The 57,098-nt window shown below is 62.1% G+C and carries 56 protein-coding genes and 1 tRNA gene (2 of these 57 running past the window's edge); 47 read left to right on the top strand and 10 right to left on the bottom strand.

The features are described from left to right. The 26 genes from ABZN20_RS18730 to ABZN20_RS18605 all read left to right on the top strand — a co-directional run. Positions 1–1,101 carry the 3' portion of an ATP-binding protein gene (locus ABZN20_RS18730; protein WP_367026238.1) on the top strand. The gene continues 1,320 nt to the left of window position 1, outside the view, so only the last 1,101 of its 2,421 coding nucleotides appear in the window; its start codon lies beyond the left edge, outside the window; the stop codon is at positions 1,099–1,101. 69 nt (positions 1,102–1,170) lie between these two features. Then, positions 1,171–2,022 carry a formate dehydrogenase accessory protein FdhE gene (gene fdhE / locus ABZN20_RS18725; RefSeq protein ID WP_367026237.1) on the top strand — a complete coding sequence of 284 codons (852 nt, stop codon included), beginning with the start codon at positions 1,171–1,173 and terminating at the stop codon, positions 2,020–2,022. An 86-nt stretch (positions 2,023–2,108) separates the two neighbouring features. After that, positions 2,109–3,506, top strand: coding sequence for an L-seryl-tRNA(Sec) selenium transferase (gene selA / locus ABZN20_RS18720; RefSeq protein ID WP_367026236.1), 1,398 nt, complete (start codon positions 2,109–2,111; stop codon positions 3,504–3,506). Then, entirely contained in the window at positions 3,503–5,407 is a 1,905-nt protein-coding gene (gene selB / locus ABZN20_RS18715) for a selenocysteine-specific translation elongation factor (protein WP_367026235.1), read from the top strand. Before selA ends, selB begins: the two co-directional genes overlap by 4 nt. A gap of 66 nt (positions 5,408–5,473) precedes the next feature. Further along, positions 5,474–6,544 (top strand): IS630 family transposase, encoded by a 1,071-nt coding sequence (locus ABZN20_RS18710; RefSeq protein WP_367026234.1) that lies wholly within the window; start codon positions 5,474–5,476, stop codon positions 6,542–6,544. 51 nt (positions 6,545–6,595) lie between these two features. Next, positions 6,596–6,691 (top strand) — tRNA-Sec (locus ABZN20_RS18705). A 215-nt stretch (positions 6,692–6,906) separates the two neighbouring features. After that, entirely contained in the window at positions 6,907–8,154 is a 1,248-nt protein-coding gene (locus tag ABZN20_RS18700) for a tyrosine-type recombinase/integrase (protein WP_367026233.1), read from the top strand. Positions 8,155–8,432: 278 nt separating this feature from the next. Beyond that, positions 8,433–8,696: a helix-turn-helix transcriptional regulator gene (locus ABZN20_RS18695; protein ID WP_367026232.1), complete on the top strand. Its 264-nt coding sequence runs from the start codon at positions 8,433–8,435 to the stop codon at positions 8,694–8,696. Then, positions 8,693–8,908 (top strand): hypothetical protein, encoded by a 216-nt coding sequence (locus ABZN20_RS18690; RefSeq protein WP_367026231.1) that lies wholly within the window; start codon positions 8,693–8,695, stop codon positions 8,906–8,908. Before ABZN20_RS18695 ends, ABZN20_RS18690 begins: the two co-directional genes overlap by 4 nt. After that, a complete protein-coding gene (locus ABZN20_RS18685) occupies positions 8,901–9,446 on the top strand; it encodes a bifunctional DNA primase/polymerase (protein WP_367026230.1) in 546 nt (181 codons plus the stop codon). Before ABZN20_RS18690 ends, ABZN20_RS18685 begins: the two co-directional genes overlap by 8 nt. 50 nt (positions 9,447–9,496) lie before the next feature. Then, positions 9,497–10,888 (top strand): IS1380 family transposase, encoded by a 1,392-nt coding sequence (locus ABZN20_RS18680; RefSeq protein WP_367025178.1) that lies wholly within the window; start codon positions 9,497–9,499, stop codon positions 10,886–10,888. Positions 10,889–11,161: 273 nt separating this feature from the next. After that, positions 11,162–13,144, top strand: a complete 1,983-nt coding sequence (locus ABZN20_RS18675; protein WP_367026229.1) for a DUF3987 domain-containing protein — start codon at positions 11,162–11,164, stop codon at positions 13,142–13,144. A 767-nt stretch (positions 13,145–13,911) separates the two neighbouring features. After that, positions 13,912–14,331 carry a J domain-containing protein gene (locus ABZN20_RS18670; RefSeq protein WP_367026228.1) on the top strand — a complete coding sequence of 140 codons (420 nt, stop codon included), beginning with the start codon at positions 13,912–13,914 and terminating at the stop codon, positions 14,329–14,331. A 4-nt stretch (positions 14,332–14,335) separates the two neighbouring features. After that, positions 14,336–14,545, top strand: coding sequence for a hypothetical protein (locus ABZN20_RS18665; RefSeq protein ID WP_367026227.1), 210 nt, complete (start codon positions 14,336–14,338; stop codon positions 14,543–14,545). 671 nt (positions 14,546–15,216) lie between these two features. Next, positions 15,217–15,480: a hypothetical protein gene (locus ABZN20_RS18660; protein ID WP_367026226.1), complete on the top strand. Its 264-nt coding sequence runs from the start codon at positions 15,217–15,219 to the stop codon at positions 15,478–15,480. Continuing rightward, positions 15,477–15,701, top strand: coding sequence for a hypothetical protein (locus ABZN20_RS18655; protein ID WP_367026225.1), 225 nt, complete (start codon positions 15,477–15,479; stop codon positions 15,699–15,701). The genes ABZN20_RS18660 and ABZN20_RS18655 overlap by 4 nt, the downstream gene beginning before the upstream one ends. A gap of 93 nt (positions 15,702–15,794) precedes the next feature. After that, complete coding sequence (locus ABZN20_RS18650) at positions 15,795–16,049, top strand: hypothetical protein (protein ID WP_367026224.1); 255 nt, start codon at positions 15,795–15,797, stop codon at positions 16,047–16,049. Then, a complete protein-coding gene (locus ABZN20_RS18645; RefSeq protein ID WP_367026223.1) occupies positions 16,036–17,244 on the top strand; it encodes an AAA family ATPase in 1,209 nt (402 codons plus the stop codon). The genes ABZN20_RS18650 and ABZN20_RS18645 overlap by 14 nt, the downstream gene beginning before the upstream one ends. A gap of 351 nt (positions 17,245–17,595) precedes the next feature. Then, positions 17,596–17,874, top strand: coding sequence for a hypothetical protein (locus ABZN20_RS18640; protein WP_367026222.1), 279 nt, complete (start codon positions 17,596–17,598; stop codon positions 17,872–17,874). A gap of 33 nt (positions 17,875–17,907) precedes the next feature. Beyond that, the gene (locus ABZN20_RS18635) at positions 17,908–18,210 is read left to right on the top strand and encodes a hypothetical protein (protein WP_367026221.1); all 303 of its coding nucleotides are present in this window, start codon (positions 17,908–17,910) and stop codon (positions 18,208–18,210) included. Then, positions 18,207–18,551, top strand: a complete 345-nt coding sequence (locus tag ABZN20_RS18630; protein ID WP_367026220.1) for a hypothetical protein — start codon at positions 18,207–18,209, stop codon at positions 18,549–18,551. The genes ABZN20_RS18635 and ABZN20_RS18630 overlap by 4 nt, the downstream gene beginning before the upstream one ends. A 771-nt stretch (positions 18,552–19,322) precedes the next feature. After that, on the top strand, positions 19,323–19,889 hold the full coding sequence (locus tag ABZN20_RS18625) for a recombinase family protein (RefSeq protein ID WP_367026219.1): 567 nt from the start codon (positions 19,323–19,325) through the stop codon (positions 19,887–19,889). A gap of 351 nt (positions 19,890–20,240) precedes the next feature. Further along, entirely contained in the window at positions 20,241–21,956 is a 1,716-nt protein-coding gene (locus ABZN20_RS18620; RefSeq protein ID WP_367026218.1) for a DUF262 domain-containing protein, read from the top strand. Positions 21,957–22,051: 95 nt separating this feature from the next. Continuing rightward, complete coding sequence (locus tag ABZN20_RS18615) at positions 22,052–23,038, top strand: AAA family ATPase (protein ID WP_218805893.1); 987 nt, start codon at positions 22,052–22,054, stop codon at positions 23,036–23,038. Positions 23,039–23,080: 42 nt separating this feature from the next. Further along, the gene (locus tag ABZN20_RS18610; protein WP_367026217.1) at positions 23,081–25,414 is read left to right on the top strand and encodes a S8 family serine peptidase; all 2,334 of its coding nucleotides are present in this window, start codon (positions 23,081–23,083) and stop codon (positions 25,412–25,414) included. Between the two features lie 14 nt (positions 25,415–25,428). Next, complete coding sequence (locus ABZN20_RS18605; RefSeq protein ID WP_367026216.1) at positions 25,429–25,830, top strand: DNA methyltransferase; 402 nt, start codon at positions 25,429–25,431, stop codon at positions 25,828–25,830. A gap of 54 nt (positions 25,831–25,884) precedes the next feature. Here the strand turns inward: ABZN20_RS18605 and ABZN20_RS18600 are convergent, their stop codons facing one another. After that, positions 25,885–26,277: a transposase family protein gene (locus tag ABZN20_RS18600; RefSeq protein ID WP_367025614.1), complete on the bottom strand. Its 393-nt coding sequence runs from the start codon at positions 26,275–26,277 to the stop codon at positions 25,885–25,887. Positions 26,278–26,303: 26 nt separating this feature from the next. Further along, complete coding sequence (locus ABZN20_RS18595) at positions 26,304–26,819, bottom strand: helix-turn-helix domain-containing protein (RefSeq protein WP_367025613.1); 516 nt, start codon at positions 26,817–26,819, stop codon at positions 26,304–26,306. 135 nt (positions 26,820–26,954) lie between these two features. Here ABZN20_RS18595 and ABZN20_RS18590 point away from each other — a divergent pair, with 135 nt between their 5' ends. The 9 genes from ABZN20_RS18590 (at position 26,955) to ABZN20_RS18550 (ending at position 34,230) form a co-directional block, all read left to right on the top strand. Further along, positions 26,955–28,388 carry an IS1380 family transposase gene (locus tag ABZN20_RS18590; RefSeq protein WP_367026215.1) on the top strand — a complete coding sequence of 478 codons (1,434 nt, stop codon included), beginning with the start codon at positions 26,955–26,957 and terminating at the stop codon, positions 28,386–28,388. Between the two features lie 130 nt (positions 28,389–28,518). After that, entirely contained in the window at positions 28,519–29,892 is a 1,374-nt protein-coding gene (locus tag ABZN20_RS18585; RefSeq protein WP_367026214.1) for a site-specific DNA-methyltransferase, read from the top strand. A gap of 230 nt (positions 29,893–30,122) precedes the next feature. Then, the gene (locus tag ABZN20_RS18580; protein WP_367026213.1) at positions 30,123–30,350 is read left to right on the top strand and encodes a DUF2283 domain-containing protein; all 228 of its coding nucleotides are present in this window, start codon (positions 30,123–30,125) and stop codon (positions 30,348–30,350) included. A gap of 28 nt (positions 30,351–30,378) precedes the next feature. Then, positions 30,379–30,603: a hypothetical protein gene (locus tag ABZN20_RS18575; RefSeq protein WP_367026212.1), complete on the top strand. Its 225-nt coding sequence runs from the start codon at positions 30,379–30,381 to the stop codon at positions 30,601–30,603. Then, the gene (locus ABZN20_RS18570) at positions 30,600–30,971 is read left to right on the top strand and encodes a type II toxin-antitoxin system VapC family toxin (RefSeq protein ID WP_367026211.1); all 372 of its coding nucleotides are present in this window, start codon (positions 30,600–30,602) and stop codon (positions 30,969–30,971) included. Before ABZN20_RS18575 ends, ABZN20_RS18570 begins: the two co-directional genes overlap by 4 nt. After that, entirely contained in the window at positions 30,968–32,365 is a 1,398-nt protein-coding gene (locus ABZN20_RS18565) for a DEAD/DEAH box helicase (protein ID WP_367026210.1), read from the top strand. The genes ABZN20_RS18570 and ABZN20_RS18565 overlap by 4 nt, the downstream gene beginning before the upstream one ends. 32 nt (positions 32,366–32,397) lie before the next feature. After that, positions 32,398–32,913 (top strand): helix-turn-helix domain-containing protein, encoded by a 516-nt coding sequence (locus ABZN20_RS18560; RefSeq protein WP_367025613.1) that lies wholly within the window; start codon positions 32,398–32,400, stop codon positions 32,911–32,913. A gap of 26 nt (positions 32,914–32,939) precedes the next feature. Beyond that, a complete protein-coding gene (locus ABZN20_RS18555) occupies positions 32,940–33,332 on the top strand; it encodes a transposase family protein (protein WP_367025614.1) in 393 nt (130 codons plus the stop codon). Positions 33,333–33,393: 61 nt separating this feature from the next. Continuing rightward, positions 33,394–34,230, top strand: coding sequence for a hypothetical protein (locus tag ABZN20_RS18550; RefSeq protein WP_367026209.1), 837 nt, complete (start codon positions 33,394–33,396; stop codon positions 34,228–34,230). On the opposite strand, the gene ABZN20_RS18545 is transcribed toward ABZN20_RS18550, so the two are convergent. Continuing rightward, positions 34,133–34,591 carry a DUF1643 domain-containing protein gene (locus tag ABZN20_RS18545; RefSeq protein WP_367026208.1) on the bottom strand — a complete coding sequence of 153 codons (459 nt, stop codon included), beginning with the start codon at positions 34,589–34,591 and terminating at the stop codon, positions 34,133–34,135. The genes ABZN20_RS18550 and ABZN20_RS18545 overlap by 98 nt on opposite strands. Between ABZN20_RS18545 and ABZN20_RS18540 the strand changes: the two genes are divergently transcribed. From ABZN20_RS18540 to ftsH, 3 genes are all read left to right on the top strand, one after another. Further along, positions 34,590–34,769, top strand: coding sequence for a hypothetical protein (locus ABZN20_RS18540; protein WP_367026207.1), 180 nt, complete (start codon positions 34,590–34,592; stop codon positions 34,767–34,769). The genes ABZN20_RS18545 and ABZN20_RS18540 overlap by 2 nt on opposite strands. Before the next feature lie 10 nt (positions 34,770–34,779). Continuing rightward, positions 34,780–36,531 (top strand): selenide, water dikinase SelD, encoded by a 1,752-nt coding sequence (gene selD / locus ABZN20_RS18535; protein WP_367026206.1) that lies wholly within the window; start codon positions 34,780–34,782, stop codon positions 36,529–36,531. Between the two features lie 123 nt (positions 36,532–36,654). After that, complete coding sequence (gene ftsH / locus ABZN20_RS18530) at positions 36,655–38,565, top strand: ATP-dependent zinc metalloprotease FtsH (RefSeq protein ID WP_367026205.1); 1,911 nt, start codon at positions 36,655–36,657, stop codon at positions 38,563–38,565. Positions 38,566–38,681: 116 nt separating this feature from the next. Here the strand turns inward: ftsH and ABZN20_RS18525 are convergent, their stop codons facing one another. The 3 genes from ABZN20_RS18525 to ABZN20_RS18515 are packed head-to-tail and all read right to left on the bottom strand — an operon-like array spanning position 38,682 to position 43,245. Next, entirely contained in the window at positions 38,682–39,947 is a 1,266-nt protein-coding gene (locus ABZN20_RS18525) for a glycosyltransferase (protein WP_367026204.1), read from the bottom strand. After that, positions 39,944–40,765, bottom strand: coding sequence for an HAD-IIB family hydrolase (locus ABZN20_RS18520; RefSeq protein WP_367026203.1), 822 nt, complete (start codon positions 40,763–40,765; stop codon positions 39,944–39,946). The genes ABZN20_RS18525 and ABZN20_RS18520 overlap by 4 nt, the downstream gene beginning before the upstream one ends. A gap of 17 nt (positions 40,766–40,782) precedes the next feature. Beyond that, positions 40,783–43,245 (bottom strand): sugar phosphate nucleotidyltransferase, encoded by a 2,463-nt coding sequence (locus tag ABZN20_RS18515; RefSeq protein WP_367026202.1) that lies wholly within the window; start codon positions 43,243–43,245, stop codon positions 40,783–40,785. A gap of 352 nt (positions 43,246–43,597) precedes the next feature. Here ABZN20_RS18515 and ABZN20_RS18510 point away from each other — a divergent pair, with 352 nt between their 5' ends. The 3 genes from ABZN20_RS18510 (at position 43,598) to htpG (ending at position 48,562) form a co-directional block, all read left to right on the top strand. Then, complete coding sequence (locus ABZN20_RS18510) at positions 43,598–46,024, top strand: sucrose synthase (RefSeq protein ID WP_367026201.1); 2,427 nt, start codon at positions 43,598–43,600, stop codon at positions 46,022–46,024. Positions 46,025–46,033: 9 nt separating this feature from the next. Then, complete coding sequence (locus ABZN20_RS18505) at positions 46,034–46,546, top strand: MarR family winged helix-turn-helix transcriptional regulator (protein WP_218805878.1); 513 nt, start codon at positions 46,034–46,036, stop codon at positions 46,544–46,546. A 111-nt stretch (positions 46,547–46,657) separates the two neighbouring features. Next, entirely contained in the window at positions 46,658–48,562 is a 1,905-nt protein-coding gene (htpG, locus tag ABZN20_RS18500; protein ID WP_367026200.1) for a molecular chaperone HtpG, read from the top strand. A 40-nt stretch (positions 48,563–48,602) separates the two neighbouring features. Here the strand turns inward: htpG and ABZN20_RS18495 are convergent, their stop codons facing one another. Then, on the bottom strand, positions 48,603–49,892 hold the full coding sequence (locus ABZN20_RS18495; protein WP_218805876.1) for a citrate synthase: 1,290 nt from the start codon (positions 49,890–49,892) through the stop codon (positions 48,603–48,605). A 278-nt stretch (positions 49,893–50,170) separates the two neighbouring features. Here ABZN20_RS18495 and ABZN20_RS18490 point away from each other — a divergent pair, with 278 nt between their 5' ends. The 4 genes from ABZN20_RS18490 (at position 50,171) to ABZN20_RS18475 (ending at position 53,446) form a co-directional block, all read left to right on the top strand. Further along, positions 50,171–51,346: a cation:proton antiporter gene (locus tag ABZN20_RS18490; protein WP_367026199.1), complete on the top strand. Its 1,176-nt coding sequence runs from the start codon at positions 50,171–50,173 to the stop codon at positions 51,344–51,346. Between the two features lie 36 nt (positions 51,347–51,382). Next, positions 51,383–51,808 carry a hypothetical protein gene (locus ABZN20_RS18485; protein WP_367026198.1) on the top strand — a complete coding sequence of 142 codons (426 nt, stop codon included), beginning with the start codon at positions 51,383–51,385 and terminating at the stop codon, positions 51,806–51,808. A gap of 74 nt (positions 51,809–51,882) precedes the next feature. Beyond that, positions 51,883–52,815: a protein-methionine-sulfoxide reductase catalytic subunit MsrP gene (msrP, locus tag ABZN20_RS18480; protein ID WP_367026197.1), complete on the top strand. Its 933-nt coding sequence runs from the start codon at positions 51,883–51,885 to the stop codon at positions 52,813–52,815. Positions 52,816–52,828: 13 nt separating this feature from the next. Then, positions 52,829–53,446 (top strand): sulfite oxidase heme-binding subunit YedZ, encoded by a 618-nt coding sequence (locus ABZN20_RS18475; RefSeq protein WP_367026196.1) that lies wholly within the window; start codon positions 52,829–52,831, stop codon positions 53,444–53,446. Positions 53,447–53,455: 9 nt separating this feature from the next. On the opposite strand, the gene ABZN20_RS18470 is transcribed toward ABZN20_RS18475, so the two are convergent. Continuing rightward, complete coding sequence (locus ABZN20_RS18470; RefSeq protein WP_367026195.1) at positions 53,456–53,704, bottom strand: hypothetical protein; 249 nt, start codon at positions 53,702–53,704, stop codon at positions 53,456–53,458. 27 nt (positions 53,705–53,731) lie between these two features. Continuing rightward, positions 53,732–54,355 (bottom strand): ParA family partition ATPase, encoded by a 624-nt coding sequence (parA, locus tag ABZN20_RS18465; protein WP_218805870.1) that lies wholly within the window; start codon positions 54,353–54,355, stop codon positions 53,732–53,734. 135 nt (positions 54,356–54,490) lie between these two features. Here parA and ABZN20_RS18460 point away from each other — a divergent pair, with 135 nt between their 5' ends. Continuing rightward, on the top strand, positions 54,491–55,846 hold the full coding sequence (locus tag ABZN20_RS18460; protein WP_255556295.1) for a GGDEF domain-containing protein: 1,356 nt from the start codon (positions 54,491–54,493) through the stop codon (positions 55,844–55,846). A 36-nt stretch (positions 55,847–55,882) separates the two neighbouring features. Then, positions 55,883–56,377: a glutathione peroxidase gene (locus tag ABZN20_RS18455; protein ID WP_367026194.1), complete on the top strand. Its 495-nt coding sequence runs from the start codon at positions 55,883–55,885 to the stop codon at positions 56,375–56,377. On the opposite strand, the gene ABZN20_RS18450 is transcribed toward ABZN20_RS18455, so the two are convergent. Then, on the bottom strand, positions 56,374–57,098 hold the 3' portion of the coding sequence (locus ABZN20_RS18450) for a substrate-binding periplasmic protein (RefSeq protein ID WP_367026193.1). The gene runs 19 nt beyond the window's last position; 725 of the gene's 744 nt are visible here — the last part of the coding sequence; the start codon falls outside the window, past its right edge — the gene reads right to left on this strand; its stop codon occupies positions 56,374–56,376. The genes ABZN20_RS18455 and ABZN20_RS18450 overlap by 4 nt on opposite strands.

Raw genomic sequence — 57,098 nt, 5'->3', positions numbered from 1 at the left:
GAGTTCTTCAAGATCGCCGCGGATTTCGAGGATACCCTGCCGCGCGATGCGGACTCGATGGAGCTGTACGCGCGGATGGTCGCCACGCTCGCCCGCCGCGAGAAACTGCGGCCGCTGCACCGCGAGGCGGTGGCCCGCATCGTCGAGCATGCCTCCCGGCGGACCGGCGACAGCGAGAAACTGAGCGCGCATCTGCGCAGCCTGGCCGACCTGATGAGGGAGGCCGATTTCTATGCGGGCAGCGACGGACGCGGTCTCATCTCCGCGGGCGACATCGAACACGCCATCGACCGCCAGATCTACCGCTCCGACCGCATCCGCGGCCGGGTGCAGGAGGCGATACGGCGGGGGCTGATATTCGTCGACACCGAGGGCGCGGTGGCGGGCCAGATCAACGGTCTCTCCGTGTTTCAACTCAACGACTTCGCCTTCGGCCAGCCCTCGCGGATCACGGCCACCACCCGCCCCGGCAGCGGCCGCATCCTCGACATCGAGAAGGAAACCGAGCTCGGCGGCGCCCTGCACAGCAAGGGCGTGCTGATCCTCGGCAACTTCCTGGCCTCGCGCTATTCCGGCGCCCAGGGCTTCTCGGTCGCCGCCAGCCTGGTTTTCGAACAGTCCTACGGCGGCGTGGACGGCGACAGCGCCTCCCTCGCCGAGCTGTGCGCGGTGCTGTCCTCGATCGCCGAAGTGCCGATCCGGCAGAATCTGGCCATCACCGGCTCGGTCGACCAGCATGGCCGGGTGCAGCCCATCGGCGGCGTGAACGAGAAGATCGAAGGTTTCTTCGACATCTGCGCGGCGCGCGGCCTGACCGGCGACCACGGCGTGATCATCCCGGCGGCCAACGTCGTGCACCTGATGCTGCGGCAGGACGTGGTGCAGGCCGCCGCCGAAGGCAAATTCCACGTCTATGCCGTATCCGGGGTCGACGAGGCGCTGGAACTCCTCACCGGCGTCCCCGTGGGCCGGCGCGACGAAGCCGGCGTGTTTCCGGACGGATCGCTGAACCGGAAGGTGGAAGAACGGCTCAAGGCCTTCGCCGCGGTGCAGCGCAGCCTGCAGAAGAGCGGCGAAGAGGCGGGCGGGGAGAAACATTGACCGGGCCGGCCGGACGATTTCCGGGAATCATCTGACGGCGTTTCGAATCGCCCGCATACCTCGCATTCCATGGAAAGCAACCCTTTCGCCGGCAGCGGCAGCGAAATCCCCGCCGTCCGCCTCCCTCCCACCGACGGCCCGTTCCGCCATCGCGCGGCCCGCTTCCGCCAACTGGCCAGGTCCCGGTCCTCGCTGGCCGGCTACCTGAACCTCATGGCCGACCTCGCCGAAATCCAGGCCGGCCTTTGGGACGATGCAGCCGCCGCGCTTCCGCCGGATATATCCAGGCTGCCGGAAAATCCTGGATGGCGGGCAACGTTGCGGTCGATCGCCGACCGGCTGAAGCCGGGGGAGCCCGGGCTCGCCTCATTGCTGGACCGCATCCGGCAAGCGGCGGACGAGGAGCTGGCCACCTGGGGCGGCCGCCTGCTGGCCGGCGATTTCGACCGCACCGATGCCGGGATCGCCCCCCTCGTGGCCGCGGCCCTGCAGGTACACATGACTTCGTTTGCCTCGCGCCTGGCAAGAGAACGGATCGGCCCCGCGCGGACCGGCTCCGCCTGCCCGGTCTGCGACGCCCTGCCGGTCGCCTCCCTCCTGCAAACGGGCGGGGCGGTCCACGGCCTGCGCTACCTGGTCTGCAGCCTGTGCGGGTGCGAATGGCGCCGGCCGCGCATCCAGTGCATCGACTGCGGCTCCAGCAAGGACGTGGCCTACTTCGCCATCGAGGGGCTGGGCGAAGCCGTGAAGGCGGAAGGCTGCGGCGCCTGCAGGACCTACGTGAAAATCATGGATCGCGACAAGGACGCCGCCATCGATCCCTTCGCCGACGACATCGCCAGCCTGGCCCTGGACCTGCTCATGGCCGAGGAGGGTTATCGGCGGCTGGGGATCAATCCGCTGCTGGTGCCGGGCGGCTGATGCTGGGGGGGTAGACTTTGACGGCGGAACCGCCCCCCCAGGCCATATCATCGCTTCAAGATCCCAGAGCCCACCCCCACTGAACCATGCCTTCAACCGTACATGCCCGCCTGCCATCGGTCGACCGGCTCCTGAACCAGGCGGAAATCGCCGAACTTAAACGGCGTTACGGCCACACCGCCGTGGTCTCCGCGCTCCGCGCCGAACTGGAATCGCTGCGCGAGGCATTGAAGACTCAGCCGGAAACTCCGGTCGACCCAGGCCGGATCGCCGTGGCCTGCCAGACCCGCCTGCAAACCCAGTTCAGCCCTAGCCTGCGGCCGCTGTTCAACCTCACCGGCACGGTGCTCCATACCAACCTCGGACGGGCGCTGCTGGCGGAAGAAGCGGTAGAGGCCGTACTGGCGGTGCTGGCCCGGCCGAGCAACCTGGAATACGACCTCGACGGCGCCCGTCGGGGCGACCGCGACGACCACATCGACGGCCTGATCCGCGAACTGACCGGGGCCGAGGCCGCGACGGTGGTCAACAACAATGCCGCCGCCGTGTTCCTGCTGCTGAACACCCTGGGCCTGCGCAAGGAAGTCATCGTCTCGCGCGGCGAGCTGATCGAGATCGGCGGCGCCTTCCGCATCCCCGACATCATGGCCCGCGCCGGCGCCCGGCTGCGCGAAGTCGGCACCACCAACCGCACCCACCGCAAGGACTACGCCGAAGCCCTGAATCCACTCACCGCCCTGATCATGAAGGTGCACCGCAGCAACTACGCCATCGAAGGCTTCACCGCCTCGGTGCCGGAAGCCGAACTCGCCGAGCTGGCCCACGCCCACGGCCTGCCCTTCGTCGAAGACCTGGGCAGCGGCACCCTGGTCAACCTCGGCGCCTACGGCTTGCCGAAGGAGCCGACCCCGCAGGACGCGCTGAAGAACGGCGCCGACCTGGTCAGCTTCAGCGGCGACAAGCTGCTGGGCGGCCCGCAGGCCGGCATCCTGGTCGGGCGCAAGGCGCTGATCGCCAGGATCAAGCGCAATCCGCTCAAGCGCGCCCTGCGGGTGGACAAGATGACACTCGCCGCCCTCGATACGACCCTGCGGCTTTACCGCAGCCCCGAATTGCTGGCGGAAAGGCTGCCGGCTCTGCGGCTGCTGACGCGGACGGAAACCGAGATCCGTGAGCTGGCGCAACGCCTCCTGCCCGCCGTGCAAGCCTCGCTGGGAGAGCGCGCCGTGGTTTCGGTCGAAGCCTGCCGCAGCCAGATCGGCAGCGGTTCACTCCCGGTCGACCGCCTCCCCAGCGCCTGTCTCGACATTCGTCCGCAGCGGGGGGGCGGGCGCGCCCTCGACCGGCTGGCGCGAGCCTTCCGCGACCTGCCCCTCCCCGTCGTCGGCCGGCTGGAAGACGGCGCCCTGCGCTTCGACCTGCGCTGCCTGGAGGACGAGGCCGCCTTCCTCGGCCAATTGCCTTTGCTGGAATTCCCGGGATGATCGTCGGCACCGCGGGCCATATCGACCACGGCAAGACCGCCCTGGTGAAGCAGCTCACCGGCGTGGACGCGGACCGCCTGGCGGAAGAAAAATCCCGCGGCATCACCATCGACCTGGGCTATGCCTACACCCCTCTGACCAGCGGAGAAATCCTCGGCTTCGTCGACGTGCCCGGCCACGAGAAATTCATCCACAACATGCTGGCGGGCGCGACCGGCATCGACTTCGCCCTGCTGGTGGTGGCGGCCGACGACGGCCCCATGCCCCAGACCGTGGAACACCTGCAGATCATCGACCTGCTCGGCATCGAGCACTGCGCCGTGGCCCTGACCAAGACCGATCTCGCCGATGCCGGCCGGATCGCCGCAGCCCGTGGCGCAATCGAAGCCTCGCTGACCGGCACCCGCCTCGCCGGCTGCCCGGTGTTCGAGGTATCGGCCCACACGGGCGCCGGCGTGGCCGAACTCCGCGCCCATCTGGAACTGGCGGCAGCCCGGCTCGACGCCCGCGTCCCCGGCGGCGGCTTCCGCCTGGCGGTGGACCGCAGCTTCACGGTGGCCGGCATCGGCACGGTGGTGACCGGCACCGTGTTTTCCGGCACGGTCCGCTCCGGCGATCATCTGCTCCTCGCCCCGTCCGGCCTGAAAGTCCGCATCCGCGGCATCCACGCCCAGAATCGCCCCGCGGAATCCGGCCAGACCGGCCAGCGCTGCGCCCTCAATTTGGCCGGCGTGGAAAAACAGGAGGTGCAGCGCGGCGACTGGGTGCTGGCGCCGGCCCTGCACCGGCCGACGCGGCGGCTGGACGTCCGGCTCCGGTTGCTGGGCAGCGAAGCCAAGCCGCTGCGCCACTGGACGCCGCTGCACGTCCACCTCGGCGCGTTCCGGTCCGCCGGGCATGTCGCCCTGCTCGAAGCGGACACGCTGGAGCCGGGCGCGGGCGCCTGGGCACAACTGGTGCTGGACCAGCCCACCTGCGCGGCCTGGGGCGACCGCTGCATCCTGCGCGATGCCTCCGCCCAGCGGACCCTGGCCGGCGGCACGGTGCTCGACACCCAGCCCCCGGCCCGGGGCCGCCGCTCGCCGCAGCGCCGCGCCATCCTGGCCGCCTGGGAACAGGACCTTCCCGAAACCCGGCTCAGGGCCCTCCTGGACAGCGCGCCGAACGGCGTCGATCTCGGCGAATTCGCCGCCAACGCCAACCTGACCGAAGCCGAGACCGACAGGCTCTGCGCCAGCCTGGAGCTGAAGAAAATCGACGGCGCCAGCCCCCTCGCCTTTGCCCCGGCGCATTGGGCTGCACTCAGCACCGGCGTCATCGCCGCCCTGCAGCAGGAACATCAAAACGTGCCCGATTCGCTGGGCCTCAACACCGAGCAGTTGCGCCTGCGCACCGCGCCCCGGATGGAACGCCACGCGTTCGGCGCACTCCTGGCCGAACTGCTGGCCGATGGACAGTGCCGCCGCGACGGCTCCTGGTGGCACCTGCCCGGCCATGAACTCAGCCTCGCCCCGGAGGACGAAGCCCTGTGGAACCGTCTCGCGCCGCTCCTGACCGCCGAGCCGTTCCAGCCGCCCCGGGTGCGCGACATCGCCCGCGCCGAGAACCTCGACGAAACCGCGGTGCGCCGGCTGCTGATGCGCGCCGCCCGGCTCGGGCAGGTGTACCGCATCGCCCACGACCACTACTTCGACCGGACCGCCGTCGCCCGGCTCGCCGCCATCGTCCGGCAGACCGCCGGCGACAGCCCGGACGGCGCCGTGCTGGCCGCCGAATTCCGCAACCGTATCGGCACCGGCCGCAAGCTCGCCATCCACATCCTGGAATTCTTCGACCGCATCGGCCTGACCCGCCGCATCAAGGACAGCCACCGCCTGCGCGACGAAACCTTGGAGTTCTAGTGTCTAATTGCATTATTAAGCGACTGTAATATCATGTCTCCGTTACCCACAGGAACGGAGGGAAGGATGGCGCGAGTTGCCATATCGGTGAGTTGTACGGACCAAGATCGGCGTGAGTTGGAGCGTTTGAGCAATAGCCGCACCGAGGAGGCTCGTCTGGTCGAGCGCGCCAAGATTGTCATGGGCTGTCTGGCGGGCAAGCGCAATGACGAAATTGCTGCTGAACTCGGTATCCGGCCCGGCACGGTGGGTGTCTGGCGCAGGCGCTTTGCGGCTGAAGGGTTGAAAGGACTGCGTGATCGAAAAAGACCGGGCAAGCCTCCGCGGTACCCGCCGTCCGAGTTGCGCAATCGATTGCTTGCGCAGATTGAACAGCCGCCGCCGGCCGGACAGGCGACGTGGGATGGCGGGTCGTTGTCGAAAGCCTTGGGGGTTTCCGATGATGCCGTCTGGCGTCTGTTGCGCAAAGAAGGCATCCAACTCCAGCGGCATCGCTCGTGGTGCGTCAGCACGGACCCTCAGTTTGCCATCAAGTCGGCCGACATTATCGGGCTGTACCTGAATCCGCCGCAAAATGCGTTGGTCATTTCCGTTGATGAAAAGCCTTCCATTCAGGCGCTGGAAAGGGCCAGCGGTTTCGTCTTTACCAGCAGCGGCAAGCTGGTTCGTGGATTGAAAAGCACCTATAAGCGCCATGGCACGATCAATCTTTTTGCGGCCTTGAATGTGGCGACCGGTACCATTCAGTCCAAAACCACCACGACCAAGAAGCGTCCTGACTTTCAGGCCTTTCTCGATGAGGTGGTCGCCGATGTTCCGGCTGATCGGGAAATTCATGTGATTCTCGACAACTATTGCACTCACAAGAAGAACGATGACTGGTTGGCCGCCCATCCCAACGTGCACTTTCACTTCACGCCCGCTTCAGCCAGTTGGTTGAACCAAGTGGAAATCTGGTTTGGCATCATGACCCGCAAGGCCTTACGTGGGGCCAGTTTCAACAGCATCGACCAACTGGCGCAGGCGATCAACGATTTCATCGCCGCCTACAACGACAAGGCCGCCCCATTCGTCTGGCGCAAGCGGGAAGTCAAAGGCTCCCAGCTGCGCAATACTATCGCTAATTTACGCAATTAAACACTAGAACATCGCAGCCCGCGGGTTTTTCGATAGAATCCGCCCGACCTCGGAAGAGCAGCGTCCCCGGTGGGGCGGCCGGTCTTCAAAACCGGATGAGGCCGTGAGACGGCCTCAGGTGGGTTCGACTCCCATTCTCTTCCGCCAACATACGTCTAACCACATCTAACAACGTCAACACTTACACTTATAAATCAACGTGTTGAACGATTTTATTGTCTAAAAATGGCCAACAATTTACAGTGACAGCCAATGTATTGCGGGGGAATTTCTGGGGGAACCGATGGGGCTTCTCGCGTTTGGTTCCCCCACGAATGGCTGGAGCCCAAGCATGACGCGGCTTTGAGCGATTTGATTCGAGCATGTTAACCGAAGTGAAGTGCAAGAATGCCAAGCCCATGGCGAAGTCCTACAAACTTGCGGACTCGGGCGGGTTGTATTTGGAAGTGATGCCCTCGGGGCGGAAATACTTCCGCTGGAAGTTCCGATTCGCTGGCAAAGAGAAACGTCTGGCGTTGGGTGTTTGGCCTGAACTTGGTTTGAAGGATGCCCGCCTCAAAAGGGACGAAGCTCGCCTGCTGCTCGCCTCTGGCAAAGACCCTGTGGCGCTCAGGCACCAGGAAAAGCGGGCTCGGCGTTTGGCCGCGGCCAATTCTTTCGAAGCGGTTGCGCTGGAGTGGTTGGATACGATCAAGCCGAGCTGGACGCCGGATCATCACGCTTACACCCTGCGGCGGTTCCAGCGTTACGTGTTTCCGGAATTCGGGCACATTCCAATTACCGAAGTGGACGCGCCCCTGCTGTTGGACATGGCGCGAAAGATTGAACGGGGCGGCACCATCGAAACCGCCCATAAGGTAGTGCGAGCCTGCGGGCAGGTGTTCCGGTTTGGCATTGCGGCGGGGCGGTGCCGGTCCAATCCGGCAGCCGATCTGAAGGGAGCGCTCAAGGCGCGGCCACCAGTCAAGCATCAGGCTGCTGTCACTTTTTCGGACCTTCCTGAGCTGTTACGCAAGGTCAGTCGCTACTTCGAGGACGGGCACGGGGACCTTTTGACCCAGCTTGCCCTGGAATTGATGTTGTTGACCTTTGTTCGCACAACCGAACTGCGTGGGGCACGGTGGAGCGAGTTCGACCTTGAAGGACGGGTTTGGCTGGTCCCGGCCGAGCGCATGAAGGCGGGGCGTCCGCATTGGGTGCCGCTCGCGAATCAGACCCTGGCTGTCTTGACACGGCTCAGGGATATTTCAGGCGGGTACGAGCTGGTTTTTCCGGGGCGGAATCCGTTGCGGGCAATGTCCAAGAACACGGTTTTGTTTGCGCTTTACCGGCTCGGTTACCAAGGGCGTATGACCGGCCATGGTGTCCGTGCGCTGGCATCGACCTGGCTCAATGAGGCTGGCTTCGATCCTGACGTGATCGAGAAAGCCTTGGCGCATGAGGAGAAAAATCGAGTTCGGGCGGCTTATCATCGCGCCGAATATCGCAACGAGCGACGGCGACTCGCGCAAGCCTGGGCCGATGCTCTGGATGGCTTTCGCGCCAGTGCGGGGCAGACCGGAGCGGAAATCGTGCCGATCCACCAACGTTCCCGAAGATTTAGGTGTTGAAGTAAGTCTGAAGACTGATAACATTGTCCGAAAATGTCGGGCGCCACCGGCGATACCGCCCCGTGCGGTGTTTTGGGCTTCTCGTGGATTAAAAGCCTATCCATGCCGACACGGGAGCGGTACATCACATCCCCCGGAAGCAACTGCCTCACAGCCTTCGATGGCTGACATGAGTAAGGTCGCAAAAGGCTCTACCCCGCATGGCGGGGTGGGGCTGATGCGCCTTTAATCTCTCACGCACTCCTCCACCCCGGCCATGCTCCTCCTGGAGCATTTCAGTGGCCGAAAAATCCATTTCGCAAATCCGCCCGCGTATCGTGCGTCCAGCCGATGCCGCGCGGCTGTCTGGCATTCCGAGATCTTCGCTTTATTGGCGAATCAATCGGGGAACTTTCCCGCCTGCCGTCAAGCTCGGCCCAAGGTCGTCCGGTTTTTTGCTCGACGAAGTTGAAGCCGTGATCGACGCCCACGTCGCCGGCCGGTCGATTGACGAAATTAAGGCTTTGGTCCGTCAAATCGTCGCCGAGCGGGGTGTCGCATGAATACAAACGCGAACACCTACCCGCCGCTGTTGGAATTGTGGCGATCCGGCTTTGTGGTAGAGGTCTCTACCGGCGCGTTAGTCCGCCACCGCATCTTCGACAAAATTAGTCCGCGGAAGGATGGTAACGCCGATGCTTTTACTGCCGGCCAATCCCGTCGTTTGATTCGCTGGCCCTTCAAAGTGAAGATCGAAGGGGTGGGCGATGAGTGAATGCTCCGCGGCGAGGCAATGGCAAAAACCCCGTTGGCGGCATCGGAGATACCGCGGATTTGAGGGGTATGTCAGGTACGGCGGTTGGAAGCTGTGCGCGATCCGGGCCGGAACGAAGGCGCCGACAGGGGGGGGCTGGAACCGGCGGGAGAATGCGATCGCCGACCCGAATCAGGCGGCTAAGCTGGAAGCGGCCGGGTTGCTCCACGCCTGGAGCGGCACGGCGGCGTTGGACATTGATGATTTTCCAGCCGCCCTTGAATGGCTTGAGGCGCGCGGAATCAACCTCATGGCCCTGCTGGGCGCTCCGGACGCGGTGCAGATCAACTCCGGCAAGCCGAACAAGGGGAAGCTGCTGTACCGCCTTGCAGCGCCACGGCCGAGCGTAAAGGTCGTCGGCAACGATGGCCAAGTGATTTTTGAGCTTCGTTCCGGCTCGGCGGCCGGTCTGACCGTGCAAGACACGTTGCCGCCAAGTCAGTATTTAGCCCGGATATTTCAAGAAAGTGGGCGAATCTCGCTTAACCAATTGATATAATTGGAGTTGCGCCAATAACGCTTCGTACGAAGCCTAAACGAGACCGCCCAATGAGTGATTCTATCCCGACCCAGCTCCGTTTTCCCACCGTCGCCGGCTTCACCGTCCGTGCCGACTTCGAAGGCGGCGCGGTGTCCAGCGACTTCGGCGCCCTCCTCCTGCAGGGCGTGGATCGGCAGACCGGATTGATCGCCCGTCTGGCCTCGGCCATTCAGGATCGCCGGCACCCTTCCTACATCGCCCACAGCTTGGCCGACCTCCTGCGTCAGCGCATCTTCCAGACCGCCTGCGGCTATGCCGACGGCAACGACGCCAACAGCCTGCGCCACGATCCCGTGTTCAAGCTGGCGGCCGAGCGGGCGCCGTTGGATGCCGACAACGCCCTGGCTTCCGGCCCCACCTTCTCGCGCTTGGAGAACGGAGTCTCCCGCAAGGACATCTACCGCCTGGCCCGCGCCTTCGTCGATGCCTTCATCGCCAGCTACACCACCCCGCCCGCGGTCATCGTCTTGGACATGGACCACTCCGAAGACCGCACCCACGGGCAGCAGGAACTGGCCTTCTACAATCACCACTACGGCAGCCACTGCTATCTGCCGCTGTTCTTGTTCGAGGGCCTCTCCGGCAAGTTCATCACCGCCGTGCTGCGGCCCGGCAAACGCCCCACCGGGCGCGAGAACGCCGCCATCCTCCAGCGGGTCGTGCGCCGCCTGCGCCAGGCCTGGCCGGATACCCACCTCGTCCTGCGCGGGGATGGCCATTTCGCCAACCCGGAGTTGATGGCCCTGTGCGAAGCCGATGCACGGATGGATTTCCTCTTCGGCCTGGCCGGCAACCAGGTGCTGACGCCCAAGGCCGAGCCGCTGCTTGCCAAGACGCGCGCCTTGCATGCGCAACGCTGTGATTTCGCTCGCCGCGCCGAACAGCCCGAGCCGGCGGCGACCCGTTTGTATGACGAGGTGGCCTACCAGGCCGGTTCCTGGCCCAAGGCCTATCGGGTGGTGCTCAAGGCCGAGGTCATGGGCCTGGGGGACAACCCGCGCTTCGTCGTGACCTCGCTCGCCGACCCGACGCCGGAGGCGCTGTACCGGGATCTGTACTGCGCACGCGGCCAGGACGAGAACTTCATCAAGGCGGTGAAGAACGATCTGGCCAGTGATCGCACCGCCGACCATGCCTTCCTCGCCAACCACCTGCGCCTGTTCTATGCCTGTGCCGCCTACAGCCTGATCCACAGCCTGCGGGAGCACACCCTGTGCCACACCGAACTGGCCAAGGCGCAGCCCATGACCCTCATCCTGAAGCTGTTCAAGCTGGCGGTGCGGGTGGTGCAGTACAAGGACCGGATCAAGTTGCACTTGCCGAGCGCCTGTCCGGTGAAGGCGCTGTTGCACCGGGTCACCGAGATACTCTATCTCGTCCGACCACCGGCCATGGCCTGAAGCGCGCCGTCACCCTCAACCGAGGAGGATCCGGCAGGACTCGGAGGGTTGATTGCGTCCAGTGTCTGGATTCCGGCCACCACCCCCGCGAAAAGAGGCAGGTCGAGGGGCTGCCCATGCCTCATGGGGGGCGTAGGTCAGTTCGGTGGACTGAAAAAATAGGCAGCTGGCCAAGCTATCGGGCGCAGGGGGCATTTTTATGAAACATCCGGGTTAGATACCGGCAAACCCTACCAGTGGGGTGGCTCCGGCAAGTGGTGGAAGTTACCGGAAATGCCGGCGGACTTGCTCAAGGTGTGGGACGAGTTGGGGTCTTCAGCGCCGCGGCGGGCGGAGCGGCCGACGCAGCACGCCGCCCCGGCGCAGACGCTCGCTGCGGCGCAGCTCCAAGACCTGAGGGAGGCGCTCTATTCCACCCCGTCCGATGGGTACGACTGGTGGGTAAAGGCCGGCTTGGCGCTCTCTGGGCTCGGCGACGCGGGGCGCGGACTGTGGCTGGCCTGGTCGTCCACGTCGGGCAAGTTCGATCCGGCCGCGGCGGCGAAGAAGTGGGAGAGCTTCGACGGCGCCAGCGCCGACTACCGCACGATCTTCGCCGAGGCCCAGCGCCATGGATGGACCAATCCGGCCCGCGAACGGGCGGCGCGGAGCCGGGCGCCACACCCGGCGGAAGCGGGCGAGCCACCGGAAATGGCCGCGCGACAGCGGGGGGCTTCCGGACGGGGCGAGCGCGAAGGCAGGGCCACCGAGCGCTCCAACGCCCGCGTGGAAGCCGGGCCGGCGACATGGCCGGAGCCGATGATTCCCATCGGCTCCGATGCTCCGGCTATCCGCGACATAATTTTGCCGAGCTGGGCCGGCGCCATGTCCGAGGCCGTGAGCGCAAGCTGCCAAACGCCCAGCGCGGCGGGAGTCATGGTGGCGCTGGCGGCGCTGGCGACCTGCTGCCAGCGGCGCTATGAGGTGTCACCGCACGGCTCCGGCTACGTTGAACCATTAAGCCTGTGGACCGTCACCGCGATGCCACCAGGCAGCCGGAAATCCGCGGTGATGGGCGCGCTCACCCAACCACTGGTCCGCTGGGAAAAACTGCAACGTGACCGGCTCCGGCCGGAAATCGCGCGGCGGCAGGCGGCGCGGGCCATCGCGGAGAAGCGGATCGAAGCCCTCAAGAAGAAGGCGATGCGAGCCGGCTCCGCCGAAGCGCGGCAGGCGTTGACGGGAGAAATCCAGGCCGAGATCGAGTCCACGCCGGCCGAGCTGCTGGCGCCCCGGCTATTCACCGGCGACTGCACCGCGGAGCGGCTCCAGCAATTGCTTGTCGAGCACGGTGAGGCTATGGCGGTCCTCAGCGATGAGGGCGGCATTTTCCAAGTGATGGCGGGCGCCTATTCCGGCGGTATGGGGAGCCTCGACACGTACTTGCAGGGGCACTCGGCCAGTCCTATGCGGGTGGATCGGGGAGGCCGATTGGCCCACGTCGACCGGCCGGCCGTGACCATGGGCTTGATGCTGCAACCCGGAATTCTGGCCGAGGTCGGGAAGAATCGGCGGTTTCGGGATTCCGGCCTGCTGGCGCGCGGCCTCTTTGTGATTCCTCAATCCAATGTAGGACAGCGCGACGTACGGCAGCACGTTTCCATTCCGGACGATATTCGACGGGACTGGGAAGCGGGGCTGTTTCGGCTCCTCGAGGGCCGGACAGAACCCGTTTCCGCGCCCCGAACCCTGACCTTCGATGCCGACGCCAAGGAATGCTGGCTGTCCTTTGCCGAGGAGATCGAGCGCCAGCACGGCGCGGGGAATCCGCTGGAGCACATCACCGAGTGGACGAGCAAGCTTCCGGGTGCGGTGGCACGCGTCGCGGGTTTGCTGCACCTAGCAATGCAGGGGCCGACCGTGGACGTGATCGGGCTCGATCCCGTGGAGCGGGCCACCGAGCTGGGCCGGCTGCTGATTCCGCATGCCCTCGCGGCGTTCGGGCTGATGGGTATGGCGAAGCAGGAGGAGGACGCCCATGCGCTGCTGCGCTGGCTGCGGGCCGGGCAGCGGCGGACCTTTCGGGCACGGGATGCGCACCAGGCGTTACGGGCACGGTTCGCCCGCAAGGAGCAGCTCGACCGGGCGTTGGTGACGCTCGAGGAATGGTTGGTCTTGCTCGGCAACCGGCAGGTGCCGGCCAGTGAACGCGGCGGACGTCCGACACGGGAGTACCTCGTCAACGAGCGGGCGCTGGGGCCGGCGGATGCGGCGTGATGATCCACATACACAGAACTACACAAAACTACACAAAACCTCCGGGCAAAGGGTTTTGTGTAGGCGTTCCGGTTCTGTGTTTCACAAAACCCCGCGCTTTTTTGGCGTCTGCACAACAGAAACGGCGGGTTTTGTGTATTTGTGAATTACGCCTTAAAGGTTTTTTTAACTTAAATATCATCATATTAATACACAAAATCAACTCTACCCCGGAAATCTCTACACAAAACCTCAAAACCCCCTCAGAAGGCAAAACAGGTTTTGAGGGTTTTGTGTAATGAGTTGGGGGTGTACGCGTGATTTTGACGGGTTTGGGGGGCGGCGGTTGGCGCTGGACCCAGGTGCTCGGCTGTTCGAGCTGAGCGGTTTACGCGCCGTGAGGCGCAACTTTCTCTTGGAGAGAAGCGATGCACAAATACGGTCAAAGTGCGACCAAGGTGGTAGGCACAGTGCCGGCCCCCGCCGGCCTGTACGCGGAACTGGTGGAGAATGGTAGGCCGATATGGCGGCAGTGCTGCTGCCTGCTGACCGTGGAAGAAATATACGAGACGGGCATGGTAGACCGCCGGCTTGACGCTTTTGTCGCGACTGTGGGCGAATTGGGCGCCGGTCAGGCCAGCACGGTGTCCGAGTGGGAGGGCTTCCGAGGGTTCGTGTTCAACCCTGAACCGCCGCGGCCATCGAGGCAGTTACTATGATGTTATAACGTTGCAATATCCTAGAAATGGCGAGGGGGGGTATCCCCCAAAACAATGGAGTTATGACAGATGTTGAGCAAGATCATAAACATAGCTTTCGAGTCGCTGGCTTGTGGCGGCTTTTGGATTGCGGATTCCGGCTGGACCTACGCGCTTTGGCCGCACCGCTTCGGCTCGGCGCGGGATTGCATGGCGAGCTTCAACCTCGCCGAAATCTCGCTGGCCCTGAAAGCGAAGCGGCCGGGATTGAGGCGGGTTCGGGCGGAGATCGCCGGGCGTGAAGTGCTGATCGTCGCGGCAAGCCTGGTGCAGTTGGGCGAGCGGATCGAGCACGTCATCGGGCAGCCGGTGGGCAAGCTGCTACCGGCCGAGCCGCCAGAGGTCAAGACGGCCTGGCGGCGGCTGGCGATGCGGCTGCACCCGGACCGGGGCGGCGATCATCAGTCCTTCACGCGGGCGAAGGCGGCTTATGAACGGTTGATGGGGTGAGACGATGCAGACCGATGCGACCCAAGCCATTGCACTGCTTCAGCAGGCCAAACAGCTCGACCAGGCGGCCCAGGAGGCGCGCTATGCGGCGTGCTGGCTGCTGGCAGCCTCTGATGGCTGGACGATCCAGAAAGCGGCGGAGCGGGCCGGCTGGAGTAAGGACGGGCTGGCCCGGTTGGTAAGGGGCATCGCCGGCGGGATGGAGGATGATTGACCCTTCCGCAGAGACGGCGGTATGCTCAACCGAACGCCTCGCGTGGCAGCGCTCCTCTTTGGGCAAGTAGAGCCCACTGTATTGAGAACCACGCGGGGCTTTTTTGCGTCTGTGGCTTCGTCAGAAGCCCGTGACGACGCGGTTGGCGGATACTCTAATTCCTTCCTCCTCCGCCGCGCTCTCCCTTCTCCTGCCCTTTTGCTCGTCGTCGCCCGGCTCGGCGCGCCGGCTGCGTCAGTCGTCCGAATCAAGCCCCATGTCCCGCTTCATCCGGTTGAGCCCGCCGGGGTCGTGGGGCTGACCGGTGTCAAGGCAGGCGATAGGCCAGAGTTCGTGGAGCGTGGATGCGCAGCGCTCCGGGGAAGCCCTTGATTCGATCCCAGCGCCCTTGCCAGCGTCTTCCGCTATTCCCTCGCTCCCTACCCTGCTGCTACACTCTGAGCCGTTCCCTGGACGCATCCAGGGCCGGGTGTAGGAACCCGGAGTACGTAGGCGCACCAGCGCCATGACAGGCGCTTTTTTGTGCCTGTCGGTTTCCCATGGCGGGCGGTGCGGGGCACGGTTCGTCCGTGGCCGGTCCTACGTCCGGTTTCCTACCCCCGTATCGTCCGTCACCAATCGCCGTAGGAAGCGACGGTGACGGTTCCCAGCACCAACGTAGGAGCCACACCATGACACCCGATACCGAGGGCGACCACCGCCCGGATTCCGACGAACTCAGCCGTGTATTGCGCCGGCTGGCCGATACCACCCAAACCGCCTATTTACTGCTGGACACCGCGGCGCTTTGCCCGCAATTCCCCAGCGCCCGTGCTCCCGCCCGGCTGCGCGCCGTCGCTTTCCTGCTGACGGACTTGGGCGACGAGCTGGGCGCGATCGCGGCGCGCCTCGAGGACACCCCGCCGGCCTCGGTGACCGATGGAGGTGCGGCATGAACGCCCTCGACCGCTCTACCGCCACCCAAACCAATCCGGTGATTTCCCCGCTGGGCAGCGCCGATACGCTGGTCCAGGCGGCGGTGGTCATCCGTCATGTGGCCTATGGCGTCCTGCCCGGACGTGAGCCGCTGTCTTTGCAGCAAACACAATTGCTTTTGGAGGCGGCGGCCAGGGCCTTGGAGTTCGAGGCCGCACAGGGAGGGCAGCGCCATGCTTGAGCGCATCGAGCTGTTCCTGACGGCCTTGGGGGCTGTCGACGTGGTTTGCACGGTGGCGGATGCGGTGGCGACCTGGCTGGCGGGAGGTGGGGTATGAACGGCCGGAACGAACCCCTCGACCTGAACACGGCGATGAACAACGGCATTCTGATATCGCAGGCCATCGCGGCGGGGCTGGAACTGTTGCGGGTAAACCGTAGCGATGACCCCGGCCTGTCGGACGATCACTACACGGCGTTCTGCTGGTGGCTGGAGCAATCGGCGTTGGGGCTGGAACCGCTGTTCCTGCAAGCGATCGAGGACCAGAACCGCCGGCAGCAGCAGGAGGCGGCACGTGACGAGGCGTGAGGGTAAACCGGTGTCGGCGGCGAGCTTGGCGCAGCGAGTGGTCAATCTGGCGGAGCTGGCCAAGGCTTGTCCTGAGCGTGGCCGAAGGGAAGGCCCGCGACCGGAGCAGCCGGCAGGCGTGCCCCCATCTGCATCCCCGGCCGAGCGCCAGTGTGGCCGGCTTCAAGTCGGGCTGGCCCTGGTGCAGGGCTCCAGCATCCAGCCGAAACCCATCCGCTGGCTTTGGCCGGGCTGGCTGGCGAAGGGCAAGCTGCATGTGATCGCGGGCCAGCCGGGGACGGGCAAGACCAGCATCGCCCTGGCCCTGGCGGCGACGGTGACGGCGGGCGGGCGCTGGCCGGACGGAACCGGCACCGATCCCGGCAACGTGCTGGTGTGGTCGGGCGAGGACGACTTTCACGACACCTTGGCGCCGCGCCTTCTGGCTTCCGGCGCCGACCTGGGCCGCTGCTTCTTCGTGGGCGATATGCAGGCCCACGACGGCCGGCGGCCGTTCGATCCGGCGCAGGATATGCCGGCCTTGGCGCGAGCGGCACGGGAGGTGGGGGATATCCGCTTGATCGTGGTCGATCCCATCGTGTCGGCCATTGCCGGCGACAGCCACAAGAACGCCGAGACCCGGCGGGGATTGGCCCCCCTGGTGGAACTGGCGGCGCGGCTGGATTGCGCCTTGCTGGGGATTTCGCACTTCAGCAAGGGCACCGCCGGGCGCGATCCGCTGGAGCGGGTGACCGGCTCCTTGGCCTTCGGCGCCCTGGCCCGCGTGGTGTTCGCGGCCTTCAAGCAGTCCGAGGACGACGGCGGCGGCCGCTGCTTCTGCCGGGTGAAGTCGAACATCGGACCGGACGATGGCGGGTTTGCCTACGACCTAACCATCGAGGACTTGGCAGACCATCCGGGAGTGATGGCTTCGCATGTGGCCTGGGGTAATGCCGTGGAAGGCTCGGCACGGGCGCTGCTGGCTCGGGCGGAGGCCTCGGGGAATCCGGATGAGGCTTCGGCCCTGGAGGAGGCTTGTGGGTTTCTGGCGGAGCTGCTGGCGGATGGGCCGGTCAAGGTTGCCAACATCAGAGAGGCCGCTGATGCGGGCCAGTACGCATGGCGAACGGTGCGACGCGCTCAAAAGCGACTGGGGATCACACCGCACCGGGTAGGGTTCGGAAAGGACTCATGCTCGCTTTGGTGTCTGCCTTAGCGCCATAGTTGTCCAAGAAACCCATACTTGTCCATTCAATTTCGTGGACAAGTATGGCGATCTTGGCCATGTATGGAAGGCGGCTGGGTCTGGAAACTGTGAAGATGCTCATGCTTTGAGCACCTTCGAAGATGCTCAAAACCCCCGAAGGCGCTCATCAAAACGGATGAGCATCTTCGGGGCAGGATGAGCACCTTCGGCGTATGAGAAAGGGCTGTTATTCGTGTACAGCGATGGCGGACTTGGCCGCAAACGATCGCTTGGCGGAGTTTTAAGGGCTTATTAAAGCGTTGATTTTTAATGATTATTCTGCAAATAATGGTCCCGCTAACCAAACAATAGGACCAGAGTATGAGAAATTGCCTGTACGTATCCCTTGTGAAAGAAGCGTTGTCCAATGCGGCGATGACCACACGCGCCATTGCGGCCGGCTTGGACCTGCTCCGTATGAACCGCAGCGACGACCCCGGCCTGTCAGATGATCACCACGAGGCGTTTTGTTGGTTGCTTGAGCAATCAGCCATAGAGGTGGGGGGCGCCATCGACATGGCGATGTATATCTTGCGCACGGAGCCGCAGGAGGAAGCCAGCCACGGCAGCGTGGCCGCGAATGTCCTTCAAGCGGGCTGACAAATGAGCAGGTTGGAACGATATCGGGAAACCGTGGCGCTGGCGCTGAAGGACAGGAATCCGGAAATGTGGACGGCGTTGCGGACAGCCGGAGAGCTGGACGCGTATCTGACGGAGTTCGCTCAGATGTTGGTGGAGGCGTTCAGGATGAGCTACGACCGAGCGTCGCACACGGCGGACGTCCAGAATCTGCCGCCGATGGAAAAGGTGGGCAGGTTGAACGCGCTGGAGAAGGAGATCGAGGAAGTGGTATTCGCGGAGCTGCTGGAATTTCCGGAGGACGATCCGGAGAACGAGGAAAGCGGGGAGCCCGGATTAGAGGGGGTCTCACCATGAAACCGACGATCAAACTCATCCTGCTTCTGCTGTCTCTGACTGCGCAGGCTGACGACGGAGACTACGACACCGGGTCGCTGACGGAAGAAGCCGACCGCGCCGTGGATGACTACTACGCAAAGTCGGCCGCCCGAAAGGCCGAGCTGGAGGAGATGGCGCGCGGCGGCGACCTGTCGCCGACCTACATCCAGCCGACCTACCGCGGCACCAGCATCCCGGACTATGGCCGGTCTGGGTATGTGATCCAGCCCAATCTGGGCGGCGGCTCGACGGCTTATCCGACCTATCCCGGAACCTCCGTCCCGAACTACATGGGCCAGGGCTACCAAATCCGCCGGTGAATGGCCGAACAACCCAGATCGCGGCGTAACGGCCCGGCTGATGCAAGCTCTGCTCGTCGGAACCCGGTCACCCGCCGGGTTTCGGTCGGGCATCCCCTTCGATTACACGCGCTGGGCAAGTTCCACAGCATCGATTCTTACAACACCCATGAGCCGTTCCTTCCGCCATACGCCGATCGCCGGCATCACCACCGCCCGATCCGATAAGCCATACAAACGCGCTGAGCATGGTCGCGAACGCTGCGCCTTGCGCGAGGCGCTATGTCACGGCGATGGTCACGTCCACCCCAAGGCTTTCGGTAATCCCTGGAGTTCCTGTAAGGACGGCAAGCAGTACCTACGCGCGGCGCAGCGGGGTCGCTGGCTGCGAAAGTGAGAGCATAAGGCCCCAGCGTCGGCGGCGCACCCGGCTTGCCCTTGCCTCGAGATGCGTTGAAGGGGTTCTTCTCTCGAGAGAGCGCGTAAAGTATCGCGGCGTGGCCGCGACTTCCGACACCAGCCACCTTGCCGGCGAGGATGACACAGCTCGCCCCGCCACCGCGGCCGGGATGATAGCAAAACCCATGCTCGAACACCCTGCCCGACCCTGCCGCGATACGCGTCTATCATTTTGTATACCTGTGAGAGACGTGATAGACCAGCCTGAAACCCGCATTCCACCGCCTACCAAAAGTTTATTTTTCGTTTTTGATAGACAGATGATCTTTTCTTTAAGAGCTTGTGATAGACTTCCTATCGTGTTCAATTCGTCTCACGCGTGGAGTGCTCGCCATGAAACACCAGACCATCGGTTACATTCGGGTCAGTTCTGTCGGCCAGAACACTGACAGGCAGTTGGCAGGGATAGCGTTGGATCGGGTCTTCGAGGAAAAGGCGAGCGGGAAGACGGTCACCGCTCGGCCTGTCCTGGCGGAATGCCTATCCTACGTCCGGGCCGGGGATACGCTGGTCTGTCATTCCATGGATCGGTTGGCCCGCAATACGGAGGAGCTGCTGGGCTTGGTCCGGGAACTCACGGGAAAAGGGGTGACGGTCCAGTTCTTGAAAGAAAACCTAATCTTTTCGGGCTCCGACGCCGATCCGTTCAAGAACCTGATGCTCAGCATGCTGGCAGCGTTCGGGCAATTCGAGCGTGAGCTGATCAACGAAAGGCGGCGGGAAGGTGTGGCGGCCGCCCGCGCCAAGGGTAAGAAGTTCGGTGCTCCGCCCAAACTGACCCTAGAGCTATGCCAGCAAATCGACGAGCTGTTGGCCGCCGGAAACAACAAGCGGGCCACAGCCAAGGCGGTCGGAATCGGGGAGGCTACTCTGTATCGCTATCTGAGCGAAAAGAGCTAGAACATGCGATGCAAAAGCACGGGGGAATCTTAGGGGGAACCATTCCGTAGCCAAGTCGTTATGTATATGATCTAACATATAAATTATCGATAGTTTGCGTTCCATTCTCTCCGCCAACTGACCTCCCGTCGCGTTCCATGAAGCCAGCCCATAAGTGACTTGCTTTTGCTCCCTGGGTTTCCCCAGGTAACCGCTCGGTTCCCTGGGAACGCGGGCGTCCCGCCTGCTGATAAAGCGGCCAGGGTGGTCGCGTTCCCGGCAAAAAAGCGGTGGTATGAACGGTTACGGTTGAAGAGCGTATTTTTGTTCACCATTGAATGGACGCTGAAATAGACAGATTGGGGAATCCACATGGCCGCAACCAATTTCAAGACAGAGAACAACACATTCCGCAAGCTGATCGGCAACGGTTTGACGTACCGTATCCCCCGTTTTCAACGCGACTACAGTTGGACTAGCGAGGAATGGGAAGACCTGTGGATGGATATTCTCGATACCTTGAAGGCAAATGGCGAACCTGCGCACTACATGGGGTATCTGGTATTGCAGTCTGCCGACGACAAGACCTTTGACGTCATCGACGGGCAACAGCGGCTGACAACGATCAGCATCATCGTCCTGGCAGTGCTCAAGAATATCCAGCGACTCATCGACGCCGGCAATGACGCCGATGCGAACAGGCAACGCCTGAATCAGATACGGCAGACGTACGTAGGTTACCTCGACCCGGTTACGCTCGTCGCCCGACCAAAACTCACGCTCAACCGCAACAACAACAATTACTTCCAGAATTATCTGGTGCCGCTCGGACATCTTCCGCAACGCGGGTTCCGTGCCTCCGAACACCTGCTGCGCAACGCCTTCGACTGGTTCGACAGGCAGGTGGCGGCTTATCTGAAGGCCAGCAGCGGTGACGAAGGCAAGCGGCTGGCGCAACTGACCGAGGATATCAGCGATCGCCTATTTTTCACGGTCATCACCGTGACCGATGAACTCAATGCCTACAAGGTATTTGAGACGCTGAACGCGCGGGGCGTGAGGCTCTCCGCCACCGACCTGTTGAAAAACTACCTGTTCTCTGTACTCGACCGAGGCGGCGAGACGGATCACGAATTGCGCAATCTGGAGGATCGTTGGGAAAACATCGTCGGACGCCTGCAATCGGAAAATTTTCCGGACTTCCTGCGCGTGCACTGGAACAGCCGTCGCGCCTTTGCGCGACAGGCCGACCTGTTCAAGACGATACGAGCGCGGATCAACACACGCGAAGCAGTTTTTCAGTTGCTGCGCGATATGGAAGAAGATCTCGACACCTATCTGGCCCTGTCTTCGCCCGAAGCCTCGGACTGGGCGCAGGACGACAAGCAACTGGCGGGCGCCCTGAAAACCTTCCGGGTGCGGCAGCCTTTTCCGCTGCTTCTGGCCGCAAAGCGGCAGTTCGATGCGGCGGACTTCACCGGGCTACTGCGATCCACGGTGGTCATTTCGATGCGATTTAACGTCATCGGCGCCTACAGCACGGCTGAGCAGGAGCGTACCTACAACGCCGTGGCGGAACGAATCGCAACAAGGGAAATCACCCAGCTTGGCGCCGCGCTGTCGGCCATGCGAGGTGTTTACCCGGACGATGCGGCGTTCCGCTCCGCCTTCGCCGACAAAGTCATCCGCACCACCGACGCCCGCAACAACCGGGTGGTGCGTTTTATCCTGTGCGCACTGGAGAAACGTTTGTCTAATCAGGATTACAGCTTTACTAGCGATGCATTCAATATCGAGCATGTCTTGCCGCAGAACGCACCCGATGGCTGGGGCGGATTCAGCAACGACGACGCCGAAGCGATGACCTATCGGCTTGGCAATATGACCTTGCTGCAAACCGGCACCAACCGGAACATCGGCACGGCCGTTTATGCCGACAAACGGGAAACCTATCGCCAAAGCGGCTTCGCGATAACGCAAAAATTGGCGAATGACCATGCCGATTGGACGCCGGAACACATCGCCACCCGGCAGAACTGGATGGCGAATCAGGCCACTGCCATCTGGCGCATTGCCCAATTGAGCTGAGGATGTTTGCCGGTTGGAGGAGCGAATGCTGTTCTCATTGGAATGGGAACTGCAATAATTTCGACCGGACGGAATTGAAGAAAGAGGAAAAAATCATGGCCAGCGGACAACTATTGAGACAACTGATCAGGTCGGGGGCGCTTGGCGACGAAGCCGGATTTCGCGCCGCTTCCGAGGCGGTCATCAAGGAAGAGCGCGAAAAGAATCATCATTTGCTGGCCAATGATCTGGAGCGGTTGCTTTACGGCGACCGGACAGCGACCCAAAGCAACGTTCGGAAGCTGCATGGATTGGCCAGCTTTCCCGCCAACAAAGATAATGGTTTGGCTTTGCTTGAAGAGCGAGCGGTGATCCGGGAAGAAAAGGACATTGTCCTTTCGGATGCCACGCAGACTATTCTTTCTGAAATAGTGCATGAACATAACAGGGCGGATGTGCTGCGCTCCTATGGTTTGCAGCCGGCCCAAAAACTTCTGTTTTGTGGGCCTTCGGGCTGCGGCAAAACTTTGGCGGCCGAAGTCATTGCCCATAGCCTATCGTTGCCTCTGGTGATTATTCGGCTCGATTCGGTGATTTCATCCTTCCTTGGCGAGACGGCGGGCAATCTGCGCAAGGTCTTCGACTACGTGTCGCAAAATCCGGTGGTTGCCTTGTTCGATGAATTCGACGCTTTGGCCAAGGACCGTGGTGATGCAGCGGATCATGGCGAACTCAAGCGCTCGGTGAATGCCGTCCTGCAAATGCTCGATGGCTATCGAGGGGAAAGCCTGCTGATTGCCACCACCAACTACGAGTCCTTGCTGGACCAAGCGGTCTGGCGCAGATTCGATGAAACCCTGCGCTTCGAGCTTCCCAACCTGGAACAAATCAAGCGTCTGCTGGCGCTGAAACTGTCCGGTATACGCCGTGAATTTGAGACGGATGCCCATGAGATTGCGAACCTGTTCAAGGGCATGTCCCATGCCGACATAGAGCGCGTTTTACGCAGAGCGGTGAAACAGATGATTCTGTCGAGGCGGGAGTTTTTGCAACGCGGCCATCTTGAGGAAGCGTTGAAGCGCGAATATCAGCCCAAGCATTAAGCGTGTCTGGGGAAGCGCAAGGAAAAACAAGGAACATCAACAATGGCCTATGAGCATCTGAAGTTCAGTCGTGAAGCGCCACTGACAGACCGCCATAAACAACGAGGCTTTCCATCCAGCCTCAAGCCAGAGAATCCAAAAACTTTTGGCGCTGGCTTGCGGCGAACATTTGAGGCAGCAAAACAGCCTGCCGCCGATGAACTGACAGGCTACGATGGTCGCATCCTGCTCAAGGTGCAGCTACGCGATGGCGCGACGGCTCCCGAGCTGAATCTTATCCCTGGTGTCGAGCTGGTCGGCCAGGAAGACAAATCCGTTGTCCTTGCCTTTGCAGACCAAGCAGGGATGGCGGAATTTGAATGCCGGCTTGCCAGTTTGGCGCACGATGGCAAGGCCACCCGCGCGGAACTTCTCTACGCCCTGGAAGGGTTCGACCACTGGACGGCGGAAGATCGTAAAGGCGCTGCGCTTCGGCAACACGGATTTCCGGAGGCGGAGCGTTTTGTCTTGGATGTGGAACTCTGGCCGCTCGAGCGGGCCGATCAGCGCAACGCCTTGCTCAAGGCATTTCTTGCCAGCTTGCAAAAACTAGGCATCGAAAGGCTTGATGACCTGAATCAGCCTTCCCTCGTCATGGTGCGAGTGCGCTGCACGAGGGAGCAGGCGGAGTCGGTGTTGCTCAAGCATCGGGATGTGCGCAGGGTCGATTTGCCGCCGCGCGCCGGGGTTGCCGTCGGAGTGCTGGTTACGGATATCGACCAACTTCCCTCGCCGCCGCAGCCGCCGGAGAACGCACCCGCCATCGCCGTACTCGATGCGGGCCTTGCCAGCGGCCACCCCCTCTTGGCAAGCGCGGTCGCAGATGCGCAAGGCTATCTCGAACCCGCCCGCCAGCCCCACGATAACCCACCGCATTGGCACGGTACCTTCGTTTCCGGCCTGGCGCTGTATGGCGATGTTCAGGAATGCCTACGGCAAAGGCGGTTTATTCCGCAATTGCGCTTGTTCTCCGGCAAGGTGTTTGAGGATGACGGCAACGATCAAACGGAATTTGTCGAGAAGGCAGTCGAAGAAGCCGTCAGGGACTTGCAGGCTCAATATGGCTGTCGCGTTTTCAACCTCAGCTACGGCGATTACAACAAGGTTTACGACGGCAGGCACGTGCGTGGTCTGGCCTACACGCTGGACCGCCTGACACGCGAACTAGGTGTGCTTTTTGTCGTACCGACGGGCAACCTGTGCCTCGACGAATTGCCCGACGACGCCCGCAACCGTTACCCCGATTATTTATTCGCAGACCACGCGCGTCTGCTCGACCCCGCGCCGGCATTGAACGCCCTGGCGGTCGGCGGACTTGCCCGGCATACCGCCACGCGCGATGCTCAGCGCAATCCGCAACCTATTGAAGATTCGCCTCTCGCACGGGAAGGCCAGCCTTTCCCCCTGGGGCGAAGCGGATTTTCGGTCGGCGGCGCCGTCAAACCCGATGTGGTCGAATATGCCGGTAACCTGGCGCTGATGCGTAGCGGCGGCAGAACGCGCCATACGGGGTTGGGCATCGTCTCGACCTGCGGCGGCTTTGCCAATGGCCGCCCCTTTGCCGAAGACATCGGCACCAGCTATGCGGCGCCGCAAGTCGCGCATCGCGCCGCCCGCCTGCTAAACGAAATGCCCGATGCCTCGGCCTATCTGTTGCGGGCGCTGTTGGCCGCCCATTCACGCTGGCCCCGAGCATGCGTCGAGTTGCTTAATTCCGCCGACGATGCGGCAGGAAAGAAGCGGCTGCTACATCTGGTCGGTTATGGGCGCATAGACGACGAAGCTTTGTACCGCTCCGTCGATCAAGCCGTTACGCTGCTTGCCGAAGACAGGATCGCCAACGACAAATGCCACTTCTACGAACTGCCGATACCGCCCAGTTTCTGGTCGGCTGGAAAACGCCAACGAGAAATCACCATCGTGCTCGCCTATAGCCCGGACATCCGTACGACCCGCCTTGATTACCGCATGAGCAAGTTGTGGTACACGCTCGTCAAGGCCTGCGATCTGGACGAAGTGGAGAATGCCTTCAAGAAAAATCGCGAGGAAGGCATGGGAGAAATCAACCTGAATCGCTGGTTGTCGAACAAGGATAGAAAGGCCGGCACGCTGCAAGTTTCGCGCTGGGGATTCAAGCTGCCGCCCCGCAACGGCGACAAGCTATTCGCCGTTGTCACGCGCCAGGACACGCCTTGGGGAACAGTGGCCGATGGCGAAGAGCCCTACTCGCTGGTGGCGGTGTTGGCCGACCGGGAAAACGCGCAGGCAAATCTGTACGCGGAAGTTCGCGCCCAACTTGACGCACGCGCCCAGGCCCGTGCGCGTGCACGGGTGTAAGGAGCCGCTTGAGCATGAGTAATAAACAAAAACTCGAACTCACCTGGATCGGCAAATACGAAAGGCCACGTCTGGAGCCACGTATTCTCATCGAAGACCCGGACAAGTCCTATCACGCCGCCCAGCGGGTGACGGACAACGACATCTTCGACAACCGGCTGATCTTCGGCGACAACCTGCTGGCGTTGAAGGCGCTGGAGGCGGAATTTGCCGGCAAGGTGAAGTGCGTATTCATCGATCCGCCGTACAACACCGGCAGCGCCTTTACCCATTACGACGACGGGCTGGAGCATTCCATCTGGCTGTCCTTGATGCGCGACCGGCTGGAGATCATCCGGCGGCTGTTGGCGGAGGATGGTTCGTTGTGGATCACGATTGACGACAACGAAGCGCATTATTTGAAAGTGTTGTCCTGAATCCGTGCTCCCACCCTCTAAATAATAGAGTTGTTTCCGATGATAACCGCATGATTACAAAGAAATTTTTAGATTCCAAAGGCCAGCGCCAAGCCCGAAAAAGCTATCTATGAATAGACTGAGTCGGTTTCTAATGCGATGCATCAAGCAATGAAAGGTCTTCATTCCTCCAATGGAGTGTTCGACGGAGATGCGAGTTCGCGCTTGCTTTTTGTTCTCGCGCCTTTGTTGATCTGCCAACGCGGGATGAGGATTGTTCTTGGAGGCTCTGGGTTTCTTATGAGGCAGGTGAATTCTGGCTTTATTCCCATAATCGGAAGCGGCCCCCAAGAACCCCAAATCCAACCAGACATCGGCACCGTCAAACCATGATAAGGCAGGATCGAACCATCGCTTCATCAGCGCATAATCATGAACACTGCCGGCCACGATACTTCCAACGAACAAAATTTGCCGTGCCAGGGTCGAAATGACTAGGGTTTTAACCGTATGGCGTTTTTTTTACCGCTATAGTGGGCTTTCTGCTGATCGTCATCCTGCGGCCTGACGCAACTGCATTCCACCCCGTCAATGATGATATCTCCATGTTTTTCAATCAGCTTCATCATCTCTCCCGGGGTCGTCAGCTCCCGCTCGGGCAGCAGATCAAGTTTCGCCAGGCTGCGCCGTAACACGGGCAGAAGTTGCGCCACATGGCGATGCGCGTGTCCCGAGCTGAAGCCAAAATGAAAGCCCAGGACATCGAAGGTACAGTAGGTCTTGAGGTAATGCAAAATGAAGAACAGCTTCTTATCTATCCGATCGAGATAGCCCACATGGCCACCTTTGGGTACCCGTTTTATTTCGCCTTGCTGAACGCGTTCTTGCTGAATCTCCGCATGAGCCTCCTCAAAGATAGGGCAAAGCTTGGCGAATTGCGCCTTACTCATTCCGATCAGGGCTCTGACGGTACGCTCACTGGTTTCTTCCATGAACTTTTCAAAAATCATTGGCTGACATCATTCGATTGTTGTTAATTGTTTTATACCACAACAAATCCATTTATTTCAACGGAAGCAACTCTAATTCATAACATATTGAATCCATTGTATAATTAGCCCATTTTCGATGTCACCCATTTGATCATGCCGCGCTTTAAAGTCAAGCAATCCAGCAAGCTGCAACTGACCTCGTATTCCGGCCTGGCGCTGATTGGCCAGTGCTGCCAGGCGGCGCAGGTGGAGGCGGTCATTGATCCGAAGATTCCGGTGTCGCAAGGCATGCGCACCTCGGACATCGTCAAGAGCGTGGTCGGGTTGTTGAGTCTGGGCAAGAGCGACTTCGAAGCCATCGAACCGTTTCGGGAGGACCGCTTCTTCAAGGAGTCGCTGGGGCTGACGAAGGTGCCCGGAGCCGTGTGGCTGCGCCAGCGTCTGAATGCCAAGGCGGAAGCCATCCGCGATCTGGCCGATGAGCTTTCCCTGAGGCTGCTGGAGCGAACCGAGGCGCCGATCACGCCGCACAAGGGCTATGTCTGCTGCGACATCGATACCTTCGCCATGGACAATAGTGGCACGAAGAAGGAAGCGGTGTCGCGCACCTATCAGGGCTTCGACGGTTACACGCCGATTGCCGCCTATCTCGGCAACGAAGGCTGGAACACCGGGCTGGAACTGAGGCCAGGGTCCCGCCACTCGGCGTTCGAGACGCACTACTTCTACGAGCGGCTGTTTCCGCGCATCGAACGCCTGGTCAAACCGGATCAGCCCGTGCTGCTGCGCGAGGACAGCGGTTTCGACGGCGCACAGCTCCTGTTCGCCAAGGCCGCGGAGCGAGACCGGCAAGCCGCGCTGGGGCGAAGCCTCGACTTCATCTGCAAGTGGAACCCCCGCAAGCAGGACAAGGCGGCCTGGGTGGCGCGCGCCGAGGACGCGGGCGCCTTTGCCGAGACTCGCCCCGGTAAGCGCGAGGCCCTCCTGTCGCTGGACATCGAGCGCGCCTGGCACAAGGAGAAGCGCTCCTTCCGCCTGGTCGCCAGGGTCGTCGAGCGCACCATCGACAAGAAGGGCCAACACCTGCTGGCCCCGGAGGTCGAACTGGAAGGCGGGTGGACGACGCTCTCCTGTTCCGCCGAGGAAGTGATCGAACTCTACCAGCACCACGGCATGCATGAGCAGTTCCACTCCGACAAATTCGCCGGGAGCGAATTTGGACGCTGCCAGGCGCCCGTAGGGGCCGCGCTCAGGACGAGCGCGGATCAATTCAAGACCGACCTCGACCTGGAACGGCTGCCCTCGGGCAAGTTCGACACCAACGACGTGATCCTGCATCTGGCGGCCTTCGCCTACAACTGCCTGCGTCTCTTGGGACAGATCGGCCTGACTGGCGAGATTGCGCCGATCCGTCATCCGGCCAAGCGCCGCCGCATCCGGACCGTGCTGCAGGAGATCATGTACCGGGCGGCGAAGTTCGTCGCCCATGCCCGCCGGCTGATCCTCGATTTCGGCCGTGGCGTGGCGGCAAACGTAGCCGTGTTCGTGATGCTTCAGAATCGGCTGTGGGCGGCGGCGTCCGGATGACGGGAAATGCCTGCCGCACGCCTCGAATCCCTGATTCCGGAACCCCGGAAGGGACAGTCTCGCGCAGGGAGCGGAAAATGAGCTGACGATAAGCGCACGCCAAGCAGATTGGCCCCGAAACCCCGGTCGAATGTTCCCCGGATCGCCGGTAGCGAGGGCAAATCCCAAGGGAGAGCGCTCGAAATTCATGCGTTCAGGCCCGATGGGAAGGTGTAAGCCGAGGGGAACACGGATTCAGGTGTTGTGCGATGAAATCTTTGGACGAGCCAATTTTGTATCTAACGCAATTTGGCAGAAGAAATATACAGTAGCCAACGATGCTAAGTGGCTTGCTGAGAATCACGATCACATTCTCATATACGCAAAAAACAAGGAAACATGGCGTCCAAATAGGCTCGAACGAACACCAGAGATGGATAGTCGCTACAAGAATCCCGACAAACATCCCAAGGGGCCTTGGAAGGCAACCCCCCTATACGCAAAGCGTACAGGGTCAGAAAAGGAACAGGCATTTTCTTTCCAGTTCAAAAATGGCGTCGTTTGGACACCTCCTCGTGGTACGTCGCCAAGATTTCCTGCGGAAGCCCTCCGACAAATGGATGAGAATGACGAAATCTGGTTTGGTAGCGATGGTACGGCGACGCCATCTAGAAAAACCTTTTTGAGTGAACTTAAACTGTCAGCACCACCAGCCCCGACGGTTTGGCTGCATTCTGATGCCGGCAACAATCATGAGGCACGCGACGAAGTAAAAGCGATCAATCCGGATGATTCGTTCGCTACCCCAAAGCCAGAGAAACTTCTGAAGCGGGTTCTCGATTTGGCCACCAACCCCAACGACCTCGTCCTCGACTCCTTCGCCGGTTCCGGCACCACCGGCGCCGTCGCCCACAAGATGGGCCGGCGCTGGATCATGGTGGAGCTGGGCGAGCACTGCCACACCCACATCATCCCGCGCCTGAAAAAGGTCATCGACGGCGAAGACTCTGGCGGCATCACCCAGGCTGTGGACTGGAAAGGCGGCGGCGGCTTCCGCTATTACCGCCTGGCGCCATCCCTGCTGGAAAAGGACCGCTGGGGCAATTGGGTCATCGCGCAAAGCTACAACGCCGCCATGCTGGCGGAGGCGGTGTGCAAGCTGATGGGCTTCACCTACGCGCCCAGCGAGCGGCATTATTGGCTGCACGGCCGTTCGTCGGAGCGGGATTTCATCTACGTCACCACCCAAAGCCTGACCCACGACCAGCTTCGCGCGATCTCGGAAGAAGTCGGCGAGGATCGCAGCCTGTTGGTGTGCTGCAAGGCGTTCAACGCCAATCCGGACGCTTTCGCCAACCTGACGGTGCGTAAAATCCCCCATGCGGTGCTGCGCCGCTGCGAATGGGGCAAGGACGATTACAGCTTGAACGTGGCCAATTTGCCGATGGCGGCAGCTGTCGAAACTGGCAACCAGACGGCAACTCCGCCTTTGCCCCAGGCCGATTTGTTTGCAGAGGGAGAATAAACTACGAATTGACCGAACACCCCTGCGCAAGCGTGCCATTCAAACGGAATGGCCGGAGCGCGTCTTGCTCCGGCCACAACGAGTGGAAGCGAACCGGATGGATGCGGCACTGCAACGCCGTTTGGTACGGATCGACGAATACGGAGGGTCTTACGGGTGATCGTGAACACGGCGCGCACGCCCCCGCGCATTGTGACGGCGTATTTCGATCGGGGCATGAGGAACCAGCTATGAACTTGCATATAGACGAGGAAGCCGACGCGCTTCATTTGCAGTTGGTGGATGTCCCCGTGGTGGAGTCGGAGGAAATGGCGCCCGGCATCATCGTGGACTATGACGCTTCGAACCAAGTGGTCGGCATCGAGGTACTGCATTTGTCGAAGCGCCCCCGGCCGGTGAATCTTACGGATTTCCGTTTTCATGCCACGCCGAAGAAATCGCCGGCGGCTGCGGCGTGAGAAAAAAGTATTGATCGGAGGACTAGCGATGTTGTCATTGAAAATAGAATATGAAGTGCCGGAAGATCGCACTTTGCATGTCCAGTTGCCTAAGGAAATAAAGCCAGGAAAGCACGAATTCGTGCTGGTCGTGGACGAGGGAGAAACATTGGAGATTTCTCCCAGCGAACAGCTCAAGGAATTGATCGGCAGCATTTCCTGGCCCGAGGAGCCTTTGGACTATCAGCGCCGCTTGCGCGAAGAATGGCCATGAAATTCCTGCTGGATACCAATGCGGCGCTGTATTTCCTGCAAGACCGGCTGGAGCAGCCGTTGCCGCGCGGCCGATACCTGTTTTCGGTCATCACGGAAATCGAGCTGTTTTCCTATCCCAATATGTCTCCCCTTGAGGAGGCATCGATCCGGCGTTTTCTGGCGCCGATGGAACGAGTTGAATTGGATATGTCGGTGCGCGAAAGAACCATAGCGGTTCGGCGCGCCTGCCGCCTGAAGCTGCCGGACGCCATGATCGCCGCTTCGGCTTTGCTGCACGATGCTGTGTTACTCAGCAACGATAGCGGTTTCGACCGGGTAACGGAACTGAACAGACAGGGCTTGCTCGTCAAGTCTCGGGAGCCATGATGACCGACCGCGCGCTGAGGGCCATCGTTCAACGTCTTTCCCTGCGTCCGCCCCAGGCCGCTTCTCTGGAAATCCTCGCGGAGTTGCTGGGCAGGGTGGACCTTGCCGGGGGAGATCCCGCTGCAGCCTTGGCCGAAATTCAGGCGCTATATCCCCAGGTGGAGGACTTCGAGCGAGACTTCCCGTCGCTTTGCTTCGCCCTGGCGACCGGTGTGGGCAAGACGCGTCTCATGGGCGCATTCATTGCCTACCTCTACCTGACCGGCAAGAGCCGGCATTTCTTCGTGTTGGCACCCAACACCACCATTTACCGCAAGCTGATCGGCGATTTCACCCCGGAACACCCCAAGTACGTGTTGAAGGGGATTGCCGAATTCGCCCAACATCCGCCGCTCATCATCACCGGCGAAAACTACGACAGCGGGCGCGGCACGCGCTTCGACGACGGCCGCTCCACCGACTTGCTCGGTTCCGACGTCCACATCAACATCTTCAACATCGACAAGATCAACAAGAAGGAAGGCGCCAAGATGCGGCGCCTGCAGGAAACCATCGGTGAGAGCTACTACGAATACCTGGCCAAGCTCGATGACCTGGTTCTCATCATGGACGAGGCGCACCGCTACCGCGCCAGCGCCGGCGCCAAAGCCATCGACGGCCTGAACCCCATTCTGGGCCTGGAACTGACCGCCACCCCCAAAACCGTCGGCACCCGCTCCACCGACTTCCGCAACGTCATTTACCGCTACGACCTGGGCCAGGCCATGGTGGACGGTTTCGTGAAAGAACCGGCCGTGGCCACGCGCAAGGATTTTGACCCGAAGTCTGTTTCCGAAGAGCGCTTGGAGCAAATCAAGCTGGAAGACGCTGTGCATTACCACGACCACGTGGCTGTCGAACTGGACCGGTATCACCGCGTGTCCGGCCGCCCCAAGGTGCATCCCTTCATTCTGGTGGTGGCCCAAGACACTGAGCACGCCAGACGGCTGCGCACCCACATCGAGTCGGAGGCCTTTTTCAAAGGCCGTTTCAAGGATAAGGTCGCCGAAGTGCATTCCGCGCTGCGCGGCGAAGAGACCGAAGAGGCCACGGAACGCCTGGTTTCCCTGGAGCGGGACAACCGCACGGAGATCGTCATCCACGTCAACAAGCTCAAGGAAGGCTGGGACGTGACGAACCTTTACACCATCGTGCCGCTACGGGCATCGGCGTCGGACATCCTGACCGAGCAGACGCTGGGCCGGGGGCTGCGCCTGCCCTATGGCGAGCGCGTTTCGCGCGGCGACGATGACGAGTTCGCCGCCGTCGACCGCTTGACCGTCATTGCCCACGACCGCTTCGACGAGATCATTAGAGTTGCTTCCGTTGAAATAAATGGATTTGTTGTGGTATAAAACAATTAACAACAATCGAATGATGTCAGCCAATGATTTTTGAAAAGTTCATGGAAGAAACCAGTGAGCGTACCGTCAGAGCCCTGATCGGAATGAGTAAGGCGCAATTCGCCAAGCTTTGCCCTATCTTTGAGGAGGCTCATGCGGAGATTCAGCAAGAACGCGTTCAGCAAGGCGAAATAAAACGGGTACCCAAAGGTGGCCATGTGGGCTATCTCGATCGGATAGATAAGAAGCTGTTCTTCATTTTGCATTACCTCAAGACCTACTGTACCTTCGATGTCCTGGGCTTTCATTTTGGCTTCAGCTCGGGACACGCGCATCGCCATGTGGCGCAACTTCTGCCCGTGTTACGGCGCAGCCTGGCGAAACTTGATCTGCTGCCCGAGCGGGAGCTGACGACCCCGGGAGAGATGATGAAGCTGATTGAAAAACATGGAGATATCATCATTGACGGGGTGGAATGCAGTTGCGTCAGGCCGCAGGATGACGATCAGCAGAAAGCCCACTATAGCGGTAAAAAAAACGCCATACGGTTAAAACCCTAGTCATTTCGACCCTGGCACGGCAAATTTTGTTCGTTGGAAGTATCGTGGCCGGCAGTGTTCATGATTATGCGCTGATGAAGCGATGGTTCGATCCTGCCTTATCATGGTTTGACGGTGCCGATGTCTGGTTGGATTTGGGGTTCTTGGGGGCCGCTTCCGATTATGGGAATAAAGCCAGAATTCACCTGCCTCATAAGAAACCCAGAGCCTCCAAGAACAATCCTCATCCCGCGTTGGCAGATCAACAAAGGCGCGAGAACAAAAAGCAAGCGCGAACTCGCATCTCCGTCGAACACTCCATTGGAGGAATGAAGACCTTTCATTGCTTGATGCATCGCATTAGAAACCGACTCAGTCTATTCATAGATAGCTTTTTCGGGCTTGGCGCTGGCCTTTGGAATCTAAAAATTTCTTTGTAATCATGCGGTTATCATCGGAAACAACTCTATTAAACGGGCCAAGGAACCGGGCTCCATCGTCATGAAACGGCTGGAGATCGGCGAGGGCGGCGATGTATCGCCAGCCGGTGCCACGTTGGTTACTGCGCCTTCCGTGGCCGAAATGCTGATTACCGGTGTCGGTCCGTCCGTCTTGGGCGTCGCGGAACCGGCTCCCCCCTATGCCTTCAAGTCGAAGGAGGAAAGCCGCACGGCGGAAGTGACTTTCGAGGTGATTCGCCGCTTCGACCGCAAACTGGGCAACGTCGAAGAATTACGCCAACCCGAAGTTCAGCGTCAGATTGCCCAGGAGGTAAAAGCGCTGATCCAGCCGGTCCAGGGGGGACTGGAAGGCTTCATCGAAGCGCCACGCGTCGATGAGATCGTCGAGGCCGTCGCCCAGACCGTGGCGGAACGTACCCTCTCGATTCCACAGATTGTGGTGATTCCGAAGCGCCAAGTGACGTTCCGATTTACCGGCTTCGACCTGAAGGACCTGAACACCATCAATGTCCATCCCATCGAGGACGAGTTGGTGATCCAGACCTTGCGCACGGAAGCACGCAGTTATCTGGCCAAAACCGTGGATGACCCGCGTGAGGATCGCTTCGAGGATTATCTCGTTCGCTACCTCATCGAACGCAACGAGATCGACTACGACGCCCACGCCAATCTGCTGTACAAGCTTGCCGGGCAGCTTGTGACACGCCTGCGTGCCTATCTGGCATCCGATACGGAGGTGGAAAGCGTGTTGCTGCGCAACGGTCGCCAGCTCGCCGAGTTCATCTTTGTCCAGATGATGCAGCACTATGAGGAAACCCCTTTGGGTAAGTGTAGGCCTTACGCTCGGAAAACTTCTTGGAAATGCCCCAGCCGATGATGACGATCTCCGACGCCCTGAGAGCCGCCTCGATGGCCGCATCGTTCCTCGAACCGATATCGTGAGCCTTTCCCTTGAAATCCTGAGTCTGGACCTTGGCAAACAAGTTGACCACGATCAGGCGATTGACCCCTTCAAACTCCGGCAGGTTTCTCCTGAATACCGTCTCCTCCATGAATCGCACGGACCTGTCCGCTATCTCCCGGCTGGCATAGCTCGGATTCTGCATGATCACGCATGCCGTTATTCCCATCCCCGCGTTATCCGGCATGACGATATCCAGCCAATAACGGTAAAGCAGCCCTTCTTCTTCGGAAAACTCCGCGGATACCTGTGCGCCTTCGATATGCCTATATTTCATGAGTAACACGCCTGCCGGAGAGCTTTCACCGGGAGATATTGAAAAAATACTGCGTGTTGAAAGACGGCAGCCAAAACGCGCAAGTACAGACCAGCGACGGCTGAAGAAGCGGGCCGAAGCGAAAATGCATACGCTGGCCAGGCGCCTGGCCCATCTGCATACCCGGAATTTCATGTGAGGCACCACCGATGACCGACGTCCGATTGACCACGCTCTCCCACGGCGGCGGCTGCGGCTGCAAGATCGCCCCCGCCGTGCTGTCGCAGATGCTGGCGGAACTGCCCCTGGCTAGCCGCTTTCCCGACCTGCTGGTCGGGGCGGAGACCAGCGACGACGCCGCGGTCTACCGCATCGGGCCCCACCAGGCCGTGGTCGCCACCACCGACTTCTTCATGCCGATCGTCGACGATCCTTACGATTTCGGCCGCATCGCCGCCACCAACGCCCTGTCCGACGTCTACGCCATGGGCGGCGCACCGATCCTGGCCCTGGCCGTGGTGGGCATGCCGGTGGACAAGCTGCCGGTGGAGACGGTGCGGAAGATCCTGGCCGGCGGCGCGGCGGTGTGCGAAGCGGCGGGAATCCCCATCGCCGGGGGGCACTCCATCGACTCCCCCGAACCGATCTACGGGCTGGTCGCGCTCGGCCTGGTGCATCCGGACAAGCTCAAGCGCAACGACGGGGCCCGGCCCGGCGACGTGCTGATCCTGGGCAAACCCTTAGGTATAGGCGTCCTCAGCGCGGCGCTCAAAAAAGGCCGACTCGATGCCGCAGGCTATGCCCGGATGATCGAACACACCACCCGCCTGAACAGCGTCGGGACGGCGCTGGCGGAGCTCGACGGCGTGCATGCCATGACCGACGTCACCGGCTTCGGCCTGCTCGGGCATCTCCTGGAAATCTGCCGGGGCTCGCAACTCGGCGCGGAGATCGTTTTCGGCAACATTCCCGTCATCGACGTCGCCATGGAACTGGCCCGGGACGGCTACGCCACCGGCGCCGCCGTCCGCAACTGGGACAGCTACGGCGCGTCGATCCGGCTGGACCCCGGCCTGGCCGAATGGCAACGCAAGCTGCTGTGCGATCCCCAGACCAGCGGGGGCCTCTTGGTCGCCTGCGATCCGGCGAGCGCCGGCGAGGTCATGGCCTTGTTCGAGTCGCAGGGCTATGGTCAGGCGGGCCGGATCGGGCGGATGCGGGGGCTGGGGGATGTGACAGGCATCTGCGTTGAGGTGATGAAAGATAACCCCCCTCAGTCCCCCCTTATCAGGGGGGAAGGACAGCAAATGATAACCGAACGCCAAACGGCTCCCACCCCTCGGTCCCCCCTTGTCAGGGGGGAAGAACAGCAGGTGATGACCGAACACCAAACGGCTCCCACCCCTCGGTCCCCCCTTGTCAGGGGGGAAGAACAGCAAATGATGACCGAACACCAAACGGTTTCCGCCCCTCGATCCCCCCTTGTCAGGGGGGAAGAACAACGGTCCTCTCAGTCCCATTTCGAGGGAAAAACCGAAGCGTCCTCGCCGCCCCCCCTTGATAACCCCCCTGATAAGGGGGGCAGGGGGGTTCAGAGGGCCATCTACCTCCCCTACGACAAGAACCTCACCGCCCTGGCCCGTGAAAACCGCAAGAACCCCACCCCGGCCGAATCCTTGCTCTGGAACAAGGTGCTGCGCTGCCGCCAGTTCGCTCGGTACAAGTTCCTGCGGCAAAAACCCATAGGCGGCTACATCGTCGATTTCTATTGCCCCGAGCTCCAGCTGGTCATCGAGATCGACGGCGACAGCCATGCCCGGCAAATCGGATACGATAGCGAACGGACGCGCTTCCTCAACTCCCTTGGTCTGGAAGTGGTTCGCTATGCCAACCAGGAAGTCCTGCACAATCTCGCGGGCGTTTTCGCCGATTTGTCACGCCGCGTCGAGACCAGGATCTGAGCCGCCCGCGTGGCCCGGGGCGGCGCCGGCCATCCCTTGCAGCAATCCGGCGCCACAAGCACTAGAATCTCCCCACCGGAACCGACCGTCCCGGCCGTCATGCAGCCTTAACCGGAGACTCCCATGGCCAAGAACACCCAGAATTCCACACCGACCCGCAAGCTGTTCGACACCTTGAACGATTTCTGGCAGCGGGCGAAAAGCGAAGCCGGCGTCTCGGGCGAGGGCCCCGACGGCACCCGCCGCCGCAACAACATGATCCTGTACCTGCTGCTGGTGCTGTCGACCCTGTACCTGCTGAACGGCTACCAGACCCTGCGCAACGAGGAAATCCCCTACAGCGAATTCCTGAAGGCGGTGTCCGAAGGCAAGGTCGAAGAGGCCGTCGTCACCGAACAGGCCATTTCGGGCACCCTCAAGCCCGAAGCCGAAGGCGAATCGCCCAGAGCCTTCATCACCGTGCCGCTGTGGAACCACGAACTCGCCGCGGAACTGGAAAAAAAGGGCGTGAAATACTCGGTCCGCTACGGCAGCAACTGGTTCAGCAACCTGATCTTCAACTGGGTCGTTCCGATCGCCCTGCTAACCCTGTTCTGGACCTGGATGGCGCGGCGCATGACCGGCGGGCGGGGATTCCTGAGCATCGGCAAGAAGACCAAAATCCAGGCCGACACCGCCGCCAAGGTCACTTTCGGCGACGTGGCCGGGGCCGACGAGGCCAAGCAGGAGCTGCGGGAAACCATCGAGTTCCTGCAGAACCCCACCCGCATCCAGAGCTTGGGCGGACGCATGCCCAAGGGCGTGCTGCTGGTCGGCCCGCCCGGCACCGGCAAGACCCTGCTGGCCCGCGCCGTCGCTGGCGAAGCCGGGGTGCCGTTCTTCAACATCAGCGGTTCGGAGTTCATCGAGCTGTTCGTCGGCGTCGGCGCCGCCCGCGTGCGCGACCTGTTCGAACAGGCCCGCCAGAACGCCCCTTGCATCATATTCATCGACGAGTTGGACGCCATCGGCCGCTCCCGCGGCGGCCCGGTGGTGATGGGCGGCCACGACGAGCGCGAGCAGACCCTCAACCAACTGCTGACCGAGATGGACGGCTTCGACCCCTCGGTCGGGGTCGCCGTGATGGCCGCCACCAACCGCCCGGAAATCCTGGACAAGGCCCTGCTCCGCTCCGGACGCTTCGACCGCCAGATCGTGGTGGACAAGCCGGGGTTGGAGGACCGGGTCGCGATCCTCGAGCTGCACACCCAGAAGATGAAACTGGCGGCGGACGTCGATCTGCGTGTCGTCGCCCAGCGCACACCGGGTTTCGTCGGCGCCGACCTGGCCAACGCCGCCAACGAGGCCGCCATCATCGCCGTGCGCGCCGACAAGACCGCCGTCGGCATGGCGGACTTCGAGGCCGCCATCGACCGCATCCTGGCGGGTCCCGAGAAGAAAAGCCGGTTGCTCAGCGATGCCGAGAAGCACCGCGTGGCGGTCCACGAATCCGGCCACGCCCTGGTCGCCGAGATCGTCCCCACCGGCGAGCCGGTGCACAAGGTCTCGATCATTCCCCGCGGCGCGGCGGCCTTGGGCTTCACCCTGCAGTTGCCGGTCGAAGAGAAATTCCTGTCGACCGAACAGGAGCTGAAGGACCAGATCGCCATCCTGCTGGGCGGCCGCACCGCGGAGGAGCTGGTGTTCGGCGAATCCTCCAGCGGCGCCCAGAACGACCTGGAAAAGGCCTCCGAAATCGCCCGCACCATGGTCTGCAGCCTCGGGATGAGCAAGGTGCTCGGCCCCCTCACCTACGGCCGCCGCCAGCAGCTCGCCTATCTCAATATCGAAGGTACCGAGGAACGCAACTTCAGCGAGGAAACGGCACGGCTGATCGACGACGAGGTGCGGAAACTGATCGAGGAAGGGCTGCAGCGCGTGCGCGAAATCCTCACCCAGCGCCGCGCCACGCTGGACAAGCTCGCCGCCCTGCTCAAGGAAAAGGAGGTCGTGAGCGGAGAGGAGGTCAAAACCGTCATCCGCGAAACGGCGTGATACTAGCGAACGCGAAAAAGGCCGCCGGGTGGCTGCACCGGAATTGCTGATTCCCCCGGGCGGAATTCCTGTTCTGCCCGGCTCTCCAGCCCACGCGACGTGACCGCGCTTTACCTTCACGGCGCATGACCAGCCTCCGACGCCAGCCTGCTGTATCGCTCGGCGATCCGCGCGGCGACCGATTCCCACGCATACAGACGCTTCGCTTTGGCGAAAGCCGCCTGTTGCATCCGACGACGATCCGCAGCGGACACGAGCAGCGCCCTTAGGATGGCGGACGCGAACTCCGCCGGCCTCCGGGGATCGGCGAGATAGCCGTCCTCCCCCGACGATACGATTTCCGACGGTCCGCCGTGGGGCGTCGCGACCACTGGCGTCCCGGACGCGAAGGCTTCGACTAGGACCAGGCCGAACGGCTCGTAAGGCGAAGGGCAGAGGAAAAGGTCCGCCGCGCTGTAGTATTGGCGCAGGTCCTCATCGGAAAGACGGGGAAACCAGTGGATGGCCGGTTCGATGCCAAGCGCTTTCGCCCGCTCGACCAGCCGGACCCGGTATGCGGCCTCCTCCGGGGCGGCGGGCTCCGACCCCAAGGGCATCAGAAACGTCGCGGACTTGCCGGCATCCGCGAGTTCCCGAAGCACGCGCGGTATCGCCTCCATCAATTCCAGAAAGCCTTTACGGGGATCCAGGCGACCCACGGTCAGCAGCACGAAATCCGTGGCAAAGCCGAGCCGGCGCTGCAACCGCGCCTTGTCGTCGCAGCGACGGAACGCGGAGAGGTCCACGCCGCCGGGAATGACCGCAATTTTTGCCGGATCGCAGGCATAGCGCTGAACCAGCGCATCCCGCTCCACCTGACCCAAGGCGATGGCGGCGTCCGCCGCACCCAGAATCCGCCGTTCCGCCGCGATGCGCACGGCGTAGCGGAAAACAGCGCCGTCCGGATCGGAGTCGGGGAGACGATCCCGCTTCAACGCGCCGAGCGAATGGGCGGTGAAGACCATTGGCTTCCCCAGAGACAACCCGGCTGCCGCCGCACAAACGCCACCGTCCCAGTAATGGCCGTGGAATACATCCGCGGTACCCAGCCACTCTAGCTGGTCGGCTATCACCGCGGCGGTGAACTGCGGGAGATACGGCCCCATGTCCTCCTTGCGCAGGAAACCCGCGGGCCCCATCGGATATCGGTATACCGTGGCCGATTCCGCGATCGGCTCGCGAGGCGCTCCCAAACCCCACAGCCGGGTAAAGACACGCACCTCGTAGCCGAGGCGGGCGAGGTGAAGGGCAACCTCGCGTTCGTAGGTGCATTGCCCACCGGAATCAGGCTGACCAGGCGCTGCCAGCGGATCGCTGTGCGGACTGAAAAACGCGATTCTCACGAACGTCCCCCCGGCCCGCTCTTTGCCGCGACTTCCGGGAACTCCGGCAACCGGAGTCCGTAATGGCTCAAACCTTCGATGATGCCGTCGCCGTAACTGGCCTTCGCGACGAATATCCGGACGGCCGGGTTCCGGGCTCTCAGCCTGCGCGCATCCCGCCGGACGGCCTCTGGCGTATTACCCACCAGCATGCCGCAACAGCCCAGAGTGAACACGTCGAGATCGTTTCCGGAATCGCCGGCGAAAAACACCCGCCCCGGCGCCAGCCCATAGGAGGCGGCGACATGGCCCAGGGCTTTCGCCTTGCCTGCCCCATCCGGCAGCACGTCGAGCAGCGCACGCCCTGTCGCTTCCTCGAAGCTCGTCACCAGCATCAGGCCGCTGCCGCATTCCGACACGCGGGAAACGAGTTCGGCACGCAGTTCCTCGTCCAGGGCTTCCGGATAGTAGAAGCTGAATTTATGCGGCCCCTGCTTGGCCGGCTCCTGCGGCGCCAGGCGGGAAACCGGGGCGAGCGAACGCCACAAGCCTTCGCGGTCCAGCGGCGGACCGAGCCGGCGCTCCCATGTCCGGTCCAACCGGCCGGCGGCGTCATAAATTTCGGTCCCAACGTTACAGATCCACCAGGTCGGCTCCGGAAGGCCGAAGTCAGCCAGGCCTTCTCTGGCAAGGTCGAGGTAGCGTCCGCTGACGTAACAGGTCGGACAGCCCGCCTTGCTCAATGCGTCCAGCAAGTGTCGGGTCCGCTCCAGACAGCCGGAAGCCGCCCGCAAAGAGGTGTTCGGGAACAGCGTTCCGTCCAGGTCGGAAGCGAACAAGAAAGGGACGCTCCGGCTCACTCGATCAACCTGCGGATGCGGTGGTTCACTTCCTCTTGTTCCAGCTTGGCGAGTCCGGACGCGGTTGCCGCCTCCAGTGTGATCTCCAACTGCGGCGCGTCGGCACTGGGGAGCACGTAGATCGAGTCGTCGCCGATCTCCAGCCGGACTCCTTCCGGTACGCTGTCGGAACGGGCTTCCGGCATCTGTGCCAATTCCCGCATGACGCGCCCCATGTGGTCCCAGGGACAAGGGACGACCAGGCTGCCCCGGTGACTGAGAGGAACCGCGCGCTCGAAGTCGTGCAGCGCCATTTGGCGGCGACCGAGAAATTCGAGCAACCGCAACGCCGCGGCGACGGCCCCGTAGCCCAGGTAGAAATGCACGAAATGTATCCACACCTCGCGCGTCTTCGCCCCCTGGACGACGGCCTGTATTTGCGCGGCCACTTCCTTGGGCGTCACGATGACCCGCCGGCCGTTCGATTCGGCCATTTCTTTCAGGAACACGGGATGATCGGGCAGCAGGAAAAGCGGCTCGGAAGGCGGCGCCCCCAGCGTAAAGGCCGCGGCGAGCAGTTCCAGAGTCCGACGGGCATCGAGGACGTTTCCGACCTCGTCCACCAGGCTCAACTTTTCGCCCGACCCTTCGATGACCAGCACGATCTGATGGTTGAGTTTGGCGATTTCGGCAAGGCGCCCGTACGGCACGACGGGAAGACCCGATTCCCCGTATTCCGCCTGGAATTGCGGCAGCCCCTGGCTCTTGAGGATTGACGCGAGTATTCGGGAAAGATTGTCCTCGCCGCAACAGTGCAGCACCCGGCCCATCCAAGGTTTCAGCGCCTCCCGGTCGATGTGGGCACTCAGGTGGTCCAGGTAGCGGTCATCGACCCGCCCGGGATAGGCCAGGCTGCCTACGCTTTCGATCGACAGGCGGGGGAATTCCGCCCGGTAGAAGACGGTTTCGATTTTCCGCCGCACGCCGCGGGTAAGCGGCAGACCCTCGGCGTCGAAAAGCTCGATGACGGCAACGCGCGGATGTTCGTCCGAGATGCGGATATGGACGCCGCCCCCGACACGCCGTCCGAAACAGGTGATGAACCGCGTTTCCGGCAGGCTGATTTCTTCCAGATCGTCGACGTCCACGCCCACCGCCAGAAGGCCGCAGATCAGGGCACGCTTGAGCAACCGGGAAAACGGATGCCCGTCGCGAGCGACGACCACCCGGTTTCCCCGCTGGACCCAGTGGCCGAACGCTTTGCCGAGAACCGTGGCATATTCGGGCGTGATGTGAAGATTGGCGAGGCCACTGATGCCGCGGGAGCCGAAGATCGAAGGCCGCCGCAGCGATTCCCAGATCAGATTTTCACGGATGGTGGTATTGCTGTCGACCGACTTCTCCGGCCATACCAGCACGCCGGAGGCGACGACAACGTTCCGGCCCAGGTGGCAATTCTGCCCGACGACCGCGCCGTCGCCGACTTCGCAACCGGCTTCGAGGATGGTGCCGTCCCCGACGATGCAGTTACGCAAATCCGCCGACTCGCCCACGAAGGCCCCGTTCATGACGATGGTGCGGCTGAGGCTGGCGTGAACGTCGATATCCGCGTCTGCCGCGATTACCGTGTAGGCGCCGATTTTCGCGCCGGTGCGGATGTGGACGTTGTCGCCGATCCAGCACGGCGCCAGCAGCGTCGCGTCCTTCGCGATGCGTCCACCTTCGCCCACCCAAACCTGGTCCTGAACCCGGTTTCCGCCCAACGGCAAATGGACTTTGCCGTCCAGCAAATCCCAGTGGGCCTGCCTCAGTTGATCCAGGGTCCCGATATCGCACCAGTAGCCGTCGCCGACGTAAGCCTGGAGGACTACGCCGCGTTCGATGAGCTTGGGAAACAGGTCGCTGGCGAAATCGTAGGGAACACCGTCGGGAATTTCGTTCAGAACGTCGGGTTCGATGAGGTAGATCCCGGTGTTGACGGTATCGCTGAACACCTCGCTCAGGCCGGGTTTTTCCAGGAACCGCAGTACCCGTGAATCCTCGTCGGTGATCACCATGCCGAACTCGCTGGGGTCGGGAACCCGCTTGAGATACAGAGTGACCTTCGATCCTCGCTCACGGTGGAACCGCCAAAACGCGGCCAGATCGAAATCCGTCAACGCGTCCCCGGCAATGACGAGAAAGGTCTCGTCGAGCCGACCCCCGCCAAGCTTGACCGATCCCGCGGTGCCCAGTGGTTTGCGCTCGATGGTGTAGGTCAGATTGACGTCGAATTCGCTGCCGTCTCCAAAATGGTCCCGGATCAGGCGCGGACGGTAGTGCAAGGTAGCCAGCAACTCCGTGAATCCGTGCCGCCGGAGATGGAGCACGATGTGCTCCATGATAGGACGACCCAGGATGGCGACCATCGGCTTGGGAATGTTTTCGGTCAGGGGTCTGAGACGGCTGCCCTGCCCCCCCGCCAGAATGACTGCTTTCAAGCTGCTCCTCCTTCGTCCTCTTCATCGCGTTTTTCAGCCGCCAACGCAGGTTGGGCGACCGCTCCGAGCCCCGACGAATCAGGCGGACAACATATTTGATATCAAAATAAATTGCGATTCATGCGATCAGAACATGCGAAATGATTTGATAACAAATCCGTTGAACAACATAAGCATGGCAACTTGACGGGATTCCCAACGGTACCATTGACCACAATCGCTCTTTGACGTCAAATCATAGAATCCCTTGTCCGCGGAGTCAAAGTCCGCCATGCGGGCGCAGACGATTCCAACCCCGCAAACCGGCCTCTCGGGCAGGGCTCCGGCAACGGTTCCAAGCGCGAGGTTGACGATGGCTCAGATCAAACGCAGCGACGATTGGCTAGACTCCCTTTACAACTATCTCGCCACTGCCCGCAATTGCGCACATCGGATATTTCACGAGTTGGGCAAATCCGGGCGTCGGTTCTTGCTGCGAACCGACCTGTGCGACGTACTCACGGAAATCTGCGCCGCGGAAGACTGTCCCGATGGACTGAAACAATCGCCGCTCGGGAAAGTGATCCGGTTGAGCCAGGAAGCGATGCTCAACGCCTCCTGGATATATCTCGCGGTGCGCACCGGCGTCGCCCAGTGGCGCTATCTCCGGATCGCGCTCGACACCCTGGTTCCAGAAGAAATATCGATAAGGGAATTCCTGCGCTTCAAGGAATTTCTGGCTTCCGGGCAGCACACGGAAGACGAATGGCTGCTGGAAATCGATTTCGGGCCGTTCTCCAGAGACTTCCCGAAACTGAAGGAGCCCCATTCGATCGGGAAGGGGGTCGAGTTCCTCAACCGCCATTTGTCCCGGCAGTTGTTCGACGAACTCGGAAAGGGCAACGAACGCACCGTGGACTTCCTCAGCATCCATTCTTACCGGGGCCAGCAGTTGATGCTCAATGACCAGATTTCCCGGGTGTCGGCTTTGCGCAAGGCCTTGCGCCTGGCGCAGGAGACCCTGGCCGAGCATCCGCCGGAGACCGGCTGGCAGGACCTGGCCGCCCCCTTGCGCAGCCTGGGTTTCGAAGCGGGATGGGGCAGCGACGCCCGCCGCATACTCGACACCATGCGCCTGCTGACGGACCTGCTCGAGGCCCCGGACCCGGCGACGCTGGAAGCCTTCCTCGCCCGCATACCGATGATTTTCTCCCTCGCCGTGATCTCACCCCACGGTTTTTTCGGCCAGGCCAACGTCCTCGGCCGGCCCGATACCGGCGGCCAGGTGGTTTATATCCTGGACCAGGTGCGGACGCTGGAAAACGAGATGCGCAAACAGCTCGCGGAACAAGGCCTGAATATCGAACCGCAGATCGTGGTGGTCACCCGCCTGATTCCCCAAGCGGAAGGCACGACATGCGATCAAAGGCGGGAACCGGTTTCAGGCACCCGCAACGCCCGCATTCTCAGAGTGCCTTTTCGCAGCGCCTCCGGCGAAATCGTGCCGCACTGGATATCGCGCTTCGAGAGCTGGCCTTATCTGGAGCGATTCACCGTCGACGCGGAGCGCGAGCTGCTCGCCGAGCTGGAAGGATCGCCCGATTTGATCGTCGGCAACTATTCCGACGGCAATCTGGTCGCCACCTTACTGTCCCACCGCCTCGGCGTGACCCAATGCAACATTGCGCATGCCTTGGAGAAGCCGAAATATCTGTATTCCGATCTTTATTGGCAGCACAACGAATCGCAGTACCACTTTTCCTGCCAATTCACCGCCGATCTCATTGCAATGAACGCCGCCGACTTCATTATCGCCAGCACCTACGAAGAAATCGCCGGCACCCGGGAAAGCATCGGCCAGTACGAAAGCTACGCCGCCTTTACCATGCCCGGTCTCCAGCGCGTGGTGGGCGGGATCGACGTGTACGACCCGAAATTCAACATCGTTTCGCCGGGCGCCGACAGCGCCGTCTATTTCCCCTATTCCGACAGCGACAGGCGCCTGACACACCTGCACCCGGAAATCGAAGCGCTGATCCACGGAAACACGCCAAGACCGGACGCCCGTGGTAGCCTCGCCGAGCGCGCAAAGCCGCTGATCTTCGCCATGTCGCGCATGGATTACATCAAGAATCCGGGAGGGTTCATCGATTGGTATGGCAACTCCGAAAAGCTGCGGGACCTGTGCAACGTCGTCGTCATTTCCGGACAGGTGGACCCCGCCCTATCCACGGATACCGAGGAACGCGAACAGATCGAAAAAATGCATGATCGGTTCGACCGGTATCAGTTGGATTCATGCGTCCGCTGGCTGGGCATGCGGCTGCCCAAGCCGCTTGCCGGAGAGATCTACCGGTACGTCGCCGACACTCGCGGAGCATTCGTGCAGCCGGCCTTGTTCGAAGCGTTCGGACTCACCCTCATCGAAGCCATGGCCTCCGGTTTACCGTGTTTCGCCACCTGCTTCGGCGGCCCTTCCGAAATCATCGAAGACGGCATCTCCGGCTTCCATATCGACCCCAATCACGGAAGCGAAACCGCTGGACGCATGCTGCGCTTCTTCACCCGCAGTCGCAACGACCCCGAGTACTGGAACAAGATCTCGGCGGCCGCATTGCAGCGTGTCGCCGCCCGCTATACCTGGGAGCACTACGCGGAGCGTATGATGACCCTGTCGAGAATATACGGATTCTGGCGTCACGTGACCGACCTGGAACGGGAGGAGTCACAGCGCTACCTCCAGATGCTCTACAGCCTGCAACTTCGCCCGCTCGCTCAAACCGTCGGGCCTGGAAACTAAGAACACGCCATGGAAATGCACGAAAAAATGCTGAATGAACTGCGACGCATCGTCCGCTTCCTGGACCTGCAATCCAAGCAACTGCGGAAATCCGGCCTGACAGGGTCTCAGCTCCTCATTCTCAAGGCATTGGAGCAGAAAGGCTCGATGACCGGCCATCAGCTCAGCCAGGCGGTCAACCTCAGCCAGGGCACGATCACTTCGGTTCTGGATCGCCTGACGGCGAAGGCACTGATAAGCCGGGAACGCAGCGAAACCGACCGGAGACGGCTGGTGATCAAGCTCACGGACACCGGACGCCAGGCAATCAGGCAGACTCCCTCGCTGTTCCACGCCAATTTTCTGACCGCTTTCAACCAGCTCTGCGAATGGGAACAGACGTCGATGCTCTCCACCTTGCAGCGGCTGGCCAAGATGATGGATGACGCCCACCCCAAACCGGACAATCTCCGGACCCCGGGAAAAGCCTCCAGCGGATCGGAATTCGAGCCGTTCGACGACTTGGAAGGGACGGGGTGCTGAGTCACGCGGAGTCGGCGAACGACCCGCGGTATTGAAATCCTGATCGGGCGCCTCCACTTCGGGTGGCGCAAAGACTCCTATCCCTATTTCAGCAGAAGGAAGCACATCGCCATGGCCGAAGCCGAAAACCGCGTAACTTTGGGCTTCGAAGCAGAAGTCAAACAACTGCTTCAACTCATGATCCACTCCCTGTACGGCAACAAGGAAATTTTCCTGCGCGAGCTGATTTCCAACGCCTCCGACGCCGCCGACAAGCTGCGCTTCGGCGCGCTCGGCAACGATGCGCTGTACGAGGGCGACAGCCGGCTGCGGGTGCGGATCGAATTCGACAAGGCGGCCCGCACCGTGAGCGTCAGCGACAACGGCATCGGCATGACGCGCGAGGAGGTGCAGCACAACATCGGCACCATCGCCCGTTCCGGCACCAAGCATTTCTTCGAATCGCTGACCGGCGACGAAGCCAAGGACAGCCAGTTGATCGGCCAGTTCGGCGTGGGCTTCTATTCCGCTTTCATCGTGGCCGACAAAGTGGTGCTGGAAACCCGCAAGGCCGGCGCCCCGGCCGAGGAAGGCGTCCGCTGGGAATCTTCCGGCGAGGGCAGTTACACCCTGGAAACCGCGACGCGGACCGAGCACGGCACCCGAGTCACCCTGCATTTGCGCGAAGGCGAGGACGAGTTCCTGGACGGCTGGAAGCTCCGTTCCATCGTCCGCAAATTCTCCGACCACATCTCCCTGCCCATCGAGATGAAACAGGAAGCCGGCGAGCCCAAGGAAGGCGAGGAAGCACCGGCCGAGGTCTGGGAGACGGTCAACAGCGCCTCCGCGCTGTGGGCCAAGAACCGCGACGAGATCACCGACGAGGCCTACAACGAGTTCTACAAGCACGTCTCGCACGATTTCCAGGAGCCGCTGGCCCGCGTCCACAGCCGGGTCGAAGGCACCAACGAATATACCTTGCTGCTTTACGTCCCCAAGCACGCGCCGTTCGACCTGTGGGACCGCGATTCCAAGCGCGGCGTGAAGCTGTACGTGCGCAAGGTCTTCATCATGGAGGACTCGGACAAGCTGATGCCGCGCTACCTGCGCTTCGTCCGCGGCGTGATCGACTCCGACACCCTGCCGCTCAACGTCTCGCGTGAAATCCTCCAGGAAAACAAGCAGTTGGAGAAGATCCGCGGCGGCGCGGTGAAGAAGGTGCTGGGCCTCCTGGAAGATCTGGCGAACAACGAGCCCGAAAAGTACAAGGAATTCTGGAAGGAATTCGGTCAGGTGCTGAAGGAAGGTCTCATCGAGGATTTCTCCAACAAAGACCGCCTCGCCAAGCTGCTGCGCTTCAGCTCCACCCACACGGACAGCGACGACCAGACGGTTTCCCTGGACGACTATATCGGCCGGATGCAGGAAGGCCAGGACAAGATCTATTTCGTCTCGGCCGAGAGCTTCGGCGCGGCGAAGAACAGCCCGCACCTGGAAATCTTCCGCAAGAAGGGCATCGAGGTGCTGCTGCTGAGCGACCGCATCGACGAATGGCTGGTCGGCTACCTGACCGAGTACGAGGGCAAGTCGCTGCAATCGGTGGCGCGGGGCGACCTGGATCTCGGCAAGCTGGAAGGCGAGGAAGAAAAAGCCGAAGCCGAAGCCGAGAAAGAGGAATTCGCGCCGCTGGCGGAACGGCTGAAGAAGGCGCTGGAGGCGCAGGTGAGCGACGTCCGCCTCAGCCACCGCCTGACCGATTCACCCGCCTGTCTGATCTCGGAATCCTACGGCATGAGCCGGACCATGGAACGGATCATGAAAACCGCGGGACAGAGCATTCCGGGCAGCAAGCCGATCCTGGAGATCAATCCCCATCACGGCCTGATCGCGCGCCTGAAGACGGAAGCCGACGAAAGCCGTTTCCAGGACCTCGCATCGGTGCTGTTCGACCAGGCGGTGCTGGCCGAGGGCGGCCAGCTCGACGACCCGGCGGCGTTCGTGCACAAGCTCAACGGTTTGCTGCAGAGCCTGCTCTGACGCCTCTCAGGCCCTTCGGCGAGCGCCGCGGGGCCTTTCCTCAACGCTGGGCGATGGGCACGTAGGGACGCAGCCTTTCCCCGGTATAGATCTGGCGCGGGCGGGCGATCCGCATGGCCGGGTCCTCCAGCATCTCCTTCCAGTGCGCGATCCAGCCCGGCAGCCGGCCCAGCGCGAACATCACCGTGAACATGTTGGTGGGAATCTTCAGCGCGCGGTAGATGATGCCGGAATAGAAGTCCACGTTCGGATAGAGCTTGCGCTCGATGAAATAAGGGTCGGTCAGCGCGACCTCTTCCAGCCCCTTGGCGATCTGGAGGATCGGGTCGTCGATGCCGAGGTAATTGAGCACCTCATCGCAGTGCCTTTTCAGGATCTGGGCGCGGGGATCGTAGCTTTTGTAAACCCGGTGGCCGAAGCCCATCAGCCGGTACGGGTCGTTCTTGTCCTTGGCCCGTTCGATGAATTTCTTGTAGCAGCCGCCGGCCCGGTGGATTTCCTCCAGCATTTCGATGACGGCCTGGTTGGCGCCGCCGTGGAGCGGCCCCCACAGCGCGCAGATGCCCGCGGAAATCGCCGCGAACAGATTGGCCTTGGACGATCCCACCATGCGCACGGTGGAGGTGGAACAATTCTGTTCGTGGTCGGCGTGGAGGATGAACAGCACGTCCAGCACCTTGCGGATCAGTTCGTCCGGCACATAGCCGCGCATCGGCCGGGTGAACATCATGTGCAGGAAGTTGGAGATGTAGTCCAGCTCCGGCCGGGTATAGACGAAGGCCTCGCCCACCGAACGCTTGTAAGCGAAGGCGGCCAGCACCCGCACCTTGGACAGGAGCCTCGAAATGGTTTCGTCGCGCTCGTCGATGGTCTGGTCCGGTTTCAGCAGCTCGGGGTGATAGACCGAGAGCGAGCAGACCATGGAGGAGAGGATCGCCATCGGGTGGGCATGGCCGGGATACGAGGTGAAGAAGCTCTTCATGTCCTCGTGGATGAGCGAATGGTGGTGAATCTTCTCCTTGAACCTCGCGTACTGCTCCACCGTCGGCAACTGGCCGTAGATCAAGAGGTAGCTCACTTCGACGAAGGTCGACTTCTCGCAAAGCTCGGCGATGTCGATCCCGCGATAGCGCAGGATGCCCTGTTCGCCGTCGATGTACGTGATGGCCGACAGGCAGGAGCCGGTATTGCCGTAGCCGGGATCGAGCGTGATGTAGCCGGTCTGGGCGCGCAGCTTGGAGATGTCGATCGCTTTCTCACCCTCGGTGCCCTCGATCACCGGGATTTCCACGACGCCTTCGTTCAGTTCAAGTTTGGCAAAATTCGACATAAGGAATCCATTTTTTTGGGACAGCAATTCAAACTCTGTTACCGGCATCTGGGCCCCGAAACCTCCTGGGCGTGCGGCTTCGCAGACCGGTACCGCTGCCGTGCGATGAATGCATCACGTCCGGGAACCGGACATACTTGGCGTGATCTTAACATCCCTTTTGCATGCGCTGGACATCATCGGTTAGGGTTACGGGCCACTGGTGCGCTCTGATGGGCTAGCCAAAACCGGCCGGGGGCGGCTACCTGAACACGTGGAACGACGAAGGAGAAAAGAGGATGGAAAGCTTTAGAACCGACCTTTTGCTCATTGCGCTCATGGCGATGCTCGCGCCCATATTGGCGGAAGTGCCCAAGAGTTTCCGGATGCCCATAGTCGTCGCGGAAATTCTCCTGGGCATCGTTGCCGGGCCGCAGATGCTGCATCTGGCGGAACCGTCCCTGGTGGTCGACGCTCTGGCGCACCTCGGGTTGACCTTCCTGATTTTCCTGGTCGGCATGGAAATCGATCTCGGGAAAATCGGCATACGGCCGCTGACGGTGGGGGCGCTCGGCTGGACACTGTCTTTCGGCGTCGCCATCGTATGCGTGTTACTTTTCCAGGCAATGGGGCTGATCCATCTGCCGCTGCTCCTGGCAGCCGCAGCTCTTACCACAACCGCCCTGGGAGTGCTTGTCCCCATCCTGCGCGACTTGGGGGAAATCGATACCGATTTCGGAAAGTACGTCCTCGCTTCGGGCGCCGTCGGCGAACTCGGCCCGATGTTTCTCCTGTCGTTCATGGCGATTCCGAGCCATGGCAATATCCTTCACACCCTGTTCGTTCTCTCCTTCGTCGCGATCACTCTGATCGCCGCGAACCTTGCCGTCCGGGTCCGCTCGTCGCCATTGCTCGACCGTCTTGCCCGCTCCATGCAGAGCAGTGGCCAGCTTCCAGTGCGTATCTGCATCGCCTTGCAGGCGCTTCTGATTCTGCTCGCCGGCAAATTCGGACTGGACATCGTCATGGGAGCGCTCGCGTCGGGCATGGTGGCAGGACTCGCCAGTAAAGGACCGGAGGGCAAGGCGCTGAGGTCCAAGCTCGAAGCCATCGGGTATGGCTTTCTGGTTCCCATCTTCTTCGTCACGGCCGGCATTCACTTCGATCTCGGTGCACTGTGGGCCAGTCCACTCGCACCGCTCCAAATCATTATTCTGCTGGCATTGCTTATCCTGGTGCGCAGCATTCCTTTGTTCGTTTATCGCCGCAGCCTGTCGCCCGCGGACGTCGTCCCCTTCATCCTCTATTCGGCGACGGGACTGCCCCTGATCGTCGTGATCACCGAGATCGGCCTGTCGTCGGGCCTCATGTCGTCGGAACGTGCGGCCGTCCTGGTCAGCGCCGGCATGATCTCGGTGCTGGCCTTCCCGATCCTGGCCGACAGGCTGCGAATAAAACTCGGCCTGCCGGCATGAGGAGCCCGAGCCATCTGCCATGAGAAGCGAGCGTTCATGAAAACCCATGCCCATTTCCCCTACCTGGCCGTTGCGGTCCTGTTGCTGCTGCCGTCCTTTCCCGGTTTTGGCGCCGACTCCCCCAAAGAATCACCGTCGATCGAGGACATCGGACACAAGATGAAGGAGACCGCCCAGGCCATCGGCGACTACTCTTCCCAGAAAGGGAGCGAGGCCGCCGACTCCGTGAAATCCGGATTCAGCGAGCTGAAATCCAGGACCAGCGAGCAATGGCAGCAGGTCGACCAGGCAGCGCGGAACACGTCGAAGGAAGCGATCGATCAGGCGTCGACGCAGGCAGACCGCCTCAAGAACGGTTCGCAGGATGCCTGGGGCCATCTCAAGAAAGGGTTTTCCGACGCGTTTTCTTCATTCCGGCGGGCTTGGGACAACGGCGGGGAGGAAGGCGCCTCGAACGAATGAAGCGGCCCGTCGCGGCCGTGGTGCGACATGCAGTACCATCGGTTGCCACTCGCCACTGGAGCCGGGAGACTGCCATGCGAAACGCCTGCTCACCCAGAATCACCCCTTCCGAAATCACGCCGCGGGACGTGTATTACGGCCGCCGCCGCTTCATGCGGACTGCAGCCGGCGCGGCGGCGGCCGCCCTCCTGCCCCGCTGGCTCAGCGCGGGCGAGAAGCTGCCCGGCGTGCGGACGGGCGCCTACGTCCTGCCGGACGCGCTGACTCCCTTCGAAGACGTCACCCATTACAACAACTTCTATGAGTTCGGAACGGACAAGGAATCGCCGTCCCGGACCGCCGGCAGCCTTCAGACCCGCCCCTGGACGGTATCCGTGGAGGGCGAAGTGCAAAAAGCCAAGGTGTTCGACGTCGACGAACTCCTGAAGCTCGCCCCCCTGGAGGAACGCATCTACCGCCTGCGCTGCGTCGAGGGCTGGTCCATGGTGGTGCCCTGGGTGGGTTTTCCGCTGGCCGAACTCGTCAAGCGCGTGGAGCCCACCGGGAACGCCAGATTCGTCGAGTTCATCACGCTGCACGACCCGGCCCAGATGCCCGGCCAGAAGTCGTCGGTGCTGGATTGGCCCTACCGGGAGGCGCTGCGCCTGGACGAGGCCATGCACCCCCTCACGCTCCTGGTCTTCGGGCTTTACGGCGAAGTGCTGCCGAATCAGAACGGCGCCCCGGTCCGGGTGGTCGTGCCCTGGAAATACGGCTTCAAGAGCGCCAAGTCCATCGTCCGCATCCGCTTCCTCGAACAGCAGCCGGTGTCGACCTGGACACGGGCGGTGCCCAGCGAATACGGCTTCTATGCCAACGTCAATCCGGAAGTGGACCATCCGCGCTGGAGCCAGGCGAAAGAACGCCGGCTCGGCGAGTTTTTCAAGCGGCCCACGCTGATGTTCAACGGTTACGCCGAACAGGTCGCCCACCTCTATGCCGGCATGGACCTCAAGAAATTCTTCTAGCGGAAGGAAGCGTTTGCGGCCCGAAGCGAACGCGCTGAGGGCCGCGAAGGCCGCCGTGTTTCTCGCGGCCCTGATTCCGCTGGCAAGGCTCGGCGCCGGCGCCGCGCTCGGCACCCTGGGCGCCAATCCCATCGAAAAGATCATCCGGACGACGGGCTACTGGACCTTGAGCTTTCTGCTCATCACCCTCGCCGTCACGCCGTTGCGCATCCTCCTGCGGCAGCCTTGGCTGGTACGTTTGCGGCGGATGCTGGGCCTGTTCGCGTTCTTCTATGGCACGCTGCATTTCACCGGCTATCTGGTGCTGGACCAGTTCTTCGACTGGCAGGCGATACTGAAGGACATCGCGAAACGCCCGTTCATCACGGTGGGCTTCCCTTCTTTCGTGCTGCTGATTCCGCTGGCGGTCACGTCGACCGATGCGATGATGCGCCGGCTCGGCGGCAAGCGCTGGCAGCGCCTGCACCGGCTGGTCTACGTCTCGGCCGTCGGCGGGGTGATCCACTATCTGTGGCTGGTGAAGAAGGACATCTCCGATCCCCTGCGGTTCGCCATCCTGCTCACTTTGCTGCTGGGATTCAGAGCGATCGTCCTGCTGCGCCGCCGCAGCCGCGCGGTTCCGGCCGCTTGAGCTTTCCCCTCAACGCACCAGGGCCCAGGGGAAAACCACCGTGTAGGTCATCCCGTACACCGCCCCATAGACCGTCAGCCGGCAAGCGCGGCCGATCGCCGGGACGACTCCCGCGCGTCCGGCCGGCGCAGCCGTGACCGGGGCTTCCATCGAGCCGGAAGCCGGAGCCACCGCCGGCGTCGTATCCGCGCCTTCGGCTGGCTTCCGCCGTGCCTTGCGCACGGCGGTCGAGAGTTTCACCTTGCTGTTGTTCGCCACGAGGGATGTCCTTCCAACGATGAGGGTTCAGATGGCGGCGGGGCCGCAAATCCACCGATACAGACGATCGATCTCCTCTGCGCCCTTGCCCCGGGGTTCGAATTCCTGGATCGACTTGCCGCAGGTCAGCGAATGCACATAAGCCGCGCGCTGCACGATGCGCACCGGGGCCAGCGGGACCTCGTAGCCGGCGACGGCCTCCGCCGCTTCGTCCGCCAGCGAGCCGCGCGAGGGAATCGAATTCAGCACCACCGCCGCGGGTGTACCGGCCAGCCGGGCCAGGTCGATGGTGGTGCCGATCGCATGCAGATCGAGCACGGCGGGCCGGCAGGGAATGAGGATCAGATCGGCGGCACGCGCCGCGGCCAGCGCCGCGGTTTCCGAATGCGGCGCGGTGTCGATCACCGCCAGGCCTGCGCCATCGGCACGCGCCCTGTCCAGGCATTGCTGCAGGCGGTTCGCCTGGACCGACTCGACCCGCGGCGTGAGCGCCTCCCGGTTGTCGCCCCAGACACTGGCGCTGGCCTGGGGATCCAGATCGACCAGCGTGACGCTCCGGGCTCCCGCCAGCTCCGCCGCAACGGCCAGGTTGATGGCCAGCGTGGTCTTTCCGGCTCCGCCTTTCTGCGAGATCACTGCGATGGTTTTCATGGCCCAAAGCTACTGGAGAAGACGTATCCCGGTCAACCTGCGCCATGCTGTCCGGCCGGTGCAAAGCCCGCTAAACTCAGGACTTGCGACAAACCGGCCCGGTTCCAGGCCGCCACCCAGCCACCTCTGAACGCCATGATGCTCAGACTGACCCGCAAAGTCTTCGTCGACCTGTCGATCTGGATGATCGGCTTCGGCCTGTTGATCGGCCTCGTCTTTCCGTTCTTCGCGCTGAGCCTGGGGATTCCTTCCTCGTACGTGCTGACGCCCTGGTTCTTCGCCGCCTGCATCGCCGCCGGATTCGCCGTGGGGGCGATGAACATCGCACTGGCGCGCTCGGTCGTCGGCGAGCGGCTGCGCCTGCTGGCGGAACGGATGGGCCTGGTCGCGAGCCGCCTGCAAGGCATGGCGCACGGCGACACGCCCGAAAAATGCACCCCGGAACATTGCGCCATCCAGGTCGATTCCGACGACGAAATCGGCGACGGTGCCAGGGCCTTCAACCAACTGATCCAGGCATTGGCACTCTCGATCGAAACCGAAACGGCGGTCCGGACGTTCACCGAGATGCTGGTCAGCGAACTCGACGTCCATCAGCTCACCGAACAGGCCTTGGCGCTCCTGCTGCAGCACACCGGCGCCGACGGCGGGGCGATCCTGATCGAAGTGGAAGGCGAAATCCGGGTTGCGGCGTCGCAGGGCATCGGCAGCGCCCACACCCTGGCGAACAACGACCGCGTCCGCAGCGCCCTGCGCAGCGAGCGCCGCCACATGGTGAAACTGCCCGAGGATCTGGCCGTGGACGGCATGCTGGCGCGGTTCCGGCCGCGGGAAGTCATCATCGATCCCGTGCTGCACAAGGAAGTGGTACTGGGAGCGGTCGTGCTGGCCAGCGGCCGGGGTTTCAGCGCCGAAGACCGGAATCGCCTGGACGTCTTCGAAAGAGGCCTCGCGCTCGCATTGCACAACGCGCTGCTGTACGACCGGTTGCAGACCCTGGCGGCGCTCGATCCCCTCACCGGCGCCTACAACCGCCGGTTCGGGATGGCCCGGCTGCGCGAGGAATTCAGACGCGCGGTCCGGCTGAACCTGCCGCTCGGCCTCCTGATGTTCGACATCGATTATTTCAAACGGATCAACGACACCTACGGCCATCTGGCCGGCGACCGGGTCCTCGCCCGCGTCGCCAAGACCGCGCGCACGGTGCTGCGCGAGGGCGACGTCCTGGTCCGCTACGGCGGCGAGGAATTCATCGCGGTCCTGCCCGCCGCCTCCCTGCACGACCTGGAATACGTGGGCGAGCGGCTGCGCCACATCGTCGACGACCTCGTACTGATGGACGGCGACCAGTCGATCCGCGTGACCGTCAGCATCGGGGCGACCGCGTACCCCGACACCGACGTGGAAGACGACACCGCCCTGGTGGATCGGGCCGACAAGGCGCTCTACGCCGCGAAATCGGGCGGACGCAACCGCGTGGTCGTCGCCTGATACCGCCTCCCCTCAACTTGCGACAGGATTTGAGCCATGAACATCTACGACTTCGAAGTCCGCACCCTGGAGGGCGAAGCCGTTCGCCTGGACAGCTACCGCGGCAAGGTTCTCCTGATCGTCAACGTCGCCAGCCGCTGCGGCTTCACCCCCCAGTACGCCGGCCTGGAAGCGCTGTACCGGCGCCACCGCGACGCCGGCCTGGTGATCCTCGGCTTTCCCTGCAACCAGTTCGGCGCGCAGGAACCGGGCAGCGAGGCGGAGATCCGACGGTTCTGTTCGAGCCGGTACGAGGTGAGTTTCCCGCTGTTCGCAAAGATCGAGGTGAACGGCGACCATGCCCACCCCCTCTACGCCTATCTCAAGTCCGCGCAACCGGGCCTGCTCGGCAGCGAAGCCGTCAAATGGAACTTCACCAAGTTCCTGGTCGACCGCAACGGCGAAGTCGTCAGGCGCTATGCGCCGACCGCCACGCCGGAGCGCATCGAACCCGACCTCTTGCCGCTGCTGGCCGCCGGGAGCGAGGGCTAAGGCCGGTAGTTGTGGGCATCCAGAATCCGGCCGTAGGTGCCGTCGTTCTTCATCGCCTTGAGCGCACGGTTGAAGTCGTCGACGATCCGGGCGTGATTGGGATTGGCGCGGCTGACGGCGATGTGCAGCTGCTCAAGGCCCACCGGCCGCGGTAGGAACTCCAGGCGGTTCTCGCTTTCGGGCAGGTATCTCTTCGCCGTGTATTCCAGCACGTGCTTGTCGTCGATCACCAGATCGCATTGGCCCTCCACCAGTTCGGTCAGCGCCTCGACCAGGGTGTCGTTGGCGATCTTCAGCACGCCGCCCGCACGGAGAAACCCCGAAGGGTAGCCGTAGTTCTTCACCATGCCGATCCGCAGGCCCCGGATGTCGCCGTAATCCTCGAACTCGATGTCGGTCCATTTGCGCTTGACGAAGCGGACATCGTTGACCAGGTAAGGATCGCTGTAGTCGAGATACTGGGCGCGTTCGTCGGTGTACCAGATGTTCGCGACCACGTCGTAGACGCCGATGCTGGCTCCTTCCAGGTCGCGCGACCAGTCGTCCACCGTGAGCTGGGTGGTGTAGCCGGCGCGGGAAAACACGGCGGACACCAGGTCGATGGCCAGACCGCCCCCCGCGGCGGTCGGATCGACATACGGCGGCCACTCGTCCGCCACCATGCGCAATTGCACGGCCCTGGCGGCCAGGGCAAAGAACAACAGCATGGCGGCCAGGCTCA

It is taken from the genome of Methylococcus sp. ANG (assembly GCF_040730495.1).
Lineage (GTDB): Bacteria > Pseudomonadota > Gammaproteobacteria > Methylococcales > Methylococcaceae > Methylococcus.
The sequence above is the reverse complement of the archived record's forward strand: the minus strand, read 5'-3'. Positions and strand labels throughout refer to the sequence as shown.

Excerpts from the sequence above, each read along its gene's own strand:
- parA (WP_218805870.1), bottom strand. The coding sequence starts at position 54,355 with ATGAAAACCATCGCAGTGATCTCGCAGAAAGGCGGAGCCGGAAAGACC.
- ABZN20_RS18490 (WP_367026199.1), top strand. The coding sequence starts at position 50,171 with ATGGAAAGCTTTAGAACCGACCTTTTGCTCATTGCGCTCATGGCGATG.
- ABZN20_RS18615 (WP_218805893.1), top strand. The coding sequence starts at position 22,052 with ATGGCCAGCGGACAACTATTGAGACAACTGATCAGGTCGGGGGCGCTT.
- ABZN20_RS18640 (WP_367026222.1), top strand. The coding sequence starts at position 17,596 with ATGAGAAATTGCCTGTACGTATCCCTTGTGAAAGAAGCGTTGTCCAAT.
- msrP (WP_367026197.1), top strand. The coding sequence starts at position 51,883 with ATGCGAAACGCCTGCTCACCCAGAATCACCCCTTCCGAAATCACGCCG.
- ABZN20_RS18595 (WP_367025613.1), bottom strand. The coding sequence starts at position 26,819 with ATGATTTTTGAAAAGTTCATGGAAGAAACCAGTGAGCGTACCGTCAGA.
- htpG (WP_367026200.1), top strand. The coding sequence starts at position 46,658 with ATGGCCGAAGCCGAAAACCGCGTAACTTTGGGCTTCGAAGCAGAAGTC.
- ABZN20_RS18460 (WP_255556295.1), top strand. The coding sequence starts at position 54,491 with ATGATGCTCAGACTGACCCGCAAAGTCTTCGTCGACCTGTCGATCTGG.
- ABZN20_RS18510 (WP_367026201.1), top strand. The coding sequence starts at position 43,598 with ATGGCTCAGATCAAACGCAGCGACGATTGGCTAGACTCCCTTTACAAC.
- ftsH (WP_367026205.1), top strand. The coding sequence starts at position 36,655 with ATGGCCAAGAACACCCAGAATTCCACACCGACCCGCAAGCTGTTCGAC.
- ABZN20_RS18605 (WP_367026216.1), top strand. The coding sequence starts at position 25,429 with ATGAGTAATAAACAAAAACTCGAACTCACCTGGATCGGCAAATACGAA.
- ABZN20_RS18455 (WP_367026194.1), top strand. The coding sequence starts at position 55,883 with ATGAACATCTACGACTTCGAAGTCCGCACCCTGGAGGGCGAAGCCGTT.
- ABZN20_RS18540 (WP_367026207.1), top strand. The coding sequence starts at position 34,590 with ATGAGTAACACGCCTGCCGGAGAGCTTTCACCGGGAGATATTGAAAAA.
- ABZN20_RS18660 (WP_367026226.1), top strand. The coding sequence starts at position 15,217 with ATGACACCCGATACCGAGGGCGACCACCGCCCGGATTCCGACGAACTC.
- ABZN20_RS18560 (WP_367025613.1), top strand. The coding sequence starts at position 32,398 with ATGATTTTTGAAAAGTTCATGGAAGAAACCAGTGAGCGTACCGTCAGA.
- ABZN20_RS18690 (WP_367026231.1), top strand. The coding sequence starts at position 8,693 with ATGAATACAAACGCGAACACCTACCCGCCGCTGTTGGAATTGTGGCGA.
- ABZN20_RS18625 (WP_367026219.1), top strand. The coding sequence starts at position 19,323 with ATGAAACACCAGACCATCGGTTACATTCGGGTCAGTTCTGTCGGCCAG.
- ABZN20_RS18670 (WP_367026228.1), top strand. The coding sequence starts at position 13,912 with ATGTTGAGCAAGATCATAAACATAGCTTTCGAGTCGCTGGCTTGTGGC.
- ABZN20_RS18495 (WP_218805876.1), bottom strand. The coding sequence starts at position 49,892 with ATGTCGAATTTTGCCAAACTTGAACTGAACGAAGGCGTCGTGGAAATC.
- selB (WP_367026235.1), top strand. The coding sequence starts at position 3,503 with ATGATCGTCGGCACCGCGGGCCATATCGACCACGGCAAGACCGCCCTG.
- ABZN20_RS18665 (WP_367026227.1), top strand. The coding sequence starts at position 14,336 with ATGCAGACCGATGCGACCCAAGCCATTGCACTGCTTCAGCAGGCCAAA.
- ABZN20_RS18590 (WP_367026215.1), top strand. The coding sequence starts at position 26,955 with ATGCCGCGCTTTAAAGTCAAGCAATCCAGCAAGCTGCAACTGACCTCG.
- ABZN20_RS18580 (WP_367026213.1), top strand. The coding sequence starts at position 30,123 with ATGAACTTGCATATAGACGAGGAAGCCGACGCGCTTCATTTGCAGTTG.
- ABZN20_RS18570 (WP_367026211.1), top strand. The coding sequence starts at position 30,600 with ATGAAATTCCTGCTGGATACCAATGCGGCGCTGTATTTCCTGCAAGAC.
- selA (WP_367026236.1), top strand. The coding sequence starts at position 2,109 with ATGCCTTCAACCGTACATGCCCGCCTGCCATCGGTCGACCGGCTCCTG.
- ABZN20_RS18680 (WP_367025178.1), top strand. The coding sequence starts at position 9,497 with ATGAGTGATTCTATCCCGACCCAGCTCCGTTTTCCCACCGTCGCCGGC.
- ABZN20_RS18650 (WP_367026224.1), top strand. The coding sequence starts at position 15,795 with ATGAACGGCCGGAACGAACCCCTCGACCTGAACACGGCGATGAACAAC.
- ABZN20_RS18620 (WP_367026218.1), top strand. The coding sequence starts at position 20,241 with ATGGCCGCAACCAATTTCAAGACAGAGAACAACACATTCCGCAAGCTG.
- ABZN20_RS18545 (WP_367026208.1), bottom strand. The coding sequence starts at position 34,591 with ATGAAATATAGGCATATCGAAGGCGCACAGGTATCCGCGGAGTTTTCC.
- ABZN20_RS18550 (WP_367026209.1), top strand. The coding sequence starts at position 33,394 with ATGAAACGGCTGGAGATCGGCGAGGGCGGCGATGTATCGCCAGCCGGT.
- selD (WP_367026206.1), top strand. The coding sequence starts at position 34,780 with ATGACCGACGTCCGATTGACCACGCTCTCCCACGGCGGCGGCTGCGGC.
- ABZN20_RS18655 (WP_367026225.1), top strand. The coding sequence starts at position 15,477 with ATGAACGCCCTCGACCGCTCTACCGCCACCCAAACCAATCCGGTGATT.
- ABZN20_RS18610 (WP_367026217.1), top strand. The coding sequence starts at position 23,081 with ATGGCCTATGAGCATCTGAAGTTCAGTCGTGAAGCGCCACTGACAGAC.
- ABZN20_RS18575 (WP_367026212.1), top strand. The coding sequence starts at position 30,379 with ATGTTGTCATTGAAAATAGAATATGAAGTGCCGGAAGATCGCACTTTG.
- ABZN20_RS18505 (WP_218805878.1), top strand. The coding sequence starts at position 46,034 with ATGGAAATGCACGAAAAAATGCTGAATGAACTGCGACGCATCGTCCGC.
- ABZN20_RS18630 (WP_367026220.1), top strand. The coding sequence starts at position 18,207 with ATGAAACCGACGATCAAACTCATCCTGCTTCTGCTGTCTCTGACTGCG.
- ABZN20_RS18585 (WP_367026214.1), top strand. The coding sequence starts at position 28,519 with ATGTTCCCCGGATCGCCGGTAGCGAGGGCAAATCCCAAGGGAGAGCGC.
- ABZN20_RS18700 (WP_367026233.1), top strand. The coding sequence starts at position 6,907 with ATGTTAACCGAAGTGAAGTGCAAGAATGCCAAGCCCATGGCGAAGTCC.
- ABZN20_RS18485 (WP_367026198.1), top strand. The coding sequence starts at position 51,383 with ATGAAAACCCATGCCCATTTCCCCTACCTGGCCGTTGCGGTCCTGTTG.
- ABZN20_RS18685 (WP_367026230.1), top strand. The coding sequence starts at position 8,901 with ATGAGTGAATGCTCCGCGGCGAGGCAATGGCAAAAACCCCGTTGGCGG.
- ABZN20_RS18565 (WP_367026210.1), top strand. The coding sequence starts at position 30,968 with ATGATGACCGACCGCGCGCTGAGGGCCATCGTTCAACGTCTTTCCCTG.
- fdhE (WP_367026237.1), top strand. The coding sequence starts at position 1,171 with ATGGAAAGCAACCCTTTCGCCGGCAGCGGCAGCGAAATCCCCGCCGTC.
- ABZN20_RS18675 (WP_367026229.1), top strand. The coding sequence starts at position 11,162 with ATGCCGGCGGACTTGCTCAAGGTGTGGGACGAGTTGGGGTCTTCAGCG.
- ABZN20_RS18710 (WP_367026234.1), top strand. The coding sequence starts at position 5,474 with ATGGCGCGAGTTGCCATATCGGTGAGTTGTACGGACCAAGATCGGCGT.